General features: G+C 34.1%; 64 protein-coding genes and 1 pseudogene (1 of these 65 cut by a window edge). 22 read left to right on the forward strand and 43 right to left on the reverse strand.

What is annotated here, in order from left to right; translation table 11 throughout:
- Nucleotides 1-29, forward strand: the 3' portion of a protein-coding gene (locus QNH24_RS13920) for an MBL fold metallo-hydrolase (protein WP_283868183.1). 931 nt of this gene lie to the left of the window's left edge; the window shows 29 of its 960 coding nt (coding positions 932-960); the start codon falls outside the window, past its left edge; its stop codon occupies nt 27-29.
- Between the two features lie 61 nt (nt 30-90).
- On the opposite strand, the gene QNH24_RS13925 is transcribed toward QNH24_RS13920, so the two are convergent.
- Complete coding sequence (locus QNH24_RS13925; RefSeq protein WP_283868184.1) at nt 91-1,914, reverse strand: DNA ligase D; 1,824 nt, start codon at nt 1,912-1,914, stop codon at nt 91-93.
- Between the two features lie 104 nt (nt 1,915-2,018).
- Between QNH24_RS13925 and ku the strand changes: the two genes are divergently transcribed.
- Nucleotides 2,019-2,837 (forward strand): non-homologous end joining protein Ku, encoded by an 819-nt coding sequence (gene ku, locus QNH24_RS13930; RefSeq protein ID WP_283868185.1) that lies wholly within the window; start codon nt 2,019-2,021, stop codon nt 2,835-2,837.
- Nucleotides 2,838-3,054: 217 nt separating this feature from the next.
- On the opposite strand, the gene QNH24_RS13935 is transcribed toward ku, so the two are convergent.
- Nucleotides 3,055-5,364 (reverse strand): S9 family peptidase, encoded by a 2,310-nt coding sequence (locus tag QNH24_RS13935; protein ID WP_283868186.1) that lies wholly within the window; start codon nt 5,362-5,364, stop codon nt 3,055-3,057.
- Nucleotides 5,365-5,563: 199 nt separating this feature from the next.
- Here QNH24_RS13935 and QNH24_RS13940 point away from each other — a divergent pair, with 199 nt between their 5' ends.
- A complete protein-coding gene (locus tag QNH24_RS13940) occupies nt 5,564-6,064 on the forward strand; it encodes a GbsR/MarR family transcriptional regulator (RefSeq protein WP_054770736.1) in 501 nt (166 codons plus the stop codon).
- Nucleotides 6,065-6,518: 454 nt separating this feature from the next.
- Complete coding sequence (locus QNH24_RS13945; protein ID WP_283868187.1) at nt 6,519-7,544, forward strand: serine hydrolase domain-containing protein; 1,026 nt, start codon at nt 6,519-6,521, stop codon at nt 7,542-7,544.
- 205 nt (nt 7,545-7,749) lie between these two features.
- Here the strand turns inward: QNH24_RS13945 and QNH24_RS26305 are convergent, their stop codons facing one another.
- On the reverse strand, nt 7,750-7,911 hold the full coding sequence (locus QNH24_RS26305) for a hypothetical protein (protein ID WP_430673808.1): 162 nt from the start codon (nt 7,909-7,911) through the stop codon (nt 7,750-7,752).
- Between the two features lie 97 nt (nt 7,912-8,008).
- Here QNH24_RS26305 and QNH24_RS13955 point away from each other — a divergent pair, with 97 nt between their 5' ends.
- The 3 genes from QNH24_RS13955 (at nt 8,009) to QNH24_RS13965 (ending at nt 10,527) form a co-directional block, all read left to right on the forward strand.
- Nucleotides 8,009-8,950 carry a helix-turn-helix transcriptional regulator gene (locus QNH24_RS13955; protein ID WP_283868188.1) on the forward strand — a complete coding sequence of 314 codons (942 nt, stop codon included), beginning with the start codon at nt 8,009-8,011 and terminating at the stop codon, nt 8,948-8,950.
- A 94-nt stretch (nt 8,951-9,044) separates the two neighbouring features.
- Nucleotides 9,045-10,085, forward strand: a complete 1,041-nt coding sequence (locus QNH24_RS13960) for a DUF418 domain-containing protein (protein WP_283868189.1) — start codon at nt 9,045-9,047, stop codon at nt 10,083-10,085.
- Between the two features lie 193 nt (nt 10,086-10,278).
- On the forward strand, nt 10,279-10,527 hold the full coding sequence (locus QNH24_RS13965) for a hypothetical protein (protein WP_283868190.1): 249 nt from the start codon (nt 10,279-10,281) through the stop codon (nt 10,525-10,527).
- 339 nt (nt 10,528-10,866) lie between these two features.
- Here the strand turns inward: QNH24_RS13965 and QNH24_RS13970 are convergent, their stop codons facing one another.
- Entirely contained in the window at nt 10,867-11,289 is a 423-nt protein-coding gene (locus QNH24_RS13970; RefSeq protein ID WP_283868191.1) for an ester cyclase, read from the reverse strand.
- A 227-nt stretch (nt 11,290-11,516) separates the two neighbouring features.
- Between QNH24_RS13970 and QNH24_RS13975 the strand changes: the two genes are divergently transcribed.
- Nucleotides 11,517-11,858 carry a DUF7668 domain-containing protein gene (locus QNH24_RS13975; RefSeq protein ID WP_283868192.1) on the forward strand — a complete coding sequence of 114 codons (342 nt, stop codon included), beginning with the start codon at nt 11,517-11,519 and terminating at the stop codon, nt 11,856-11,858.
- 405 nt (nt 11,859-12,263) lie between these two features.
- Here QNH24_RS13975 and QNH24_RS13980 read toward each other — a convergent pair whose 3' ends face one another.
- The 8 genes from QNH24_RS13980 to QNH24_RS14015 all read right to left on the reverse strand — a co-directional run bounded on the left by QNH24_RS13980 (nt 12,264) and on the right by QNH24_RS14015 (nt 19,443).
- Complete coding sequence (locus tag QNH24_RS13980; RefSeq protein ID WP_283868193.1) at nt 12,264-13,469, reverse strand: EAL-associated domain-containing protein; 1,206 nt, start codon at nt 13,467-13,469, stop codon at nt 12,264-12,266.
- A 450-nt stretch (nt 13,470-13,919) separates the two neighbouring features.
- Entirely contained in the window at nt 13,920-15,023 is a 1,104-nt protein-coding gene (locus QNH24_RS13985; RefSeq protein WP_283868194.1) for a TFIIB-type zinc ribbon-containing protein, read from the reverse strand.
- A 14-nt stretch (nt 15,024-15,037) separates the two neighbouring features.
- Complete coding sequence (locus QNH24_RS13990) at nt 15,038-16,369, reverse strand: SPFH domain-containing protein (RefSeq protein WP_283868195.1); 1,332 nt, start codon at nt 16,367-16,369, stop codon at nt 15,038-15,040.
- 172 nt (nt 16,370-16,541) lie between these two features.
- Entirely contained in the window at nt 16,542-16,916 is a 375-nt protein-coding gene (locus QNH24_RS13995; RefSeq protein ID WP_283868196.1) for a DUF423 domain-containing protein, read from the reverse strand.
- A gap of 11 nt (nt 16,917-16,927) precedes the next feature.
- Nucleotides 16,928-17,353, reverse strand: coding sequence for an acyl-CoA thioesterase (locus QNH24_RS14000; RefSeq protein ID WP_054770740.1), 426 nt, complete (start codon nt 17,351-17,353; stop codon nt 16,928-16,930).
- 560 nt (nt 17,354-17,913) lie between these two features.
- Nucleotides 17,914-18,309 (reverse strand): hypothetical protein, encoded by a 396-nt coding sequence (locus QNH24_RS14005; protein WP_283868197.1) that lies wholly within the window; start codon nt 18,307-18,309, stop codon nt 17,914-17,916.
- 282 nt (nt 18,310-18,591) lie between these two features.
- A complete protein-coding gene (locus QNH24_RS14010) occupies nt 18,592-18,972 on the reverse strand; it encodes a hypothetical protein (protein ID WP_258270617.1) in 381 nt (126 codons plus the stop codon).
- Between the two features lie 195 nt (nt 18,973-19,167).
- On the reverse strand, nt 19,168-19,443 hold the full coding sequence (locus QNH24_RS14015; RefSeq protein ID WP_283868198.1) for a hypothetical protein: 276 nt from the start codon (nt 19,441-19,443) through the stop codon (nt 19,168-19,170).
- A 520-nt stretch (nt 19,444-19,963) separates the two neighbouring features.
- Between QNH24_RS14015 and QNH24_RS14020 the strand changes: the two genes are divergently transcribed.
- The 4 genes from QNH24_RS14020 to QNH24_RS14030 all read left to right on the forward strand — a co-directional run bounded on the left by QNH24_RS14020 (nt 19,964) and on the right by QNH24_RS14030 (nt 23,098).
- Entirely contained in the window at nt 19,964-20,224 is a 261-nt protein-coding gene (locus QNH24_RS14020; protein WP_283868199.1) for a transposase, read from the forward strand.
- A gap of 59 nt (nt 20,225-20,283) precedes the next feature.
- Nucleotides 20,284-20,727, forward strand: a complete 444-nt coding sequence (locus QNH24_RS26310) for an IS3 family transposase (RefSeq protein WP_353051145.1) — start codon at nt 20,284-20,286, stop codon at nt 20,725-20,727.
- Nucleotides 20,728-20,947: 220 nt separating this feature from the next.
- Nucleotides 20,948-22,225, forward strand: coding sequence for an IS110 family RNA-guided transposase (locus QNH24_RS14025; protein WP_283868200.1), 1,278 nt, complete (start codon nt 20,948-20,950; stop codon nt 22,223-22,225).
- 723 nt (nt 22,226-22,948) lie between these two features.
- Nucleotides 22,949-23,098 (forward strand): hypothetical protein, encoded by a 150-nt coding sequence (locus tag QNH24_RS14030; RefSeq protein ID WP_283868201.1) that lies wholly within the window; start codon nt 22,949-22,951, stop codon nt 23,096-23,098.
- 89 nt (nt 23,099-23,187) lie between these two features.
- Here the strand turns inward: QNH24_RS14030 and QNH24_RS14035 are convergent.
- The 6 genes and pseudogenes from QNH24_RS14035 to QNH24_RS14060 all read right to left on the reverse strand — a co-directional run.
- Nucleotides 23,188-23,360 (reverse strand): annotated as a pseudogene (locus tag QNH24_RS14035) (GMP synthase (glutamine-hydrolyzing)); the annotation flags it as partial.
- 324 nt (nt 23,361-23,684) lie between these two features.
- Nucleotides 23,685-25,034 carry an RNA-directed DNA polymerase gene (locus QNH24_RS14040; protein ID WP_283868202.1) on the reverse strand — a complete coding sequence of 450 codons (1,350 nt, stop codon included), beginning with the start codon at nt 25,032-25,034 and terminating at the stop codon, nt 23,685-23,687.
- A 29-nt stretch (nt 25,035-25,063) separates the two neighbouring features.
- Nucleotides 25,064-25,969 (reverse strand): restriction endonuclease, encoded by a 906-nt coding sequence (locus tag QNH24_RS14045; RefSeq protein ID WP_283868203.1) that lies wholly within the window; start codon nt 25,967-25,969, stop codon nt 25,064-25,066.
- A gap of 243 nt (nt 25,970-26,212) precedes the next feature.
- A complete protein-coding gene (locus QNH24_RS14050) occupies nt 26,213-26,773 on the reverse strand; it encodes a hypothetical protein (protein ID WP_283868204.1) in 561 nt (186 codons plus the stop codon).
- Nucleotides 26,774-26,801: 28 nt separating this feature from the next.
- A complete protein-coding gene (locus tag QNH24_RS14055; RefSeq protein WP_283868205.1) occupies nt 26,802-27,494 on the reverse strand; it encodes a hypothetical protein in 693 nt (230 codons plus the stop codon).
- Nucleotides 27,491-27,874, reverse strand: coding sequence for a DUF5906 domain-containing protein (locus QNH24_RS14060; RefSeq protein WP_283868206.1), 384 nt, complete (start codon nt 27,872-27,874; stop codon nt 27,491-27,493). The genes QNH24_RS14055 and QNH24_RS14060 overlap by 4 nt, the downstream gene beginning before the upstream one ends.
- A 258-nt stretch (nt 27,875-28,132) precedes the next feature.
- On the opposite strand from QNH24_RS14060, the gene QNH24_RS14065 reads away from it, so the two are divergent.
- The gene (locus QNH24_RS14065) at nt 28,133-28,336 is read left to right on the forward strand and encodes a helix-turn-helix transcriptional regulator (protein ID WP_054550329.1); all 204 of its coding nucleotides are present in this window, start codon (nt 28,133-28,135) and stop codon (nt 28,334-28,336) included.
- Complete coding sequence (locus tag QNH24_RS14070; RefSeq protein WP_283868207.1) at nt 28,336-28,635, forward strand: hypothetical protein; 300 nt, start codon at nt 28,336-28,338, stop codon at nt 28,633-28,635. Before QNH24_RS14065 ends, QNH24_RS14070 begins: the two co-directional genes overlap by 1 nt.
- Before the next feature lie 50 nt (nt 28,636-28,685).
- On the opposite strand, the gene QNH24_RS14075 is transcribed toward QNH24_RS14070, so the two are convergent.
- The 5 genes from QNH24_RS14075 to QNH24_RS14095 all read right to left on the reverse strand — a co-directional run bounded on the left by QNH24_RS14075 (nt 28,686) and on the right by QNH24_RS14095 (nt 31,340).
- Nucleotides 28,686-28,919, reverse strand: coding sequence for a hypothetical protein (locus QNH24_RS14075; RefSeq protein ID WP_283868208.1), 234 nt, complete (start codon nt 28,917-28,919; stop codon nt 28,686-28,688).
- Between the two features lie 472 nt (nt 28,920-29,391).
- Nucleotides 29,392-29,676 carry a hypothetical protein gene (locus QNH24_RS14080; protein ID WP_283868209.1) on the reverse strand — a complete coding sequence of 95 codons (285 nt, stop codon included), beginning with the start codon at nt 29,674-29,676 and terminating at the stop codon, nt 29,392-29,394.
- An 89-nt stretch (nt 29,677-29,765) separates the two neighbouring features.
- Complete coding sequence (locus QNH24_RS14085; protein WP_283868210.1) at nt 29,766-30,113, reverse strand: alpha/beta fold hydrolase; 348 nt, start codon at nt 30,111-30,113, stop codon at nt 29,766-29,768.
- 109 nt (nt 30,114-30,222) lie between these two features.
- Nucleotides 30,223-30,582 (reverse strand): hypothetical protein, encoded by a 360-nt coding sequence (locus tag QNH24_RS14090; protein ID WP_283868211.1) that lies wholly within the window; start codon nt 30,580-30,582, stop codon nt 30,223-30,225.
- A gap of 614 nt (nt 30,583-31,196) precedes the next feature.
- Nucleotides 31,197-31,340, reverse strand: a complete 144-nt coding sequence (locus QNH24_RS14095; protein ID WP_283872956.1) for a hypothetical protein — start codon at nt 31,338-31,340, stop codon at nt 31,197-31,199.
- Nucleotides 31,341-31,474: 134 nt separating this feature from the next.
- Here QNH24_RS14095 and QNH24_RS14100 point away from each other — a divergent pair, with 134 nt between their 5' ends.
- Entirely contained in the window at nt 31,475-32,008 is a 534-nt protein-coding gene (locus QNH24_RS14100; RefSeq protein WP_283868212.1) for a hypothetical protein, read from the forward strand.
- 67 nt (nt 32,009-32,075) lie between these two features.
- Here the strand turns inward: QNH24_RS14100 and QNH24_RS14105 are convergent, their stop codons facing one another.
- From QNH24_RS14105 to QNH24_RS14115, 3 genes are all read right to left on the reverse strand, one after another.
- On the reverse strand, nt 32,076-32,324 hold the full coding sequence (locus QNH24_RS14105) for a hypothetical protein (RefSeq protein WP_283868213.1): 249 nt from the start codon (nt 32,322-32,324) through the stop codon (nt 32,076-32,078).
- Between the two features lie 919 nt (nt 32,325-33,243).
- Complete coding sequence (locus QNH24_RS14110) at nt 33,244-33,567, reverse strand: hypothetical protein (RefSeq protein WP_054770744.1); 324 nt, start codon at nt 33,565-33,567, stop codon at nt 33,244-33,246.
- Between the two features lie 1,097 nt (nt 33,568-34,664).
- Complete coding sequence (locus tag QNH24_RS14115; protein WP_283868215.1) at nt 34,665-35,057, reverse strand: RidA family protein; 393 nt, start codon at nt 35,055-35,057, stop codon at nt 34,665-34,667.
- Between the two features lie 403 nt (nt 35,058-35,460).
- Here QNH24_RS14115 and QNH24_RS26380 point away from each other — a divergent pair, with 403 nt between their 5' ends.
- Entirely contained in the window at nt 35,461-35,571 is a 111-nt protein-coding gene (locus QNH24_RS26380) for a hypothetical protein (RefSeq protein ID WP_488259936.1), read from the forward strand.
- A gap of 346 nt (nt 35,572-35,917) precedes the next feature.
- On the opposite strand, the gene QNH24_RS14120 is transcribed toward QNH24_RS26380, so the two are convergent.
- From QNH24_RS14120 to QNH24_RS14130, 3 genes are all read right to left on the reverse strand, one after another.
- Entirely contained in the window at nt 35,918-36,544 is a 627-nt protein-coding gene (locus QNH24_RS14120; RefSeq protein WP_283868216.1) for a hypothetical protein, read from the reverse strand.
- A gap of 260 nt (nt 36,545-36,804) precedes the next feature.
- Nucleotides 36,805-37,479, reverse strand: a complete 675-nt coding sequence (locus QNH24_RS14125) for a M15 family metallopeptidase (protein WP_283868217.1) — start codon at nt 37,477-37,479, stop codon at nt 36,805-36,807.
- A 381-nt stretch (nt 37,480-37,860) separates the two neighbouring features.
- Nucleotides 37,861-39,138 carry an IS110 family RNA-guided transposase gene (locus tag QNH24_RS14130; RefSeq protein WP_283868218.1) on the reverse strand — a complete coding sequence of 426 codons (1,278 nt, stop codon included), beginning with the start codon at nt 39,136-39,138 and terminating at the stop codon, nt 37,861-37,863.
- A 485-nt stretch (nt 39,139-39,623) separates the two neighbouring features.
- Here QNH24_RS14130 and QNH24_RS14135 point away from each other — a divergent pair, with 485 nt between their 5' ends.
- A complete protein-coding gene (locus tag QNH24_RS14135) occupies nt 39,624-40,784 on the forward strand; it encodes a Ger(x)C family spore germination protein (RefSeq protein WP_283868219.1) in 1,161 nt (386 codons plus the stop codon).
- 527 nt (nt 40,785-41,311) lie between these two features.
- Here the strand turns inward: QNH24_RS14135 and QNH24_RS14140 are convergent.
- The 5 genes from QNH24_RS14140 to QNH24_RS14165 form a co-directional block, all read right to left on the reverse strand.
- Complete coding sequence (locus QNH24_RS14140) at nt 41,312-41,548, reverse strand: hypothetical protein (RefSeq protein WP_283872958.1); 237 nt, start codon at nt 41,546-41,548, stop codon at nt 41,312-41,314.
- 450 nt (nt 41,549-41,998) lie between these two features.
- A complete protein-coding gene (locus QNH24_RS14150; protein WP_283868220.1) occupies nt 41,999-43,045 on the reverse strand; it encodes a threonine aldolase family protein in 1,047 nt (348 codons plus the stop codon).
- On the reverse strand, nt 43,032-43,490 hold the full coding sequence (locus QNH24_RS14155) for a MarR family winged helix-turn-helix transcriptional regulator (protein ID WP_283868221.1): 459 nt from the start codon (nt 43,488-43,490) through the stop codon (nt 43,032-43,034). The genes QNH24_RS14150 and QNH24_RS14155 overlap by 14 nt, the downstream gene beginning before the upstream one ends.
- Before the next feature lie 208 nt (nt 43,491-43,698).
- Nucleotides 43,699-44,262: a DUF1697 domain-containing protein gene (locus QNH24_RS14160; protein ID WP_283868222.1), complete on the reverse strand. Its 564-nt coding sequence runs from the start codon at nt 44,260-44,262 to the stop codon at nt 43,699-43,701.
- Between the two features lie 505 nt (nt 44,263-44,767).
- Complete coding sequence (locus QNH24_RS14165) at nt 44,768-45,223, reverse strand: HTH domain-containing protein (RefSeq protein WP_283868223.1); 456 nt, start codon at nt 45,221-45,223, stop codon at nt 44,768-44,770.
- Between the two features lie 326 nt (nt 45,224-45,549).
- Between QNH24_RS14165 and QNH24_RS14170 the strand changes: the two genes are divergently transcribed.
- A complete protein-coding gene (locus QNH24_RS14170) occupies nt 45,550-45,684 on the forward strand; it encodes a hypothetical protein (protein ID WP_283868224.1) in 135 nt (44 codons plus the stop codon).
- A 122-nt stretch (nt 45,685-45,806) separates the two neighbouring features.
- Here QNH24_RS14170 and QNH24_RS14175 read toward each other — a convergent pair whose 3' ends face one another.
- Entirely contained in the window at nt 45,807-46,364 is a 558-nt protein-coding gene (locus QNH24_RS14175) for a cysteine hydrolase family protein (protein WP_283868225.1), read from the reverse strand.
- 510 nt (nt 46,365-46,874) lie between these two features.
- On the opposite strand from QNH24_RS14175, the gene QNH24_RS14180 reads away from it, so the two are divergent.
- Both QNH24_RS14180 and QNH24_RS14185 read left to right on the forward strand, forming a co-directional pair.
- Nucleotides 46,875-47,789 (forward strand): class I SAM-dependent methyltransferase, encoded by a 915-nt coding sequence (locus tag QNH24_RS14180; RefSeq protein WP_283868226.1) that lies wholly within the window; start codon nt 46,875-46,877, stop codon nt 47,787-47,789.
- A gap of 400 nt (nt 47,790-48,189) precedes the next feature.
- Entirely contained in the window at nt 48,190-49,389 is a 1,200-nt protein-coding gene (locus QNH24_RS14185; protein WP_283868227.1) for a Ger(x)C family spore germination protein, read from the forward strand.
- Nucleotides 49,390-49,493: 104 nt separating this feature from the next.
- Here the strand turns inward: QNH24_RS14185 and QNH24_RS14190 are convergent, their stop codons facing one another.
- From QNH24_RS14190 to QNH24_RS14205, 4 genes are all read right to left on the reverse strand, one after another.
- Nucleotides 49,494-50,204 (reverse strand): ABC transporter permease, encoded by a 711-nt coding sequence (locus QNH24_RS14190; RefSeq protein ID WP_283868228.1) that lies wholly within the window; start codon nt 50,202-50,204, stop codon nt 49,494-49,496.
- A 10-nt stretch (nt 50,205-50,214) separates the two neighbouring features.
- Nucleotides 50,215-50,910, reverse strand: a complete 696-nt coding sequence (locus QNH24_RS14195) for an ABC transporter ATP-binding protein (RefSeq protein ID WP_283868229.1) — start codon at nt 50,908-50,910, stop codon at nt 50,215-50,217.
- 62 nt (nt 50,911-50,972) lie between these two features.
- On the reverse strand, nt 50,973-51,521 hold the full coding sequence (locus QNH24_RS14200) for a PadR family transcriptional regulator (protein ID WP_283868230.1): 549 nt from the start codon (nt 51,519-51,521) through the stop codon (nt 50,973-50,975).
- A gap of 201 nt (nt 51,522-51,722) precedes the next feature.
- Nucleotides 51,723-52,568: an MBL fold metallo-hydrolase gene (locus QNH24_RS14205; RefSeq protein WP_283868231.1), complete on the reverse strand. Its 846-nt coding sequence runs from the start codon at nt 52,566-52,568 to the stop codon at nt 51,723-51,725.
- A 563-nt stretch (nt 52,569-53,131) separates the two neighbouring features.
- Here QNH24_RS14205 and QNH24_RS14210 point away from each other — a divergent pair.
- Nucleotides 53,132-53,593 carry a MarR family transcriptional regulator gene (locus tag QNH24_RS14210; protein ID WP_283868232.1) on the forward strand — a complete coding sequence of 154 codons (462 nt, stop codon included), beginning with the start codon at nt 53,132-53,134 and terminating at the stop codon, nt 53,591-53,593.
- A 21-nt stretch (nt 53,594-53,614) separates the two neighbouring features.
- Nucleotides 53,615-54,793: an MFS transporter gene (locus tag QNH24_RS14215; RefSeq protein ID WP_283868233.1), complete on the forward strand. Its 1,179-nt coding sequence runs from the start codon at nt 53,615-53,617 to the stop codon at nt 54,791-54,793.
- 425 nt (nt 54,794-55,218) lie between these two features.
- Here the strand turns inward: QNH24_RS14215 and QNH24_RS14220 are convergent, their stop codons facing one another.
- From QNH24_RS14220 to QNH24_RS14235, 4 genes are all read right to left on the reverse strand, one after another.
- Nucleotides 55,219-55,425, reverse strand: coding sequence for a hypothetical protein (locus QNH24_RS14220; RefSeq protein ID WP_283868234.1), 207 nt, complete (start codon nt 55,423-55,425; stop codon nt 55,219-55,221).
- A gap of 288 nt (nt 55,426-55,713) precedes the next feature.
- A complete protein-coding gene (locus QNH24_RS14225; protein ID WP_283868235.1) occupies nt 55,714-56,499 on the reverse strand; it encodes an alpha/beta fold hydrolase in 786 nt (261 codons plus the stop codon).
- Between the two features lie 126 nt (nt 56,500-56,625).
- The gene (locus QNH24_RS14230; protein ID WP_283868236.1) at nt 56,626-56,799 is read right to left on the reverse strand and encodes a hypothetical protein; all 174 of its coding nucleotides are present in this window, start codon (nt 56,797-56,799) and stop codon (nt 56,626-56,628) included.
- 272 nt (nt 56,800-57,071) lie between these two features.
- Complete coding sequence (locus QNH24_RS14235) at nt 57,072-57,365, reverse strand: hypothetical protein (protein WP_283868237.1); 294 nt, start codon at nt 57,363-57,365, stop codon at nt 57,072-57,074.
- Nucleotides 57,366-57,671: the final 306 nt, after the last annotated feature.

The raw sequence follows: 57,671 nt of genomic DNA on the forward strand, positions 1-57,671 counted from the left end.
TTGCAAAAGTAAATGTACAACAGTCCTGATTTAAATGGCTAAAGCATCGGATCTCTCACCGATGCTTTAACTTTTTTAGTATAAATCCTATTAGGAATTTTTTAAATGATCTAAAACTGATTGAAAATCCTGATTCTCCCCTATCTGACGAAAATGCTTAAAAGGGTTCCCTACTTTTTTCATACGCTCCAACACAGTAGGAATTGTAAAAAGATCCGGTGTTAGCTGTGGCTGAACCTCTTCCCAATATAACGGTGTTGCTACTAGCCCTTTCTCATTTCCACGTGTGGAATAGGGAGCGATAATCGTCTTTCCTTCCGCATGCTGTATATAATCTAAATACAATTTTTGATGTCTATTTTTCTTTAATCGCTCTATTGTATATAAATCCGGTTTTTGCTCACATAGAAACTTACAGACAAATTCCGTAAATATTCTCACCTCATCATAGGAGAATACGTTTTCAGGTATTGGAATATAGAGCTGTAAGCCTTTACCTCCTGATGTTTTTACAAAAGATTGTAGCTTAAAAAAGTCAATGATTTCCTTTAAATCAAGTGCTCCCTTAATGGCCAGTGAGAAATACTCCACTGAAGGAGGATCTAAATCAAAAACAATCTCCGTTGGATGTATTGTTTGCAATGTTTGAAATGGAATGTGAAACTCTAACGCAAGCTGATTGCCGAGCCACAATAAAGTTTCAAGATTATTACATACTAGATAATTAATTTCATCCATCCACCCTGTTGACACAAATTCAGGTATTTTCTCAGGACTACTCTTCTGATAGAAGCTTTCACCAGGAGCCCCATGCGGAAAACGAATTAATGTTAGAGGGCGATTATGCAGAAATGGTAAAATATATGGTGAAATCATTTGTAAATAGTGCAAATAATTATCCTTGTTAATCCCAATCGCTGGCCATACAGGCTTATCTGGATGTGTTATGCTTACTGTCTCTGGTATTGGAAACAACTGTCGTAGCATATGCTGCCATTGACAATCCTCTGGTGCAAGCTCTAAGCGAAATTTAGAGAATCTTGGTTCTCGTAGCTTAGTACCATCAAAATCAATACAGGCGATATCTACACAAATAGAAGGCTCTAACTGCCAAATTTCATTATTTCGTTGACCATTTGCTTGAAAAAAAGCAACAAGGGTCTTATGTTCCTCCTCTGTCATGCCATGCCTAAAGTTGACGATCTCTACTAATTGTTGCTGCAGGTACACAGCCCCATGAAAATAACCATTACTATGATTGTAATGTGTAACGATAACGGTTACGAGATGCCAATTTTTAATTTTTAGCCAATGTGAAGATCGTGTGTCCTCCATCCATTTACTCGTTTTTTTCTTAGCCACTAAGCCCTCACCATTGTTCACTTTTATGGCATGCCAAAGAGACTGATACTGCTCAGTACTAGCGATTGCTTGCAATGAATGCTGATCCTCATAGTTTATCGTTAAGGGAAGCTTTAAAGTCATAAAAAGGTTAATAAGCTGTTGTTTTCGTGTTTTTAAATAACGATTTGTTAGTGACTCGCCTTGATAAATTAGTACATCAAACACAATAAAATGGATCGGAAACGAGTTAGCATGTTCAGCAATCACCCCTTCGTTTTGCATCCTCCCTCTTTTTTGGACAATCGAAAATTCACTTTTATAATTATTGATTAAATAAACTAGCTCTCCATCAAGTAATAATGGTAAAAAGGGCCTCACTTGGTCTGAAATGTGCTGACAAAAAGCAATAATCTCAGGAAATAAATGATTTAAATTATTGCCATTTCTACTTATAAGCATTGGCTGTTCGACCCATTCTAATAGACATCTAAAACCATCATATTTTGTTTCATAAAGCCATTCATCTCCTTCAGGAATGTCAAGTGCCTCTGTTAAAAGCATTGGTTTCAATAAAAACACCTCATTTGCTTTTTCCAACAGTTTTTGTTGATTTTCATTTAAGATACATAAAAATAATGAAAATATAGCATAGTAAGAAAAACGAGGTGACATCAATGCATACAGTGTGGAAAGGTAGCATTTCATTTGGTCTTGTCAATATACCAGTGAAGCTACATGCTGCAACGGAAAATAAAGATATTAAATTACGCCAGCTTCATAAAGAATGTCATACGCCGATTAGCTATAAAAAAGTTTGTGAAGGCTGTAATCAAGAAGTAAAAGAAGAAGATATCGTCAAGGCCTATGAATATGCCAAAAATAAGTTTGTCGTTTTAGATCAAGAAGAATTGGAAAACTTACGCAAGGAAAATGAAGATAAGGCTGTAGAAATTATTGATTTTGTCAAATTAACGGAGATTGATCCCATTTATTTTGAACGTACTTATTTTTTATCGCCGGATACTACTGGCAGTAAGGCCTATGCCCTATTACGTCAAACATTGGAGCAATCCGGCAAGATTGGTGTAGCCAAAATTATTATTCGCTCTAAGGAGCAGTTGGCCGTTGTCCGCGTTTATCAAAATGCCTTAGTAATGGAAACCATCCATTATCCTGATGAGGTTAGAAGTGTAAGCGATGTACCAAATATTCCAAGTGAACAAACAGTTGTACCAAAAGAGCTGGAGACCGCCCTAATGCTGGTAGAGCAATTAACTACAGAGTTTAATCCTGATAAATACACAGATGACTACCGAAATGCCCTAATGGAGCTAATAGAGGAGAAAAAAGCAACAAGTACAATTTCAACGAGCGATAAACGCCCAGTTCCTGATAATGTTACAGACCTCATGACAGCACTCCAGGCTTCATTAGATAAAACAAAGAAACCAGCACCAAGGAAACGTACTACAAGAACGAAGAAAAATGCTTAAAGGATAAAGAGCGTATTCTGATTTTCGGATACGCTTTTTATGTGAACTTTACTATGAAGTGCATCACTGACGAGACCCCGAAACGTAAGCGAAGAGGATAATCGAACGTCACTAGGAAAGCCGCAGCGGAAATCAATCCCACATTATGATAATCTTAAATTTCGAAAAGAATAGAAGAAAAAGACTGATAGAACCAATCTTTTTCCTCGATACCTTATTAACCTGGATACATCGGATCCTTAATGGAATATTCTTTAGGTGGTTCCACCTTTAGTAAATGCTGAACAAAATAGTCCCATCGTCGTCGAATATAATAAACATCTGCACCAATACCATGATGTCGATTAGGAAGGATCATTAAATCAAAATCTTTATTTGCCTTTGTTAATGCATGTACCATTCGGATTGTCAACGAGGGGTGCACATTATCATCCATATCTCCTGTTACTAAAAGTAATTTTCCTTTTAGATGACTTACTAGGAGTGTATTATCTTGTTCTTTATATAGTTCTGGATCATACATTCCCTGAAATCGTTCTCCCCAAAATGCTAAATAATAGCGTTGATCGTGATTGCCACAGCCAGCAACTGCTACCTTATAGGTTTCTGGATATGAAAGGATGGCTCTAGCAGCTCCGTAGCCACCACCAGATTCTCCGTATATGCCAACACTATTTTTATCTAAAAAGGGGAACCGTTGTGTTAATTGTTTAAGCGCTGCTACATGATCTTCTAAACCAGCAGCTCGTTCTAAGTTTCCATTAGAATAATCATGAAACGATTTTGACCGATAAGGTGTGCCTCTTCCATCCATTATAAGTACCGCAAATCCAAGCTGAGCAAATGCTTGTGCTCCACCTGTAAAATCTACAGGACCTTCTATAAATTCACCACCCCAAGTAAACTTTTTAGGGGTGTGAGTGAGTTGGGGACCACCATAAAAACTATCTAGAACTGGATATTTTTTATTTTTAGTTAAGTTTGCTGGTTGTATCAAAATCCCATATAAATCAGTTACTCCATCAGCAGCCTTCACCTTGAAACGTTTAGGAATGCTATATCCCTTTTCCATAAGTCGTTCCACGTTTGCTTTTTCCAAATTACAGACAAAGCTTCCATCAGTTTTACGTAAAATAGTTTGAGGTGGTAAATCCACACGGGAGTATGTGTCAACAAAATAGTTATTATTAGGAGAGATAAATACATCATGTTCTGCGTCTTCAGGGGTTAAAAGCATGAGTTCAGTTCCATCAAAGCGGACTCTATATAAATGTTGAAGATACGGATCACGGTCAGATTCTCTTCCTCCCGCTGTAAAGTATAGCCATTCCTTTTCTTCATCCACACTTATAATTTGGCGAACTCCCCATTCTCCTGACGTTATACGATTTTTTAATTGTCCAGTATTTCCATCATATAAATATAGGTGTGACCAACCATCTCGTTCTGAATGCCAAATAAAGTCATTGCTTTTATTTATCCATCTTATGTTCACACCTCCAAATCCAAGATTGTATAGATCTGTAAATATAAAACTATCGCTTTGTTCCTCTAATAAAATTCTAGCCTTACCTGTCTCAGAATCTACTAATATAAATTGAACCACTCGATAATCTCTAGAGAAATTTAAAAAATAGAAACTATTACTATCTTCCGTCCAAAATGCAGTTTGAGAATACTCTGTTAAAGGTGACACCATTCCAGAAATTATAGGATCAAAGTCAACCTGTATTGCAGATCCCTTTTCTATATCAAAAATATAAAATTCAATTAATGGAACGTATTTATCACCAACTAAAGGATATCGGTATGCGTGAGCTTCAGGTTCACCTGCTTGATTTTGTGGAACATACTGCAACAGATGTAGTGTTCTAACTTTTCTTTGATCCAACCTATGCGACACAATTTTTTTAGAATTTGGTGACCATAATGCTACAGGCGGTGGCTGTTGTTGATATAAACGTTCGAAGATTGCACTTGTGCTTGCCTCTGGCTGACTTCCATAATCGTAATATGGTTCGCCATCGATCGTAAGTGTTTTAACTTCTTTAGTATTTAAATTGCGCAAATACAAGTTATGATCCTTAGTAAAAACAGTCCAATCTCCATCAGGTGAACAGATTTCATGAGGAAAAATTTTCTTATTTGTTTCTAACATTTTGCATTCATATTGTTGTAAATTACAGAGCCAGGAGGTTTCCTCTATACTAAATTGAATTGAATGTTCGTTCTTGAGATAGCTGAACGAATCAAATGGAAGGTCATAAGAAGTAAAAGGTTTCCCAATTGAATGAGAAAGAGCCTTTGCCAGCTTTTCATGATCGAATGCTTCCTTTTTTAGTCTCCTTATTGGATCAACCACAATAAATTGCTTGCTATCCGTATTTATATCTCTTTGATACCAAAAACATTCTGATTCACCGATCCAGTTCGGAATCACTTTTCCGTTAAGCACATCTTTTAGCGTATTCCAAACAAGTAATTTCTCCGCACGTTCGTAATGTTTTCTATCAATTGATAATTTCATTGGAAACACCCCTTATAAGTTAATATCATTAAAAATGTTTTTAACGATATTAACGATAAAGTAAATGTAATATTTAGTCAATAAAAAAATCAAATATTACAAAATATAGGTAATGTTAGGTGATAACTCTTATTGACAATGACCTAACGATTACTTATCATTAACAACATTAATAATAATGTTAATTAGGAGAGCTAAAATGTCTAATCATCAAAATTTACAAGAACAATTTAGTCAAGAATTAGAGAAATTAAGTGATGGCGGAGGTAATTTATTAGCTGAACGCTTATTCTCTCTTTTACTGTTTTCGTCTAAACCATTAAGTTTACAAGAAATGGCAGATCAATTAGAAGTAACTAAAGCTGCCGTAAGTATTCGAATTCGTGAATTAGAGGCAGGTGGATTATCTGTTAAAAAGTCAAAAATAAGTGATCGACGAGATTATTATTACATAGCAGAAAATTTTAGCCTTGTAATGGCCGAGTCATTTTTAGCAAAAATGAAACGTTTTCTATCAAGTACCGACAGCATATTGGAAAAATGGCCGGAAGAGTCAGAAATATCGGAAGACCAAATGGAAAACTATCATGTAGCTAAAAAGAGAATAATGGACTTCCAATTGATATATCAGCTTATTTTTCAACGTTTAGAGGGCGTTGAGGATGAATGGAAATCCAAAAGAAACAATATTGAGATTTAAAATGGACTGAATGTTTTCCATCCATAAAGCGTGGTATTATTTTACCCACGCTTTTTCCTTCAATTTAATCAGACATTTTATACAGTGATTGCCACAATTTATACTTACTAATAGGATTAGCCTTTTATAACTTACTTCAAGTACCTTACCTTATATTGCAGGTAATTAATTCCGGAATTTTCAAACAATGTAGGTAAAAATAAGTATTTACTCCTAGGTAGAGAATTTTGTATTAGAATACGAGAAATGCTCTTCAAAGTTCGCTGTCTCTCGAGACCTATTACGAAAAATATATCTAATGGCGATAAAAAGGATATTATTTACAAATAAAAGTGACTTTACTAGGTTAGTCCATCTATGATTGTAGATGTCGGATTAAACAAAATACCCCCCCCATTATACAAACATTCGTTCGAACATCTGATATAATAAAGAAAAAACTAGGAGCATATAGATGATAAACATTAGTGAACGCATGAAGCATAATCGTATAACTGGTCTCAGTCTTATAGCTATTGAAAAGAGCAAAATCAGTATGTCAGATCATTTTGGCGTTCTAGAAGCAGGTAGTCATAGAAAAATTAATGAGCACACGATTTTCAATGCTTGTTCGATAAGTAAGTTTCTAACAAGTATATTAGTATTAAAATTGGTGGAACAAGGTTTTTTAAATTTAGATGAAGATATTAATAAGAAGATAATTTCGTGGAAGGTTCCTGACAATCAATTTACAAAGCGTAAAAAAGTTACATTACGCAACTTACTCTGTCATCAATCAGGTATTATGGATCTGGAAGGTAGTTTTACAGCAGCAGAATCTATCAATAAAATGCCATCCATGGTCGAAATATTGGATGGTAAAACACCCTTCTGCAAAACGCCCATTGAGGTAACGTATGAACCTGAAAGTGAATTTCACTATTCGGATGCAGGCTTTTGCGTCATTCAATTACTTATTGAAGATACAATGTATAAACCGTTCCCCGTTCTGATGGAAGAACTTATTTTTCAGCCATTAGGTATGACAAACAGCATATTTCCTAATAATTTAACATTGTCAACTATGGATAATCTCGCTTGTGGTCATCATCACATTGGTACTCTTATTTCAGGAAAATACTCACTTTATCCGTATCCTGCAGCTTGTGGTCTATGGACTTCCGCTTCTGATCTAGCCATTTTATTACAGGAAGTTCTAAATGCTGTAAAAGGACGAAGCAAAATAGGACTTTCTGTGACATACATAAACGAACTGTTTCAGCCGCAGGGATGTTTACAGTGGTCAGGGCTAGGAGCATTTCTAGATGGTCAGGAGGAGATGCTTGAATTTTCCTCACTTGGCTGGGGAGTTGGTTTTCAATGTATGCTAGTAGCTTATCCATATTTAGAAAAAGGATTAATTATTATGACGAATACAGATACAGGAAAACATCAAATGAAGGGAATCATAGGAGAAATCTATCAATCCTTTATGAAATAGCAAAAAAAGGGGTATAATGCCTCTTTTTCACCTTTAATGAATTGCATTGCACCATTTGGCCATAACGTTGTGAATGAATTATCTGTAACTCTTAATATGGATTATGTAGTTTTAACAAGGGTAACCTGAGCCTAACAGATGTGGTGATAATCAACTCATCAATGAACTTTTCCTTCATAAACGTATCCAAGATATCTGCCCCCCCTCACCATCCAAATTTTGAACCCTCCTGCTCCCACTTCTTTTTCATAAAGGCGACAGTATCTCCTTCCCCTTCCGCTTCCTCTAACCATTTTAAATCACCATTTTCTGTTGCGATAAATCCATCTAGACTAGTTCCAATAAATAAAGTAATCTCTTTTGACATACCATTAGCCTCTATTTCTTTTGCTAAAATCATTAACTATGACTATACTAATCGTAAAACATGACAACTAATGACATGATTAAGAAAAGGTGAAAATATGTCTAAGGCCCAACGATTATTAGATATTCTTATGTTTGTTAGTGCCAAAAAGAAATTTACAGCACAGGAAATTGCTGATGAATTTAAGATTTCCATTCGAACAGTTCACCGCTATATGCTGGATTTAAGTGATATGGGCTTACCTATTTATGCGGAACAAGGACGGAATGGCGGCTATACGGTACTGTCGAGCAGGATGATTCCCCCAATTTTATTTACTGAAGAAGAAGCGGTTTCGATTTTCTTTGCGTTTCAAGCCTACAATTATTATCGTGATTTACCCTTCGAGACAGAAATCCACTCCGTTTCGCGCAAATTATATAGCTCTCTACAAAAGGAGGCACAGCAAAAGGTAGATAAGCTTCAGTCCTATGTTGCCTTTTGGAGCCCTAAAAGATCAATTGAGACTCCTTTATTAAAAGATGTTTTAGAAGCAGCCATTGACAATAAACATATACGGTTTCAATATGCATCGAAAAAAGGCACCACCGTAAAATATGTTCACCCTTTTGGTGTCTATGCACAAGATGGACTATGGTATATGCCTGCCTTTGATTTAACAAAGGAAAAAATTCTGCTGTTTCGAGTAGACCGGATACACGCAATCATCGAATTTGAAAACAATAGCAAGAAATTTTTAAATTTGCAGCAATGGTTCAGCAACACTTATGAGATTAATCACCCCATTCGGCTACATGTACAGTTAACCAGTGAGGGGGTCCGACAATGTAAAAGTGTACCCAGCTTTGAAGGGTCGATTATTACTAAAGAAGATGGGTCAGGCTATATAGATTCCTTAATTGACGAAGGAGAGCTTCATTTTATTAGCTCCCTTTTCTATCGGCTTGGTGTACATGCGAAAATTTTAGAACCACAAGCATTAATCGAAAAGTTACGACAGCATGCAAATGATATTTTAACCATGTATCCACAAATGTAAAGCTGGAGATGACGAATTTGTAAGATTCACGTAACATTCATCATTACTACAGTTCATACAACTCCCCTATACTTGTATAAAGGAGGAGATCATATTGCAACCAATTGATTTGAACAAACGAATTGACACATTAGATTATTTAAGAGGCTTTGCATTATTGGGCATTATTCTAGTTAATATTCCAGGGCTTCTATGGATTGAAGCACCTAAAAGGCCGATAGATATTGCGTATCATCATATACTAATGCTTTTTGTGGAAGGGAAATTTTTTACTATCTTTTCATTTTTATTCGGTGTAGGCTTCTATATTTTTATAGCCAGAGCCTATGCGAAAAATGAAAAGGCATTTTTATTATTTATTAGAAGAATTATACTTTTATTTCTGATCGGGCTTGTACATGCTTTCTTCCATCCTGGAGAAGCCTTAACGGTATACGCGATATTTGGTTTACTAGCTTTACCATTCTATAAAGTGAGAAAAGAAATCAACCTTACAATAGGTCTTATACTGCTAGCTATAACAGCTTATTACGGTATAAAAATTGCGATGCCACTTCCACTAATATTACTTGGATTAGCTGCTGGACAATATCGTATTTTTGAAAATCTGAATGTCAAGCGAAAAAAGATCATTGTCTTTACGATAATGATGTTCTTCATCAGCATTGGTGGCTGGCTTTACCAATGGAATTATGTACCAAGTTCACTTATTGACTTCAATTCGTTAACAGAGGAAGAATTTGCTGAGCATATCACAAATATTGAACAGTTTTCATTAATAGGACTACAATTTAGCCCATTTGTTTCCGCATTTTACGTAGGCTTAATTATTCTGCTACTGCAGCTTCCCTTCTTTAAATTTGTGCTCTCTCCTTTAAAAGGGTACGGACGAATGGCTCTTACCAACTATTTAGGGCAAACAGCACTTATCTTATTTGTAGGTCATGCTTTTCAGCTAATTGGAAACATTAGCTACATCCAATCTCTATGGATTTGTCTAGGCATTTATATCATTCAATTATTATTTAGTAGGCTTTGGCTAAAATTCTTTCAATTTGGTCCATTTGAATGGCTTTGGCGAATGGGGACTTATTGGACTGTACCTTCCAAGTTTAAAAGCTCTAGGGAATTTTAAGAAAAATTGGCTACTACCTAACCATCTACTTTGCTCACTCATATACTGATACTATACCCAACTAACTTCCATCTTTGCTCATACCTTCAGTTAGAAACACATCCTCAATAATCTACTTTGGTCACTCCTCAAGAGTGACCCCTTTTTTATTTAGATCGCTACATTTTAAGGCACTGCACAAGTCTTTCATCATATGCATAAGTTGTATAGAAAACCATTTCTGTATGGAGGAAAAAATAAGGGAACAATAAAAAATCAACTTCCAAAATCAGAAAACCAAGCGACTAAACTTGACCTGATTGGTAGTGTCATTACAACCCTTGGCGATGCAATCACAACAATTGCAGCGGGACTTGCTTTAGATGAGGAATTAAACGATAGTAATAACACGAATAACGATATTGAAAGATTGCAAAAACAGATAAAGCAAATAAAAAAATGATACGCTAATACGTTTTCCTCATCTGGTTACCAAGAAAGGTATGCTATAAATTATCAAAAGAACATACACATTAATGAGAAAAACGCAAAAAGTCCATAGACAAAAAATTAAGTACATGGACTTTTTATCTTTTTGTCTATCCTTTTTCATAGAAACATAAAATACCCTAAACAAAAAAGACCAGATACTCATCAATATCGAGTAGCTGATCTCCTTTAGGTTGGTTACCTACTTACATATTACAAAATCGTGCTCAACAAAGTCTGAACAAATAAGATTTTTTATTAAATCACTAATTAGTGATAAATCTAAAAATTAAAAGGTGATATATGCCCCAAGTTAATTACTTTTATTACGTTTGAGTTGGTTCTCAATACCAGCCCGATCAATTTGAATCCAATATTCTGCTATTTTTTCTTTTTCAATTCTATATACTGCGCTTGCTATTTCAATAACTGGAAGACTTGTCGGCTGATATCCATCGACTTCTCCGACATGCGTACCAACTTGTTTCCAGCGCACATATACTTTATTACCTTGCACCATAAACTCTTGGATTTCTAATGAAAAATCGCCATATGCTTCTACCATTTCTTTTACATGGTCCGCATAATCTTTGGGTGTTCTAGTAACCGTTAATTCTTCTTCAGAAGTAACTTGATGTGCCAGTACTTGGTCTGCCATTAATTCAGTTGCGTAATCAGGATTATTTCCTGAACGTACTTCTTCAAAAAATTTTTTAACTATTTGCTCTGGTGTCATTTGAGACCTCCACTCAATTTATACATTTGGCGAGGATAGTAATATCTCCCTCATACTTAATAATAAATCGAGAGGCTATAAATTGAAACCTCTTCCATGCGACCTGCCTTCAATTTTACATTATTTTTATCTCAACTAATGTAGAAAGTCTGGCAAGTGTAGTATATATAACAATGGTGACAAAATTGAATTAGTTAAATATTTCATAGTTTAGGAGACGATTATCAATGATCTTAGAAGAAAAAATAGTGCAATTAACTAGAGAGACTCTCGTTGATTTAGTAAACCTTCGTTACGCCAAACTTAAAGAAGAGAATAAAATTAACGAAGAAACGGAGGAGTTTCTAAAAGAAGTTTTTCAAGTGGAAGGTACTCTAACTTTACCACCTAGTGATGAAGAAATGGACATAGATTTATACGAATATAATGATAATAGTGGATTTGGTACAGAAGTAAGGTATTTATGGTTTGACGATGAAGAAAGCCAAATAGTACTTTTTTGTGAAACAAAAACAAATGCTGAAAAAACTGAGATAACTGAGTTTTATATCGAAACCATCGATGTATAAAAGGGGCAATTAAGCAACTTATTAATTACCCGATCATTTGCTCCACAATACTGTCTTTAAAATTTTGGTGAATTACTAGAATGACCATCTAATCCAGTTAAGGATTTATACCTCTCTGTATCCAAGACTCTGTCTAGAAGCCTTTAAACTTCTAACATAATTGGAAACCTACAATTACTGCTTTTGGTAGTGTGGGCTTGATACCGTATTGTGCCGTTTTTGCCCCAGCGACCATTTCTGTTCGCATTTTTTTGATGGTGTCACATTCACTTGATGATGAAGAATTGATAGCTATAAAATTCTTTCAACTTTAATTGAATTTAAGTAGTTCTCTTTTTTTTACCCAAAATTGGGGTACAAACGTAATTTGTACCCCGCAACCCTTGCTATATAAGCTTTTTTAGACTACCTAAATATACTATGTTCATAAAGGTAATCATACGATAGATCGACAAACAAGTATTCATGCTCGTTAATGGCGATAGAAAACGTCCTCGTAATTTCCCCTGTTTCAATATCCCGATATAACTCAGAAATTTCTCCGCTTTGATCATTGCGCATCTTGATAATGGTTTGTAGGAAATATGGGCGCCAGCTCCAGTTTTTATTGATTGCTCTTGGCTGTAATTCCCATTTCCTATCTATACGCATGATGTTTGGGGATAGTTGGAAACCGTCCTCATTACAAATATAAAGACGGAACGAATAATGATCTAATAGCTGTGCTAAATGCTCCAAATGAGAGATGCTATCACTAGAAGGTTTTACTCGATGGATAATTGCCTCTAGCTCCTCCCTCAGCTTTTTTAGCTCAAAATATTGTGTCTCTAGCATTTTCTTCTCAGAGGTAATAAATTGCTGACATTCCTCTTTGAAGCGCTCCTTTAATATATCCTTCTCAACAAATGTTATTGCAGGGTTTGCTAAGTAAGGCCCTTGATAGTACCGTCCTCCATTTTTCCAGGCAAATTGTAACTGATAGACAGTTTCAATTCCTTCAAATAAGAGGTTTGCTCCAATTTTATAGGCTAGCCCTCCTATTGCTGAAATCATATCGGATTGAGCAGACCAAGAATCATAATTTAAATCTCGTGTATTAACCTTTAGAATTTGTGGGGATAACAGAGCAATATGCTCTAGGTGACTCTCCGCGCCGACTTCCTGAACAGCAATTTTCACACCATACGTCGTAAAGTAACGCAATGCATGGTGTAATTTATGGATATCCCCTAAAAAACGATGCTCCGAAACGACCAGTACAATCCGGTGGAAATCTTCTTCTCGAATATATTGCTGAATAATATTAAAATGACTCTCTCCAAAATCTTGCATTAAAACATTGGGATTACTTGGAATATAGATATCAAGCTCTGGTGCAATTTCGTCTATTTTAACTAAAGCAGCATGCAAAATTTTATGTTCCATGTCAATGCGATACTCCTCGGGAATATCTTCATTATTTACAAAATCCTTTAGATTAATTTGTTGACCCTCAATTTGTAACTGTCCGGAAATTTCGTAGGCAATCACCGTATGCGCATCTGCGCTAAATATCGGTTGAAAATACCCATGTATTTGATCTAAATTTGTTAACACTTCAATTGCGTCCATTGTCGAAACCTCCATACATGAATAACCAACTAACCGTTATTCAAGAATAGCATTACATTCACAGCTTATTTATAAAAAAGCTCTCTGAGTGTATCATAATTTGTTTATAGTAAATTCGCAACTTCACTTGCCATAAATTGTTCAAAATTAATTGTGGAAAATTTTTTGTAGCTCCTAACAATTACTTCTAACACAAATATTTTTTACAGAAATGAAATCCTGCTCTGAGTGATTTCACTTTATCACTATAACTTATGCAGTAGGTCTTGGTGTAAGTCGTGATAGCTAAGGATATTTCACCTATTTCCTTGTCATTATTCATTCGTTCACCCATTATTTTGGACGATTTTACGAAAATTTGGTTCGGTGATAATCCTTTCTCCCACCATTCCAAATAAAAAGCAGTATTCCTATGCATGGATTTAAACCCTACAGGAATACTGCTTATAACTATTCTGACATAAAAAAATACCAAATAATAGCAATCGTCACTAATGATAAAATGACAGCAATTGTGACCCGAAGCGGTGAAATCGGAGCATCTCCACCTACTTGACCGGTTTGTCCGTTCACCATAAAACGGAATATTTTCTCTTTGTAACGGAACGAGGACAGCCAAATCGGTAACATTAGATATTTATATGTAATATCATCATGTGTAGTAGAAAAACGTAAACTGGATACAACGTCTGCATTTTTCTCCCAACGAATTTTAGAAGTGATTTGTGCATGTAAATGATCATGAATTTCCTTCTTCGCTTGGCCCCAGCCATCCTGTAAACCAATACTGTATCGTTCTGATAGAAAGCCAGCTACATATTCTGGTTTATAAGCTTTATTATTAAGTAGATTGAAGGGTTCTATTTTCCGCATCATATTGCGATCATATCGAGTGGTTGCACTAATTAAATGATCATCGATAAATTCCTGATAAAAACCGCTCGTTGAATACCAGTCTGTTACAGTTTGAGTTTTTCCATCCTTATCAGTAACTGTACGATGTTTACCATAACTTGCCGAATACCTTGAGCTTGTTTTCGTATCAAAAGTCCAATAAGGTAAATATACACCTTTAAAGGAGTCAGGCTTCGCACTTATTTTTGCCGCTCTTGGAGTAAACCATCTTCCTCTAATCCATTTTTGAAAGTTCTCACCCGCTTGCTTATCGGTAATTTCAAAAGCGCAAACGCCATTTGGTGCTAATGTATTTTTTGCACTTGCCTCCATTACCTGATTAGAGCCACAATAAGGACAACGATCAGCTACCTGTAAAGCATCATAAATTGTTTCCGCTGCGCAAGCCTCACAGATAACTGTTTTTTTCTCAACACCCCAGTTAAAATTTCCACGTTCTTCAGCCATTGCAAAGTCCATTTCCTGGGCAACTTTTTCTTCTTCCTTTTCTGGAATTGCAATTTCAGACTCATAGCCACAATAAGGGCATGAAAGTTTTCCGCTTGCTGGATTAAATTCAATAGAGGCACTACATGATGGACACTCAGCGTCGAAATCAAGCTTTACTTGTTTAACATTTTCAGCTTCTTGTGTTGACATCACTAGTCATCCCCTTACTTAATGTCATTTTCATCGAAAACATCTCCACATTCAGGACAGAATTTTGGAGGATTCCCAGGATTCTCAGGCTCCCAGCCACATTTATCACAAGCATACTGCAAAGCCCCTGAAGGTTTTTTGGTTCCACATTCACCACAGAATTTACCTTTGTTGACAGCACCACATACACATGTCCAACCCTCTTCTTGTGGCTTTGCTCCCCCACAGTTTGAACAGAATTTCCCAGTATTCTCATGGCCACATGCACATGTCCATACCCCAGAAACTGAAGTTGTTTGACCCTGTGCAGCAGCTTGTGCCATTTGAGCTTGTTTATTTTGCTCATTCATTTGATAAAGCTGACCAGCGTTAACCCCACCAGCCTGTGCTGCCATATTCATACCCATAAAACCAGCCATTGCGCCACCCTCGTTATTTGCAGCTGCAATCATTGCTTCCGCCTGTGCACCTGTTAAATGTGCCGCTGCCATACCTGGATCACGCATCACTGCATTTCGTTGCAATTGCTTAATCATTGCTTCATCTTCTTCAGATGCTTTTAAAGAACTAATACCAAATGAGACAACAGCTAATCCACGAGTTGCCAGCCACTTTTCTGATAACACTTTATTAAGAGCATCTGCTAACGCTACTGTATGTGCAGGAATTTCACTATAGCGTACTCCACTTGCGGAAATATGTGCAAAAGCTGGTTGTAACGCAGTCATTAGCTCCGTTTTCAGTTGACTATCAATAGCATCCCTTGTGTACTCACGTTCAACATTTCCACAAACATTTGTATAGAATAATAATGGATCAACAATTTTATAAGAATATTCACCATGACAACGAATGGCAATATCAATATCCAAACCGATATTACGATCAATCACACGGAATGGAATCGGTGCTGGTGTCCCGTATTTATTACCTACGATTTCTTTTTTATTAAAGTAATACACACGTTGATCCTTTGCTGGTTCACCCCCAAATGTAAATCGCTTGCCAATCTGCTTAAATGTTTCCATAATTCCTTGAGATAAATCACTGCCGTACATAATGGAAGGTTCAGTGGATGTATCGTACACATACTCACCAGACTCTGCAGAAAATTCTACTACCTTCCCCTGTTCAACGATCATCATACATTGTCCTTCATTAATGGCAATAATAGAACCATTGCTAATAATATTGTCGTTGCCCTTATTAGAACCGCGTTTGGAGGTACGCTTTACACCCTTTTCAACCAGCACATCCGATGAAAGAGAATCACAGTAAAAATACTCACGCCATTGATCTTCCAAGACGCCTACTAATGCGCCTACTCCTGCTTTTAATAATCCCATAAAATTCCCACCTTCAACATCTATATTTAAGCTTATTTTATCATTAAAAATAATCTAATCTCTATGTAGTACGCAAGATTAGACAAATTGTTTCATATTTTTTAAAACTACTGTAAAAACAAAACGAGGTTACCCAATGAATAATCATTTAGCGTAACCTCGTTATTAATGATTATGAAAGCGCAGCGATAGCTACAAGAACCCAAGCAATGATAAATAGCAGTCCACCAATTGGCGTAATTGCACCTAGCTTTTTAATACCTGATAAAGCTAATACATATAAACTGCCAGAGAAAAACACAATACCAGCGAACATTAAGTAGCCTGCCCAAGAAAGTATAGTAGAAGCACCTAAAAGGGCATCACTCGACAAAATACCTAGACCTAGAATGCCTAATGAGTGATACATATGATATTGCACAGCAGTTTCCCAAATTGCTGCATAGTATGGAGACGAAAACTTATCCTTTAGAGCATGTGCTCCAAAGGCACCAAGAACAACACCAAATCCAGCCAAGATAGCTCCTAAAGCAAGTAGAATTTCCATATTTTGTTCTCCTATTTCGCCTCACGCGCAATTTCTTTATATTTCGCATCCCATGCTGGATCAATTTTACTTAAAGACACAGGACGTAATGTATCTTTATGTGCAAGTATATGTACGGACTGTGCTGTTGCTGCAATCGTGCCGTCTTCATGTAAAATTTCATAGCCATATGTCGTACGCAGACGGTCATGCTTTTCAACCCATGTACGCACAGTAGCTACTTGACCATAGTGCATCGCAGCCTTATAAGAAATGGATAAATCCATAACAGGAGACACATACCCGTCCTTTTCTAATGCTGCATACTCAAAGCCAGCATCACTAACAAGCTGTGTACGTCCAATTTCCATCCAAATGATGTAGTTTGCATGGTACACCACGCCCATTTGGTCTGTCTCAGCATAACGGATTTCAATTTGTTTTTCACTTACAAACATTTTCTTCACCTCGTCCTACATTATAGCGTAAAAATATTGATTTGGTGGGTTTTTGCTCTGGGGATGTTAGAAGGGTGAAAAATTGAGAAATGTTCTTTTGATATTTAATTTTAAAAATGAATTTTTGAAAATAAATAACTTAAATCCATATAAACTCGTATTAACTCTTTTAATTGGGGTACTTTCTGGGGTACCGTGGGTACCAATTAAGATCATTTATTAAACAAGTAATGAGCAGGTGCAATATATAAATATTATTAAAAAAAAGAAAAGTTACTCATATAAACTTAATGAGTAACTTTTCCTTTTTTATAAATTACTGTTAATAGTAAAATTTAAACTTTCTTTGGTAACATCCATTACCTTGAAGTGTTTATATTTTAACCAGTCATTCTAATTATCAAGACCTAATTTTAAAAAAGATAGAAAAATTAAAGGGTTCTACATATTAGTCATATCTAATATGTAGAACCTTTTCTTCTTTTACTAAAGCACCCCGTTAGTTGAATAAGAAAAGATGCCGTTGAGTGCCTTTATTTGTTGTAAGATTTCTTCCACTATTATTTACTGTCCAATTTAATAATTTCCGATTTCTCGTTCCACCCTAATTTCGCTTCGATCTTATCATTTTCAGTTGTGTAAACTTCACAGCCAGTACATTCGACATTAAATGAATGTATATTATTTTCATTGTTAAAAGTTTCTTCACCAATACCAACATCTAACGATGTTGATGCATTCTTTATTTTATATACGAATACTTCAGGTGCAGGTTCTTTTCCAATATATTTAATTGTAAATTCTCCAAATTCTCTTTCTTTAGTAACTTCAGTTTCGTACATTACAATCCAAGTGTTACTTTTTCCTTCAAAACTATATTCTTTTCCATCTTGTGAACAAGCACTTAAAGTCAAGGTTAAAAAAATAAATACAACGCCTATCTTATATAACTTCATAGTTGCACCCCTAAATAAAATTATTTACACTCAATGTTAACATTATTTACCATCACGATAAAGAAAAAAAGAGCTGCATTATGCAACTCAATGATCTTCAAGTAAAGCACCCGTTAGCGTAACAAAATACTGCCGATTGCGGAGCAATAACGATACCTATGGTTCCCAACGTTCTCGACTCAAGTAAAAAAATATTAGGTATCTCTCTTAATTCGGTTTCCTTCTCGATGGAAACATGGGTTGGAGCGATAGTTGAACATGAACGTTATCAGAAGCGTTCTACTAGTCATATTGTGAGTACAGCGCAAGCATATCATCAGCACAGCCAGCTGTGATCGTATTTGCTTGTTCAGCATGTTTTACGGCCTCAGCGTAAAGTTGTAGATTAAAACTAACAGAAGCCATTATTAAATGCCATTCAGCGTCCGTAATTCCCTTATCAGAAACAGTTTGCAGCAGCCTGTATGCTTGCTCAAATGGATTGGTCTGGTCAGAATAATCTTGCAGATAATTCAATGCCCTTGCAAATGCTAAAATCATTTCATATGACCACTGTTCCTGAGGGTACTGCTGCAGGATTGATTTTATTTCATTATAATTACCTACAAGCTTCATTACATCCATCTCTGCCTCAAGATCGTTTATATACTGCATGTCAATCATTCAGCTTGCTCCCTTCTATATTCATGTACCAATTTTACTAATTATTGATACATGATGTAAAAGAGGATTTCGTCTTATTTTTTGCAATCCTGCCCGTTAGCTTAATGCCGTTCCCAGTCTACCAATGATGCTTTTTGTATCTGATCAAAGTTTATACGTTTTATCGATAAATCAGCATCTAATAGTAGTTCTTTCTTATATAAATTTTTGTGTTCTACTAACAGCATGTGCAATTTGTTGAGATGTCCAACCTTTATACACTTCACTATAAATATCTTTAAAAAAATCTGTTGTAATACCAACAAGGCTTCCTTTGTTATATTTAGTAATCATTTCAAGGGTTATTTCGTTATCTGAAACAGCAATAAAGTTACTTAGAAAAAAATCGTCATAGTATTTTCCCCCATCAGCACGTACTAACCAATAGCCCGTATCATTAGGTATCTCTAAAATATTACTATAAACATCCATTAAATTTCCTCCATATGTCAAATTATCTATTCTATAAATATATCAGAAATAATGGAATTGTTTAAATAATAGACCACGAAAAATATCATAATTTCTCCGTGGCCCTTTGATTTAGATAGTTCGTTTCACAACAAAAATAAGCAATCCTAATGCTTCACCATCTGACATACAATCTACTCGATCACTGTGGTCAACTTTCAATATAATAAGACGTTTATTTGTATATATTACGGTCATCATAGTTTATATTGAGGAAATTAAAGCAGCATTAGTAAGTTATTGAATAAGCTAAACCGTCCAATGTAGAACTTGAAACAGATAACTAACAAAGTTGTCTGTTTTTTATTATGGTAAATAAGTATAGGTATGGTTAAAGTTGTTATTGTAGGTTATTAAAAGAAATAACCTTAGACAATTTTAAGGAGGATACATAAGTGATTAAGTTGAATGTAGAATGGAGTCATGGACACATCCTGGTTAAGTAAGTATTATTATAACCAAGAGAGGACGTGTCTTTTTTATGAGTCAAAAAAGATTTAATAAAGAATTTAAACAAACTGTTGTGGAGCTTTATCACTCTGGTACACCAGTCAGTCAACTGTCTAGCGAATATGGCGTTTCTGAAGTAACTATTTATAAATGGATTAAGTTACATTCTCCAATCGAAGGTGCAGAAGAATTAACTGCAGCGGAAGTTTCTTCGATCCAAAAAGAAAATCTTCGGTTAAAGCAGGAGATTGAAATCTTAAAAAAGGCTATGACCATATTCGCGAAAAAGTAACAGAACAAGAACTCATTGACCATATTGAAAACGAAAGCGAACATTATCCTATTCAATTAATGTGTCGCGTTTTAAAGGTACCCAAAAGTACGTATTATCAGTCTTTCCACAAGAAACCAAGCGTGTACGAAGTTGAAAACAAAAAAATTACAGGACGTATTTGTGCCATTCACAAAGAAAGTGATGGACGATACGGTGCGTCGAAAATACATGCACAGTTACTCAAAGAAGGCGTGAAAGTTAGTATTAAACGCGTCCAGAAACTCCAATACCTCAGCTTCTACGCGTGTAGTTTACCTATTTACGATTCACGTAACATTATGCTGACCTTAGAGCCACAAGCATTTGTGAGCTATCTACATTTCTATATTCAACAATTTTCTCCACTAGGAAGTATTACATATTTACGAACTTGGTTCACAGACCTTACTTATTTCATTGTATATCAATTAGTTATCAAATGGAATTATTTCATGAGCTATTTTCATTCGTGTGGCTGTTAGAAGTCACCTTATTAAAATATTTAATATCAACCTTTTCAAAAATAAATCCAGGAGATTATTTGACAATAAATTGCAAAAAGTTTAGTTTTATATTAATAAAAAATAAAGGAGCATTCCTGTTAGAAGGATTTTCAGGGGCTTGAAAAAGAAAAAGCCCTCTTGTATGATGCATGAGTGTCAACGGGAAATTGACTCATCATCACATAGGAGGACTCCAATTATGAATTCTAATACGAACCAAAAGATTAATCAAGTCTCTGAAAAAACACTCGTCATCGGTATCGATATTGCCAAGCGTACACATTATGCATGCGCGGTTGATGAAAGAGGACGCGTGCTCCAAAAATCGTTCCCTTTCTCGCAAACAAGAGAAGGTTTCGATACTTTTTATGAAAGAATAATGGCTTTACGTGCTACGCATGAAAAAAGCGATGTGTTAGTTGGTTTTGAACCTACCGGTCATTACTGGATGAATCTAGCTGCCTATCTTTGTGCCCATGGAATTCCGTTTATCATGGTGAATCCTCATCATGTCAATCGTTCCAAAGAGCTGGATGACAATCTTCAAACAAAGAATGACCAAAAGGATGCGCTCGTCATTGCACGTTTAATGCGAGATGGACGGTTTAGTTATCCACGTATTCTAGAAGGCGTGGAAGCTGAATTGCGTAATGGTACAACCTTGCGTGCCAAAATCCAAGAAGATGTAAATGCCCTTCAAAATCGAATGATTCGTTGGTTAGATCGCTTTTTTCCTGAGTTTACACAGGTATTTAAAAACTTCGGGAAAATGGCATATGCGGCGCTTGAAAAGACACCACTGCCGATGGACATTCAAGGGAAAACGCCAGAAGAATTATTATTTTTATACCGCCAAGTAGATGGAATGAAAAGTCCACAGCTACCAAAGGCAAAACAATTAGTCGAGGTGGCACAAAGCTCGATTGGACTGACAGAAGGCTTAGTGATGGCACGCATTGAAATCGCTACACTACTTTCCCAGTATCAATTGATGCAAGCTCAGCTTGATGAATTAACAGCCCAGCTGATAGAACTGGCAAAACAAATGACGGACTATGCGTATTTAGCATCAGTACCTGGTATCGGAGACGTAACGATTGTTGAGTTGCTTTCAGAAGTCGGTTCTCTCACACAATATGAGCATCCACGCCAATTAATGAAGCTAGCGGGACTCACATTACGTGAAAACTCTTCTGGACAGCATAAAGGACAAAAACGGATTTCTAAGCGTGGTAGAAGAAAACTTCGAGCTCTTTTATTCCGTGTCATGATACCGTTAATTCGTCATAATGAGGCCTTTAAGCAATTACATGATTATTACACTACACGCACCATCAATCCACTTCGAAAGAAACAATCGATTGTCGTGCTCTGTGGAAAGTTACTGAAGATTTTACACACCTTGTGCAAGAAGAAAGTACATTTTGATGTGAGCCAAATGATGAAGGACCTTTATTGTCTCGGAGAGGCAGCCTAAGCAATCGGAACTCGACCTCTAACAGAAGGATGACACAGAGAAGCCGGCATTATTTTCACCATAAGACTACGAGTCCCTTGAGGAGCATCGCCAGCCTCTGCCTTATGAATAGACCGAACGAAGGAATGTATGCGCTAGACGCCAAGAGACATGGGAGGGTAAGTCGTCATAAGCATCGCAGAGATCCATTAGTGCATCACATAGTGGAATTGAAAGTTAATTTTATCCAATTAGCTTTAGCGAAGCATACTCACCAAATTACAATGAATTGAAAAACTAGAAAAAACTATATGTACTATGCGGTGAAAAAATATTTTCACCACATTAAAAATGGGTCAAACCGTTGATATATCAACATTTATAGAGGGAGGAAATTTATGTCTAAAAATATTTTCTAACTGATTTGGATAGGATTAATGAAAAAGGAGTATTAGTCACTGGACATGGAAAAGGGTTGGTTGCTGGGAATTCTATTATTAACGGTGAATATATCGCAAATGACATGGTTAGGCTCTCTATTAAGGACAATGAACTTTTCGGTTATCAAGGTTACATAGAAAATGAAGATAATGAATTAACTAAAATTGAGTATCTTCTATACTTTTACGAACAATCTGAGCCCAACCAACCAACAACTACAGAAATAATTAATGTTGAAAAATACCTATCTTTAAGTAAACATAATATTGACACTGTGCACAAATTGCAATGATGTCAAGTATAATGTTCGGTCAATCACCTAAAGACACGGTTAACGCTTATAGTGAATACGAAACAATTTTAAAACAAGCGAATCATGTTATTTTTGCTGCTATTCCTTTTACTAAAAATGAAGATGATAGAGCAAAATTGGTAAATAGTTTAATTAAATAACCAATATATAACTTCCTTTTTATGATTGAGTATTGTTTAATGAAGAAAGCTTAGAATCCTTACTATAGGACTATAAGCTTTAATTATTCTTACTCAATCGTAGCTGATGGCTTAGATATAATATCATACAGTTGACTTGTTTTATTTCGTCTACAAGGCTTACAGATACTTTTCCAAGTACATTCCAAAGGATACATACCCAGTAAAAAGTCATACCATCGATTGATGTTACTGTGCGGATACCGATTGCGTAGTCATACGTTTATTTCAAAATATATGGTGACTCTAAATTAGCACACCATTTTGTTCATTCAAATATAGCAGGTGAAGGGGTGTGTTGCAATATTATATGAATAAGTAGACTTTTTTAACTTGTTAGTTGCTTTACACTTATTAGCTTTATTTTTTTGCAACTCATCGCCCCGTGATTTGGAAGAAATGGTATCTTGATGATTTCTCCCTCTTCAAATAAATCTAATTTGGATTTCAAACGAGAAACATTTTTAATTGCCAACATATCAAACGTCTCTTCAGAATTTAACTCCACCTTCTTAAATCAATTATCAATTATTATTCAAAATAATAATCAAACTATATCTTCTTTTAAAAAACTTATGCCATTTTTCTTCAAAATTTTCCAATCCGAATTATCCCCCTTGAAAAAACCTACTGTTAAAACTTCATAGACAAATAGCCAATTTTCTTCAAAATCGTCTTTATCTTTAATTAATTCTTTGGCTAATTCTTTAAATATCTTTACACTGTCCTTTTCTTTGGCTACTTTCTTATAATAAACAAACCCTAAAAGTAAACTAATGCAGTGTTTAGATTCTAATATAAAATCTAAACTTATTTTTGAAATTTTAAATTTATACTTTACTGCAAAAAATAAAGCATAACAAATCATTTCAAAATTATTAGTTTTTTCTCCTTCAACATATATTATATTGCTAAAATCCTCTATTTCCTCATCCGCTATATTTTGATTTTCATAAACATATGTATCAATTAATGGTATAAGATATGGAAATACAATTGCTAAATGTAATATATTTTTTTGATAATATACTCGTGCATTTTTAGACAATTGCTTACCATCAATCATCTTCATTACATAGTTTAAAATAGCTGCATTATTATTATTCGCATACAATAACTCAATAGCTGTATCAAGTAATAATTTCACATCTTTATAGTCTAAATATTTTTTGTTAGTAGTTAATATGACACTCAATTTTCTAATCCACTTTTCAGATGATGTTTGAGGTAATTGAGAAATTTTTGTTTTTTTATGATTAAGCATCAAATTTAACTTTCTAAGCTCAGCATTAATATCTACTAAAAATCTTTGTACGTCATCATTAGAAGTTACAAAACATGTATAATCATCTATATTTCTAATATATTTCCATCCTTTTTTAGTTAACTCATTATCTACACATGTTAAAATAATTTCAGATAAGATATTTGAAGAATGAGGTCCAATTAATAAACCATGCGTTTCACCATTCGTGGTACCTCTTACATAAAAATCAAGTTGATTAAACCAATGTGAAGGCTGTCTATTTTTCTTTGCATATTCCTTACCAGCTAAAGCCCAAGCCAATGAGTGTGTATACATACTAGGAAAGCAAGTAGAAATATCTACATTAACAACAAATTTTGCACCTATGAAACGACATAATTTATAATAATTTATTGGATTGGGTACTCCCAAAGCCCTTGGAATATTAGTATTACGTATACTTTCATATTTAATATAATTAGTTTCTTTACATGTAGTGTCAAATGTGGGTAAATTGTTTTTACAGTATTCATAAAAATTACTACTATCAAAAATAGGTGGAAGTTTCTCACAAAATAACCCATAGCCTAATAATCCTTCAAAAATATCATCACCATTAAATTCATTCATGAAATCTATATATTTTTTCAATTATCTCACCTAAAAAATCATCTTTCTAATCAATATTCTTTAAATCTATAAAATATATTTCCAGTTTGTGATGCGTGTCTTCTTTTTCTAATTATCAAGTTTTTTAAATCTACTTGATTCTCTAACACTGAAACTAAATCATATCCATCCATTAATATTAATGAGCTTCTTCCTCTTGAATGAATAGCAATTGCATCACTAGAAAATCCATTAATTGATAAAAATAATCCCAATGTATTATCTAGTTTCCTGTTTATTTTCCCCACAAATGCGTCTAAATCAGAAGCATCAATTGATTTTTTCTTCCATTTAGCCTCAAATAGATAGTCTGTACCTTCTAAAGTAAAAGCTCCATCTAATTGCTCACCAACATTTCTGAATGATGCTTTTGGGTCTAAATCAAATAAATCAAAAAGGTCATACATTATTTTTTCTAATTCAAATCCTCGTTGTTGAGCATCTGTTCTACTAGTTAATTGATAGTAGTTTGTTTTAATTTCATCTAATTTGACTAAAAAAGCATTACTTTTAACTAACTTTTCATATTCCATTCTTTTCTTTTCTGACTCTTGTCTTATCTTTTTTATACTTGCGTCATTTTTAGAAATTTCTTCTTTTAAAGCTAATACAGCATTTCTAGCCTTCAATACTTTTGATGCTCCATCTTCTAGGTGTTCCAAATGATTAAAAGTATTCATTTTTGATACTTCATTAAATAGTCTACGAATATCTCCTAAATTCTTTTCTCTATCTTCTAATAAACTATCGACAACATCAGAAGCAATCTTTCTCTTTGCATCAGTCCAATTCACCTTTAGAAATATCGATTTATTTGAAATACAATTCATTAAAAAACTTTTCAAGTCATTTTTATACCAATAAATATTGCATAAAGCCTCTTTTAAACATTGAATAGCTATAGCCGATATATTCATTAATTTTCATCCTTTCATTGTCCAAATACACAATCAACAAAAAATATATAAATTACAATATATTCATAATGTTAATAAAAAATTACATACTAAATAGATAGACAATTTTACAGTCTACAACACTATCTTTATTAAAGAATTAACCTATTATGTCATAACTTAACTTTAATTATACACGAATTATAAAGAATCTATAAAAATAAAAAAGCGAATGGAACTTTTTCTCATTCCATCCACTCGTCCTTATTCCCCTGTATCTTCAAAGATACTTCTTAAATATTTTTGACGCTCTTCACTTAAACTATTAAAAATTTCTTCATTAAAATATTCCTTCATTTCTTCCACTGTACAAATACCTTCTACCTCATCAGTAAAAATCCCCTCATCAATTTCACACTCTTTAAATACCAAGACAATAAACCCTTCTATCTCTACGGCTCTATCAAGTGCTATTTGTGCAAATAAAAACGTATCATTGATTTTCTCTTTAATGTTGTAAAAATCACTTACTTTTAGCAAGCCATTGGCATTATTAATATAATGCCAAACTACACCTGCTTCTCTTTCAATAATTTTTTCTAATGCACCTTTTTCTTCTGCTACATTTTGATAATATGCTGCTAAAGATACTTGAAAATCACGCTCTATAAATGCCTCATAGTCACATGAAAAACCTTCTAAATCAATCTCATTGCTGCTCATCCCAAGCCATCCATTCAATTCTTCAATAAAAATACTCTCATCCTGTTCTTGACCTTTATTCGCAAAATCCACTTGAATCACTTTATTTTTATCGCTTTTCATAAAATAGCTCCTTCATATTTAATTATGCTTATCCCATTAAATACTTTAAATTGACCACATTGCCATTCGTATGACCTTGCTCAACTTTATTTTCTATAAAATCTTCCAACTCACCTTTAATTACACCAAAGCATTGTTGCACACGCTTTGATTTACCATTCTTCTTAATGGGCTTCTTCACAACTCGCCCTTCAAATCCTTCTATATCCGCAAACAAATCTATTTCAAAATTCCCTCTATTTTTGGCTCGATAATTATTATTTTTACACCATTCAAAATATAATTCATACAGCTCGTCCAGCGTCATATAATCGCTTTCTAATAGCTTCAATACTTCCATTTCATTCTGCTGATTTTTATACGTCAATTCCGTCATCAATTCATGCTTCCCATGACGCATTTCATAATCTAGCAGCGTGACATTTTCCATCATAAATTTCTTTACAACTTTTAAAGAATTAAGATACTCCTCAATGAGCCTTTCCATTGTTGGTGTAACAGTTAATTGCTTTGTATGATTAATAACATTGCTATAAGCCTTAACACTCAAATGTATTAAACATTGAATAACCTTTTCATCTGCTACATACATGGCTATTTCCTCGCTATTATAAACAGCTTTTTCAGCCACTTTATATGGGCAATTGACAATTCTTAATCGCCTTTTAATTGCCTCACCACTCTCATTAAATGGTGGGATGAAGTTACATGAGAAAATCAACTTTGCGTAGCTGCTTTTAAATTCACTATCCTTAAATTTTTTTCCATCCTTACTTTATCTTCGCCTGTCAATAGCTTTAGATTTTTCATATCCACCATACCATTCTTGCCTAGCTCACCACCAATATTCGCTAACTTTCCTTCTAGCAAGCCAAGTGTAAAACTTTTATCATTGGATAAATCCTCTAAGCTCACATTGCTGACATTCGTTGCACCTAGTAAATTGGTGATAAGACTTAATAATGTACTCTTACCATTACCACCCTCACCATACAAAATAACAAATTGTTGATGCAATATCCCCACTGTCATACACATGCCAATATACTCTAATAAAACAGGAATGGATTCCTCTTCTACAATCGTATGGAGAATATTCATCAAAATCTCCATAGATTGCTCATCATAGCCTCGAACAAGTTTATGAGGCGCTGGTCGGTCTGTCTGTCCCTAATATTTAGTAATTTATAAATACCAAAGGAAGAAACATTTACCTGTCCGATCTCCCCTTAATTTTATACTGTATATTATTTAAAATGATACATTTGTAACGCTTGGAACATATGTAACTAGATTGCATGTAAGAAATAGTTTACAATTTGTAAAAAATAAATTACAATCAGTATAGAGGTGGTGCTATTGTTAAATAACAAATTAGTAATTTGTAGGGCGGAAAAAGGATGGACACAACAACAATTAGCTGATGTGGTTGGTGTCAGTCGACAAACTATAGCAGCTTTAGAGAAAAATAAATATAATCCGTCTTTGATTCTAGCTTTTAAAATTGCTAATTCATTTGAGAAAGAAATAACGGATGTATTTAATTATGTGGAGGATGAATAATGGTCAACGTAGCTACGATTAGTATTTGTGTTTTAGCAGTGTTAGTAATTATCGCAGAACTTTACAAATCTACATTTGAACGTAGGATGGAGTCGCAAGATGAGAGAGGTCAAATGCTCATCTTTAAAATCAAGTCATTTTCTTATTCTGTTCTAACTGTTGGTATATTAATTGGAGTAGCACTAGTAGCAATGTTTAAATTAATAGATAAAGAATATTTTATTTATTATGTAATGCTTGTGTTTTTCATTCAAAGTATATCATCATCTATTTATTTAGCCGTTGTTCGGAGAGTGTAAAATATTTTGTAAATAACCCTGTCTTAAAATGAGGACAGGGTTATTTTTGTTTACTTCATCATCATATGAATAACACGTTCACGCACTCGTTGTACGCTTGTATGACTCATATTTAGCTTTGCACCATTCCAACTGAAAGGCATGCCCTCTAGTAACCAATAAAGTACTTCTTGCTCTATGTCGCCAGTTACCTTATCGATTAGATTTTGTACCATCAACAATTCGTTTTTAGTTTTGTTAATACGTACCTCGCGTGCTGCTCTAATTTGAACATGTGCATGCACTGGATCACTTGTACTTCCAACAGCTTTAGGATCGTTGCCTCAATACCATAAGTTGCCCTCCTACGGTGTGGTATAATAATGTTATAAGCACCGTCAAAGGGCATAAACCAATTCGAGTTGTAGCGTGTGAAAGACGCTTCGGCTTTTTTAATGTATAGGTAACCTTTATTTGCACAAATTAATTATTGAGTGTATCGCACGCACTTACTGTGGCGCTGGTTGACCGTCACAGTTTTTTTATTTTTAAATCTATTTCTTAGGCTATAAACTATACAAACATTGCTATCATGTCATATTGAAAATAATGTAAGTTGATTTATCCTTACACCTCCGAATTTCGTTTCTAAGGGGCACTCCATATCAAGTGACCCTTTTATAGTTTCTTTATACTCAGAATGTGCAGCAATATAAAATTGATTAACATTAATTCTCAATGGCTTTATATACACTCTTTGTTTTCTTGTTTCCGTTATTACTTTTTACTAAAAATAGCTACATCATTATATTGTTTCAAAGGTTTATCCTCCAAAAAGTCAATAATCATCTCATTAAAGATGTCTCGACGCATCGTACTTAATGGATCGAATACATTTTTGAAAAGTGCTAGTTTTGCATTTTGAATATGGTTAAAAATAGTTCTTGACCCTTTCCCTTCATCAACGCCTGTTATTACTTTACCTTCTCCTCCCATTACAAGCGTAGGTGACTGTATTTGATGCAATTGATTGGTATGGGTTGGAAACGGCGCCTTCTTCATCGCAAGAATCATCTTTTTATCAATTGAAAAAGACTCTCTTAAAATCCGCTGAGTATAAGGGTCATCCTTATAAAATTTCATCATCAGATTTATAATTGTATCGTAAGGAAGTAAACTGAATATAAAATTTGAAATTGACAATACCAACTAGCGGCAATAGTAGGCATTTCACTATAACTATTAGAAATAACGAGCTTATTTACATATGTTGGGTATTTTATTGCAAGCAATGTAGCCAATTGCCCGCCTTGTGATACACCTAGAACATGAACTTTATTAATTCCCATCACATCGAGAAAGCATTTGATATCCTCCACAATGATATGATGATTATATTCATTATTAGGAAACTCCTTTGTCGTTTCACCATGTCCTCGATAATCGGGCATAAGCATCTGATAACGTGATGAGAATGCTTCAAATTGAGGTTCCCACATTTTCCAAGATGATCCACTACCATGCAAAAAAGTATTGGCGTTCCCTGACCTTTCATTTCGTAATGAATAGTGATACCGTTTGCATTAACTTTTGGCATATTACATCCTCCTACTTTGTACTACTCTTTCGTTCTTCCCATTGATCTAAAATTTTCTTCATTTGCTCGATCACAAATTCGAAAAACTCAATACTTTCATCGATTGATGATTCAGCTCGTTCTGTGAGAACTAACTTCTTCGCTCTACGTAAATATTGCGACATCATCTCTCCCTGTATAATGTTAGTATTCAAAGACAAAGCCCAGGCTTTTGTATGCAGTTGATAGAAGTCTCGCTTGCTACCGGATATCCCTATTTTACGAAACAAAGAAATTTGAACACCCTGTCTAACAGACAACGATGCCATCCCTTTACTAATTTGCAAATCGTTCACCATATCATCGAGTGATTTTGGAGTACCTGATATCAATAAATATCCCCATATCTTTCCTAGTGACCTTGCACCACCTGTCAATTCTATATAAGTACCAAAAATCCTCTATTAATGCTTTCTGATCTTCACTTAATATTATTTTTTCCACCTTTACACTCCTTACAAATTAAATGTAAATTCGTAAGAAGGCAATCACTACTGTTAACGACCTGAAATTTCTTCCGATTAATCATTGAATAATTTCATATTCATCTGAACTCAATCCATCACTCACATCATAGTAAGGGCTGTATCCAGAAACATCGCCACTTGAATGCTTAACTCCGCCATACATTAGACCTTTTACAAAATCTCATCTTCTAATTTCTTTTGAAGATTTTTAGTTTCATAGATTTTAATAGCATCCGTTACTCGAGTATTAGCAAGGTAAACACTTCTTACCTTCGTCATTGTAGTTTACAAATGATTAAACCAATTCAAGTGTTAATGAGCCCCTTGACCGTTTCCTCCTGGTACTGGCTCCGGTGTAGATTCATGCGTTGGCTTTGGATTAGGAGTTGCTTCTCCCGCAAGCGTCCAAATATCTAAAGGTTTTAAAGTTTTAAGATTGAATGGATTGTATTTCAGGTTTTCTGCCTTGCCAAATTTAGTTATTTCTGTGAATCCCTAAACTGTTCTAAATGGTAGGATTTCGAGGAACCATATCCACCGACAAGGAGTTGAGATTTACAACACCATTCGAAAAGGATAACTTCAAAATGTGGATTTACTACTTTCTCTACTTCTGTCGTCATTTACTTAACTCCCTTCATAGATACAGTAGCATTCATTACTGTCAAGTTATTAATTATTGGTAATATAAGCAAACATATAAGCAAAAAAATATATTTTAAATAAAATATAGAAAATCATAAAAGGGGAGATTTTTTTGAATCCGTGTGAAAAAAATTGTTCATGCGAACGTTGTAATAAATGTGGTGTTCCATCAAGAGTAATAAAAGGGATAGAGTCATGTGAAATAGGTCAATTACCTACCCCAGCATACGGTAATTTTTTTCAAACTGGTTTTATAGATCTTACCAACAATCAACCTATGCCGTGGAATGGTTTAGGTGAAACCGCTGGGATATCTTTAGACCCCGATACAGTGACTATCAAAGTTACTCAGGCTGGTGTATATTACGTCGATTACCATGTAAATGTTCAGTTTTTTCCTGGTTTAGGTACTACAGCACAAACGGCAATATTCATTAATGAAGTTCAAGTCAACCCCATTCAGACCAGATATGGTGCTACCAACCAAGAGACTGACAGGGCTGAATGTTCACCGTATTCAGGAGGAACAATTATATCCATCCCTGCCAGCGGAAGAGTTCAACTTAGAAATGTAGGTCCAACCTTTAGAACTTGCGATGGAGGGGTTTTTCTAGCTGCCTCTATCAATCTGATTAAAATAAATTAATCATATAAAAATTTTAAAAAATAGACCTTATACAATTTATGAATATGGTCTATTTGGATAGAAACTTTTAAAAGAAGCCATATGTAACAGCAGCAGAGTCCCGTTTTTTAAATAGGTTTGATAGATTAGGGTTTCCTTTGTTTCCAACAGCGGAGGTATTGCCTTTTTGGGCTCCTAGCTGCTTTTCATCGGTTGCATCCCTCGACCATTTCTCGCGGCTCTTATGGATTGAGCTATATTTTATGCTTTTCAGCAAGATCAACCAGTGCAATCTTCGTGGTTTCCCACTCCTGTTTAATTTCATTTCAATTGCCATATTTAATAAACACCACATCCAACATTTTTTAATAAAAAACACCCACATTAAGTGAATGCTTTAAAACTTTTAATTTTAATACGAAATCTTACTACTTGTGCCATGTTAAAGTAGCACTTCCAACGCCCTTCGTTTTGACAAAAAATCTCTTTATTTTTTATCATGTTTCCTACTTTTTAAATAACATCATTATCGTGAGCACCAGAAACAACTATCCTCTGATATTGGCCCTATAGTTAAAATTAGCCTTACTTTAAACTTCATAATCCTCACCTCCAACTATGACCCAATCATAAACCCAGGAGGATGAAATATATGTAATTACCTCTTGCTCTCAAAACCGCACCCAACTTGGCCATCTCATCGTTTCGTGTATACTCCAATTGATTGTTTGATGCAGTTTTAAAGCAAAAGTAAAACACCTTAGAGGTGCTTGAAATTTAGATAAGTTTAGCTACTACTATGTATTATTCAGTTTTCTTTAGATCCTCTTCCACTTTTTCCCTATCATTCTTTGTTAATAGCTCAATAATTTTTTTATTTTGTTCAACTTGAATATTACTATTTAAAGCAATAATTCTTAACCATCTAAATAATAATGTTATTAAAATTATTAGTAAAAGTAAAAACAACATTTATCTATCCCACTCCCTGCATTAATCATCATCTAAATTTTCAAATAAAGGGAAATTATACCGATTTATAAAAAAGCCTTATCCCAAACCCATAATGTAAAATTTATTGACCTCAATAAATAAAATATACAAAAAAAGATCAGGCACTCATTTTAGTGAGTCCTGATCTTTTATAGGTAAGTACCAAATCCCTCATCTCTTCTAATAAACTGACTATTGTGAGACAAACGTAATTAGAAGTCTTTTTCATACTTAATCAGAATTTATATACTCTATCACCATTTTTATGGTGTATACTCATACATCCATCCTGTATAATAGTACCCCCATTTATCTTTAGACTGATAATATAAAGTTCCTCGATAGTGTTTACCCATAGTAATCATAGTATATTCATACGTTTCACCCGCATAGTACGGTATAACTGTAAAATGCATTCTTGGGTTCGTACTAGTAGAAGTTAATAGTTTTGTTTCTTGTCCTGTTGAATAGTTAATAGTTTCTGTAGAAACAGTGGAATTAACTTCTTGTGCTGATGAGCTTAATGCTCCTGGAAAAATTAACGTACCACAAACAACTAAACCAGCAACTATTTTAGATATTTTCATAACTTGTACTCCTTTTATTTTTATAATTTCTATCTAACTGTATAAATGCCATAGCATTATCACTTATCTCGCGAGTTAACTAAAGTCTATCAATACCAATGCCGATGTTACAATGGTGAGTTTCCGAAATCTCATTTTCGGTCACCACCTTTTTCCACGCAATTTTACTTATTTTTTAACCTTATACCGCCAAATTACGCCACGTACAACGCCATTTTTTTGGCGTCCAAATATTTTTTAAATGCCATAAGATACATTTTTAGTGAACCTTTTTGTTAAAATACTTGATTATTTTACTTCATTCCGTCGTAATTCACAAAAACATCCAATTCGTTAAAAATATTAGTTTGATGAACTTTATATATGATTATTTACCACGTATTTGCTGAATCAAGTTACAAACCCTATTAAACAGCAGCCGTCATTGTACTATTCTGTAAATCCATCATATGCGATTACTGAATAATGCTTTTAAACGCCTGTGCAATAAAGTTTTCTGTTTCAGTTTTCATAACTGGTGAACCAATATTTTTCATATTTGAGTCAATTTAATTTCCTACTTTTTATTTCTATGATTAGTTATACTTTCATTTTGCTTTTACTTGGAATAATTAGTTGCCCTTCTAATTTATAACCTACAGGAGTCTCCTAGTTTGCTTTAACCTCAAAGTGTGACCAAACAATATTACCTTTCCTAGATCATCTCCATGTAATAATAGCTTTTTAGCTATAGCACCGACTCTATTTAAAGTATTAACATTATTAAAGATTAAGGTGAACCAACAGCAATATCCCAAGCTTATTGTAATTTGTGATTGCTGTTTAATGTCCAAGTAACAATTTGCCCTGATCTAGTACGACCCTGAGCGATATAAAAAATTTTGTCATATTCATGTAATTGGATTAGCTAAAAAGGCTGCATTAACTAACCTTTGGAGCTGCAGCCCATGCCATTGTAGCTACTCTACACTAATTAAACTTGGATGTAATCCAGTCTCCTGAAATTGACTGCATAAAAGAAAAACCAGAATGGAGAAATCCATTCTGGTTTTAAAACTTTTCATAATCTTATTGGAGGTTTTTATCGATTTTTCACTTTATTTAGCAGCCCATATATCGATTTCTATTTTAATATCAGGTAAACCAAGTGCCGACACGTAGGCAATGGTCATTGAGGGATAAGAATCACCAAACATAGTATCCCATTTGTGATCGAAATAATCCCAATCTATTTCCTCTGTTGCCCAAATGTTTGCCTTCACAACCTGTGTGGCATCCATTCCCTCTGACGCTAAAATAATTTCGATATTTTTTAGTGTATTTGTGATTTGTTCATGTAAAGTTTTTGGTAATTGTTCATCATGTCCTACACCGATTTGTCCAGAAAATGCATACATTGTTGCATCTTTAGGAATGATTGTTATATGGCTATATTTTCCTACAGGATTTGGCACCTGTATTGGATTTTTTCGAACTAATTTTGATTTCATTGATATAATCTCCTTTAGGTTGTTATTTTTCTAAAAAAGGGCAGACTTCCCCCTTGAATATCAATTTTAGAAAAAAACAGCAGTGGAGAACCCCATACCCATACTTAAAAAACGAATAGATCTTTTTTTCATGAGAATTCTCCTCCTTTACCTAAAGTTACTTTTATTTTACCATTGCTAGCCTAGGTAATCAAATTAACAATATATTTCATAATTATATTATTTCACTTACTATTATGTTAGATTGGTGATTTACTTTCATTTCTTTATAGAGGTTACTCATTAACTAAAACCACCCATAAAGTGGTCTTTAACATATTTTTATACTACTGATTCACTTTTTCCTAGAATACGCTATCTAAATACTTTAATCAAAGCTCCCAGTTCTTGATTTCCACCATGGTTGGTACATTTTTTCCTGGGCTTAGGCATGGAGGCTAATGTAAAACATCCTCAGGTTATACGTGAACAAATAAAGAGCAAGCTACAGAAACTAATCAAACAATACAAATGAAGATTAGAATAATTTGAAATCTAGTTAAGAGCTATAAAAACCAGGTATTTTGTTAAGTGCGTGGTGTCTTTTCATCCCTTCCTTCTGCCCCATTGCTTACATGAGTTTTTTATTATCAATTATAATAGGATTTTCCCAAATAATGTTGAACTTATGATCTTCATAAAGAATAGTCATGTCATTCTGTTTTTTCAACATTACTTTGTACTGTTTGATTTTCAGTGGCAACTTTTATCATATATTTCTTCATTCAAGTATGTTTTTACATCCCTTAAAAGATTTGAATTGTCCGTATATTATGCCTACACTAGCAACAGAAAAAGCACCCATTAGAGTGCTTTTTAATTTAATTACCCTTATTTAGATCATCTGGATAAACAATTGTGTTAATTACTTCTCCGTTTGATTCGTCTTTAAAAATAACTGTAACCTTAAATTTCTCAGAATCAACACCACTAAAAAGTTGATAATACATGCCTGTTAATGCTAGTCCCATTGAAGCCATTGCGTCAAAACTATTTTCAAACTGTTCTTTATTGACAGTTAGCGTAAACTCAGTAAAGGATTTATTATATGAAACATCCTTGATTGAGGCAAAATCCTTACTAGTTTTAATTTCTTCAATCGTTTCTAAAATATCCTTTTCCATCTCTTTCATCATTTCTTTATGAACGGATTTAGACATTTTATAAGTGACCGAACCGTCATCGTTTTTAATGACTTCCTTAATCCTTTCTTTTTTCACTTCAGTAATAACAGAATCGATTTCCTGACCCTCGAAAAGGGAAGCTGGAATTGTAACCTCCACATTTAAAAGTCCTTTATCAACTTTAAATGATTCATCTTTAGTTTCTTCTGCTGCTCTATCAGCATTATCGCTTTTCTTGCCACTTTCACTCTCTTTATCTTGGCCACATGCTACTAGTAAAATACTGAATAACAATGTCAGTGGTAATATAAGTATTTTTTTCATTGTTTGAGCCCCCTTCTCCATAAATATACATAGGTTATGGAGGAAGTTCTATTGTTATTTTTAAATTCATGCACATATACCAATTTTTTGATAAAAAATAACCTCTAATCATGTAATAGGTTACATTGGTGAAGAGAATTATTAAACATGTTCACAAACAAACATCCAAAAAGTTATACCTCTGCATGTAATTTTTTCATTCAGCTTCAAATCTTTGAATTCAAGCTAGTTAGTAACCAAATAATCTTTCTTAGAACTGTTTAAAAATTACTTCGTCTTTGCTGAATCGTAATGTACAAACCGATTAGACGATCAGTGGTCATTGCACCATTCTGTAAATCCTTCAAATGTAATTCCTGAACAATGCCATCTTTAACTGCCTGTGCAATAAAATTTTCTGTTTCAGTTTTCATAGTCGGAGAGCCTGGATTCCATGTTTGTGTCAATTTTATTTCCTCCTTTGGTTTGTTTTCAACAATTACTTCAACTTTCGTTTTACAGCTATTTGGCACAATTACTTGATTTTCCAATTTATAGCCCGCTGGCATCTTCCAATTTGCTCTAGTCTCAAAATGTGGTCGATCTACTCTACCAACCCAGTCACCCCCCCAGATGATGCCTAGCTTTCTAGCAATAGCCCCTACTTGAGTGAGTGTTGTTACATCATATAAAGAATGAGGAGGACCCACAGCAATATCCCAAGCTAGCCGTGACTTATGATTGCTAGCTAAAGTCCATGTAACAATTTGTCCTGGCCTTGTACGTCCTTGTGCATAAAGATAATTTTGTCGTTCCTGTGAGCGATAAGTCTCTGTAATAAAGATATTTTTAATTCCAGCTTTAAAACACTCCTGAAATAATAATCGGCAAGCAGTTTGCGCAGCAGGTAATAACTCAGTTAATTCTCTGCAAGTGGTCGTTACGCTTGAACTCATTTACTATGTCCTCCCTCTATAAATGTTGATATATCAACGGTCTGACCCGTTTTTAAAAATGATGAAAATATTTTTTCACCGCATAGTACATATAGTCTTTTCTAGTTCTTCAATTCATTGTCATTTGGTGAGTACGCTTCGCTAAAGTTAATTGAAAAAAATTAACTTTTAATTCCACTATATGATGCACTAATGGATCTCTGCGATGCTTATGACGACTCACCCTCCCATGTCTCTTGGCGTCTAGCGCATACATTCCTTCGTTCGGTCTATTCATAAGGCAGAGGCTGGCGATGCTCCTTAAGGGACTCGTAGTCTTATGGTGAAAATAATGCCGGCTTCTCCGTGTCATCCTTCTGTTAGAGGTCGAGTTCTGATTGCTTAGGCTGCCTCTCCGAGACAATAAAGGTCTTTCATCATTTGGCTCACATCAAAATGTACTTTCTTCTTGCACAAGGTGTGTAAAATCTTCAGTAACTTTCCACAGAGCACGACAATCGATTGTTTCTTTCGAAGTGGATTGATGGTGCGTGTAGTGTAATAATCATGTAATTGCTTAAAGGCCTCATTATGACGAATTAACGGGATCATGACACGGAATAAAAGAGCTCGAAGTTTTCTTCTACCACGCTTAGAAATCCGTTTTTTTCCTTTATGCTGTCCAGAAGAGTTTTCACGTAATGTGAGTCCCGCTAGTTTGATTAATTGGCGTGGATGCTCATATTGTGTAAGAGAACCAACTTCGGAAAGCAGCTCGACAATTGTTACGTCTCCGATTCCAGGTACTGATGCTAAATACGCATAATCCGTCATTTGTTTTGCCAGTTCTATAAGCTGGGCTGTTAATTCATCAAGCTGAGCTTGCATCAATTGATACTGGGAAAGTAGTGTAGCGATTTCAATGCGTGCCATCACTAAGCCTTCTGTCAGTCCAATCGAGCTTTGTGCCACCTCGACTAATTGTTTTGCCTTTGGTAGCTGTGGACTTTTCATCCCATCTACTTGGCGGTATAAAAGTAATAATTCTTCTGGCGTTTTCCCTTGAATGTCCATCGGCAGTGGTGTCTTTTCAAGCGCCGCATACGCCATTTTCCCGAAGTTTTTAAATACCTGTGTAAACTCAGGAAAAAAGCGATCTAACCAACGGATCATTCGATTTTGTAAGGCATTTACATCTTCTTGGATTTTGGCACGCAAGGTTGTACCATTACGCAATTCAGCTTCCACGCCTTCTAGAATACGTGGGTAACTAAACCGTCCATCTCGCATTAAACGTGCAATGACGAGCGCATCCTTTTGGTCATTCTTTGTTTGAAGATTGTCATCTAGCTCTTTGGAACGATTGACATGATGAGGATTCACCATGATAAATGGAATTCCGTGTGCTTGCAGATAGGCAGCGAGATTCATCCAGTAGTGACCTGTGGGCTCGAAACCGACAAGAATTTCACTTTTTTCATGGGTAGCACGTAAAGCCAGTAATCTTTCATAAAAAGCATCGAAACCTTCTCTTGTTTGCGAGAAAGGGAACGATTTATGGAGCACGCGTCCTCTTTCATCAACCGCGCATGCATAATGTGTATGCTTGGCAATATCGATACCGATGACGAGTGTTTTTTCAGAGACTTGATTAATCTTTTGGTTCCTATTAGAATTCATAAAAGGAGTCCTCCTGTGTGATAGTGGGTCAATGGCTGTTGACACTCATGCATCATACAAGAGGGCTTTTCTGATTTCAAGCCCCTGAAAATCCTTCTAACAGGAATGCTCCTTTTTGGTTTTAAATATTCTTTCAATTTCTTAATAGAAACAAATCCCTATCAATTATATCTTTTTCCCCATCACACTTAAACACTTTAAAGGAATTTTATGTTAAAATTACATCATAATGCCAAATAAAAAAGCACCCTCTTTAGAGAATACAACTTCAGAACAAAAACCTTTTCTCTATCATCCGAGCTATATTATTTAACAATTTGTCACTTCTAGATTTAGAAGTGATTTTTTGTTTATCTTATTATTAATAAGCCAATACTAAACAATATTAGGTTTATTACTATGAACAATGATTAGCCCCATCTATCCCCTGTGTTCATAGTAATGAACCATAATCCGATTCGACACATACCATTGGGAGGATACATATGAATAAACATCCTTTATCCCTTTTCATAATCATAGTTAGTACATTCTTATTATCAGGTTGCTGGGATATTAATGAACCTCAAAGGATGTATTATATTAATGCTGTTGGTGTTGATTTTAAGGATAATCTGTATGAAGTGTATGTTCAATTTATTAATTTTGATGACGTGGCGAAATCAGAACAGCCAAATCCTAATATTGTACCAGCAGAGATAGGCTATGCAAAAGGAAGAACAGTGGATGAGGCTATATACAAATTATATAATTCAAGTGATCAAAAGATTTTTTGGGGACATATGAGATATATGGTCTTCTCAGAAAGTGCTTTAGAGGATGAGCGAGGTATTCCAGCGATTGATACATTTATTCGTTATAGAGATACTCGGTATCAAATTTGGGTCTATTGTACAAAAGATCCTATGAATGAAATATTGCTCACAACGCCACTATTAGAAGGTTCGCATGCTGTTTCAAAATTAAGTAATCCTATAAATCCGACTAGAAATGAAACATTTATATTACCAAGAAACCTGAGAGACATAGTCATTGGATTAAATGAACCAAGCCATGAAATTAATCTCCCCTATGTAACAATGAAAAAAGATTGGGCAACATCAAAGGAAGCCACAGAAGAAACATTCTTTTCAGGTATTGGTATATTATCAAAAGATGGCTTTAAAGGAAGTATAGAGAATGTTTCTGCAAGAGGATTTCAGTGGACTCACAATGAGACAAAACAAGGAGAACTTACTATTAAATTAGATAATCATGAAGATTATTTATCTGTAAGTATTGAAAAGCTTAAAATTATAGTGGAACCCATCATAAAAAATGAAAAGCAGGTTTCATTTGAATTTCATATAAATATTAATGCTACAATCAATGGATATAAAACAAAAGTTACGACAGATGAATTAAGAAAAAAAATAAAAAAAGAAATGAGAAAAGAAATACGAGAAACGTATAGAGAGGGGCTAAAATTAGACGCAGATATATATCGTCTATCAGAAGTACTCTATAGAGATAACGTAAAAATGTGGAAAAGGTTAGAGAAAAATGGAAAGATCCCATTAACAGAGAATTCAATTCGTAAGATCAATATCCATATCAATAAAATAAACCCAGGAAGAAAAACATTTGCTGAAACAATAAAAGAATAAATGAAATATAATCAGAGAAAAATTACCAAAGTACTTATCAAGCCTTTACAACCACAAAAAGGACCAGGTTCAAAATTTAATTGAACGCTGGTCCTTAATAATTGTTTTTACATCATGAATCGATTCAATTGAGGCACTTAAGATATTTCATAGTATGTACTCCTTTTTATTTATTTATAGTCTATTTTTTAAACAAGTGCTCATTCTATAAATACTATTCATATTTTCTTACCTTTGGGTTATTTCTAGCCTATCAATAGTTATACCGAAATTTCAATTGTGGATTTCCGAAAGTAAACCTTTCGGACACCGATTATTTTCTTTCGGTTTATGTTGAACACTTCATGTTTTCACTATGCTTTATATCTAGGTTTCCTCAAAAAAATGACTAGGCTCAAAATTGAATGCCTAGTCACTTTTTCATTGATTCATGACATCATTAGATTATCATATAGCTCTATACAAAATCTGAACAATAAAAGGCAATTTAAGCCAAAAATTGTTTACAATAACTAAAGAGATGACAATTAATCACACGAAGAACCTCCGTCTGATGAGTCACTGTAATTTGAAGTGTTGTCTGAACAATGATTATTGTTGTTGTCTTGTAAAGAAAATACTGAACCCGTTGAAATAAAATCTGTTGTACCAGTGCCTGAATGTCCAGATCGGCTTTTTGCATTAACAATATGTTTTGACTTCTTTATGTTGAGTAAAAATCCCACTAAAAGAATCATGACCACACTTACAACAATAAATTCCATTCTTTCCCCTCCCTGCGAATTCATTAATTTTTTTGAAACATTATATTCAATTCATCTCTTCATCGTTATCGTTATCGTTAATTGGTTTGATATTGATATTAAGCTTAATGCCTCACTAAATGGTTTTAAAGGCAAAGTAGTCTCCAAGGAAATTAGGGAGAAGATCACAAAACAAATAAAAAAAGAAGTAATGGAAACTTATGAGGAAGGATTACAAATAGACACTGATATTTAACGTTTATCTGAATATCTTTATCGTTAAAACGTGAAAGTGTGGAAAAATTTAGAGAAGGATGGGAAAATTCCATTGACGAAAGATTCAATCAGTAAACTAGCTGTCCATGTCATCAAAATTAATCCTGGAAGAAAAACGTTTGCTGAAACAATAAAAGAGTAAGTAAAATTGCATTACCAAAGCCCCTCTAAGGAACTTTGGTGATGCATCGTTTTTTAGCCGTTGATTTTCAGTTGTTTTATATCCTCTATCAGCATGTCAACATTTTCTTTTTTTGTCGCCCAGCTCGTACAAAATCTTACAACACTAAAATTAGCATCGATCTGTTCCCACATTGAAAAGGCATATTTTCCACTTAATTTAGCAAGCATATCGTTTGATAAAATTGGAAATTGTTGATTTGTTTTAGAATCATATCGTAGAGAAAACCCATTTTCAACAAATGCTTCTCGAATCTTCATTGCCAATGCTACAGCATGACTAGAAATCTCATAGTATAAGCCATTCTCAAATAATGTCTCAAACTGAATTCCTAATAATCTTCCTTTAGCCAATAATCCACCTTTTTGTTTGATTAAGTATCGAAAATCCCTTTTTAAGTCCTCATTTATGATAACGACTGCTTCCCCAAATAATGCACCTATTTTGGTACCCCCAATATAAAACACGTCGCAAAGCCTCGCAATATCCACTAGCGATAAATCGTTATCCTTAGAAGCCAATCCATACCCTAATCTTGCACCATCCATAAATAAAGGTATACCACACTCACGGCAAATTTTACTTAATTCTCCCAATTCCTTTTTACTATATGTCGTTCCATTTTCTGTAGGATGAGAAATATAAACTAAGGCTGGCTGCACCATATGTTCATGAGTAGCATCGTTCCAATGGGTATCAAATAATTCTTTTACCTGTATTGCTTGAATTTTTCCATCTTCACTCGGAACGGTCAGCACTTTATGGCCCGTTGCTTCAATTGCCCCTGATTCATGAACAGCTATATGACCTGTTTTTGCTGCAACAACGCCTTGATGAGGACGCAAAATTGAAGCAATAACGGTAGTATTTGTCTGTGTTCCCCCTACTAAAAAGTGTATATCTGCATTGTCTATACCACACTCTTTTTTAATATAAGCTCTTGCTTTTTCACAATGCTCATCCATTCCATATCCAGGAGACTGTTCTTCATTCGTTTCCACGATTCTTTTTAGTATATGTAGATGGGCACCTTCTGCGTAATCATTTTCAAAACGTATCATTCAAATCCCCCAATTTATCTAATTTTTGCTGAATCAACATCATAGAAGAATGAACTTCTTTTATTTCCTTCTGTGAAAGACCATGAAACAATTTAACAATTTGCTCATCCGATTTTTTATTTAGCTGCTTAAATAAATCAATCCCCTTTGGTGTTAAACTAATAAGGCTTGTTCTGCTATCAGCTGTTGAAGCCTTTTTACGAATGACACCATCTCTACCTAGCTTGGCAATAATTCTACTCATATAACTTCGATCAATATCAAGCTTCTCAACTAAATTATTTGCTATACACTGTTCCATAAATCCAATTTCTAGAATAATCCTTGCCTCAGTAAATGAATAATCGGTATTTAGCACATGACTATCCAATAAATTTAACAGCTTTGTATAAAAGCGATTAAATTTCCGAATATCAGAGACAATATTGTTATCTTCTAAGCGCATTAAGAGGCTCCTTTTTAGTGGATTTTGTCAACTATATTTCATTTAGTGGACTTTGTCAACTTTTAAAAAGATTAGAAAAAATCAAAAGAGCATGCTTTGAAATAAAAATTAGTCAAAGCATACTCTTATTTTAATGTGGTAAATTTTATTATTTTTAAAATCTATAGATATATCAAATGAAATCTTCACTAAGCGTTAGCTCTTCCTACTATTTAGAGTAGAACTCTTCAACCATCTTTAGTAGCTTAGAAAGCGTTTTCCAATTACGGACAGTTGCTGGAATACCCAAGATATCTAATTTGCTGCCAATTTTTGAATTTCGAATACTGTCATAAAATAAAAGATAGACATCTCTTCCCTGGATCACAGCAAGTTCCTTTGTATTTGTAAAAGATAAATACTTCTCACTATCGGCCATTGCAGGTGAGGCTGGCAGGAAAGCAACATGTAAACACTCCCCCTTACATGAAGTGATTGCTTCGATAATTTTTTGCTTTGAAAAAGGGCATTGCCGCACGATTTGTCGTAATTCTTCAGCCGTTCGAATGACAACTGTAGCGAATATTCCAAAATCCTCATTAATTTTATTTTGAATTTTCTTTTGTAAATCTTCCTCATATTCATTTGATTCAAAAATGATATTTCCACTTTGAATATATGTCCTTATATTCTGTAATGCAAGTTGATTAAGAGAGTTTTTTAATTGTGCCATTATGATTTTATTATGGCCCCCTACATTAATTCCTTTAAGTAATGCAATATATATCGTCATATCATTCTCCCTTTCTCTTAGGAACATATCAATTGATAATCAAGTATAGCTTTAACCAAAAAGATACCTGCATTTTCACAAAATCTACGTCAGAATGCTCTTCATCTACAATTGCATTAACTACTTCATACTTACATCTAATCGATATAAAATTTTTAAAACTAGATAAGAATTGTTCATTAATATTACAGACAATGGCTGAAGCGACGCTAGTTACGTTTATTTTTCTATTTTTCAGCCCTTGATATCTCCTTCATACTCTAAATGCACATAAGAAAAAACAGGTGAATTCATTGTTAATTACCTACCTTTTGATTATTTTATCATTAAAAAAAATACGGTGATATCCCCAAGATTTTTGTGGTGAATGGTAAAAGACCAGGTGCACAATTTTCTGTGATCACCTGGCCTTTTTATGCGTGTTCGTTTGTTAAACCTTGACAATAATAGAGTAACACATCATCCTAAACAAATTCTGAACAAATAAAGTTAAATGATACTAAGATTAATTATTTTGATGATGTAAAACAAAGTGAAGCATGATGACATTCACACATATCTTCATTTCTACATTTGTATCAATTATTTGTTTCTTATTGAAATCTATAAGTTCTTTTTCTTTAACATTGATAATTTTTGATAAAGTTTCGGTAGTTAACCTATAATTTGATAACAAATCATTTAAAATTAAGGTTACCCTTTCTTTAGCATCAAAACCTTCAAATCCAAAATTTAACATAGTCAATTTGTTCTCAATATTTTCTTGTTGTTTATTCGTAATATTACCTTTACGATTTAATAAATTTTCCAACTCATTTATAGATAAATCTAATATTTTAGAAAGTTGTTGATGATTGAAGTTAAACTTTTCAGCTAGTTTTTGAATGTCTTCTATAAGATAATCGAATGGTGATGAGTTTGAAACGAAAGTTACTTCTATACTATCTCTGAATTCCCCCAAAAATTAACACCTCCGTATCCTAATTAAATATTTGTTCACTTACTATACTAATATACACTAAAATTTCAATAATTATATAATTCATAAGTTAAACACCATTTAAAATGCACATAGCATAAAACTTAGTTTAAATGGATTTTAATAAAACTTACCTTTTAATAGACTTCATACTAGAATTTCTGTAGCCTGCCAATGCCCCTTCAGCATTAGAACAAAAAATCCATGGATTACTGAAAGCTTATTAGACAATCAGGGAAATTAAATGAGCTTTCAGGAAGTTATAAATCCAGGAAATAATTTTTTTGAATTAGTTGGAGGGATAATAAATGCTGAAATTTATGGACGATTTAACTCGCACTATTCTTGCTATATTTAAATTAATTGGTTATTTATTAGCGGGTGTATTAATTGTAGGAGTTCCCCTTATTTTAATTGCTAAATTTTTCGAGTTGTTTCATTAAATAGATTGTTATTTCATAATAAAACCCTCCACAACTATCGTGGAAGGCAAAAATCTCAAGCACTTATGGACATTTAACCCTCATCTAACTGAACACATAAAATGCAGTTGCTGTTGATTCACTTACCTATAAGAATCATGGGTAGGATGAAATAAATCTTCATCCGCTTTTCTAACAACTGAAAAATGATCCACATTGTAATGGCCATGGAGCGTATTATTATGATGTTTAATAATTTGTTCTGCGCTTAAAACATCATTATCTGTTGTTGAATGTCCATCCCCAACTAAGGTAACGTCCATTCCATTAACAGTTGCGGTTCTTACTGCACTATCAATACAATGTTGCGTGGAGCAGCCCATCACAACAATATGTTCTGTTTCTAGAGATTGGAGGTATTCTAGAAGTTTCGTACCATAGAAGCAATTGGTAGCCATTTTATCAAAGAGTTTTGCATAGCTAGGAACATTTATGCCATTATGGATTTCGAATCCTTCGCCAGTGCCTCCTGCTACGTCAAGATCCCTGATAAATACTATAGGAATATTTGCTTTTGATGCTTTGTCAATGACAAGATTAATATTATGGATTAGCTGATCCTTCTGAAAAACAGCCTTTTCTTCATGATTCCCATCTAATAGGGCTTGTTGGACATCAATAATTACTAATACCTGATTCATCGATTTTCCCCTTTCAAATTGAGGAAAACGCTTTAGTTATCAGTTAAACGTCTTCCCCTTTTATATTCACTAGCATTATTTTTAATTACCATAATATCTCCCCCTAATTTAGATTCTCAAGCAAGTAGAGTTTAACATAATATTCTACTAAAGGGAACTTGCGCTATATCAATTATACCTCGGCATAATTGCGTCCGGAATCGACTTTGTGCTTAGGCCTGCGTGATGCAGGTCAGTTAGCCGTTATCGCATGAATGCGATGATTTTAGGCTAACATCCTTTATTAACTCCTTTTCGATTCGCATTCATCTCAGACCTATAGAAGTGGGAGCTTCTGTATCTGGCGCTACGCTTTCGATACAAAAAACATGTGCTGAAAGAAGTTAAAAGGTATGAAATTCTTGACAAAAAAATTTTTTTATGCAATAATTTACTTTTATAGATTAAATTTATATAATAAGATTCTCCTGGCCAGGGGAATCTTATTTTTTTTTGAAGGAGTGTATTTACTTGAAGAAAAGTGAATCCAGTTTAACATCATTAATCGCTGCATTTAGCAGAGCCTATCATAGTCAAAATGATGCCCCTAAAATTTTTGATGACTATCTTGCAAAAGATTTAATCACAAAGCATGAGTTTAATAATATCCAAGAAAATATGGTACAAGGCATACAATTCTTTAACAAAAATATAGCAGAAAAATTAAAGGGAGATTCAGAAGAGCTCCTAAAATGGATAGTCCAAGTACAACTCTCCCCTACTCCATTAGCCCGTGCCGCTTATTGTGAAAAAGTTCTTTTAAATGAAGTTAGATTGGGTGTACAGCAATATGTAATTCTCGGTGCAGGTTTAGATACTTTTAGCCTAAGACATCCAGAATTAGATAGCACTTTGGAAATCTTTGAAATAGATCATCCTGCAACCCAGGAATTTAAAAAGAATCGATTAGATTTCGCTAATTTCAAGCTACCTAATAACCTTCATTTTGTACCAATGGATTTTACAAAGGAATTTTCCTATCTGTATCTAATGGAGAGTGGCTTTAACAACAAAAAAACTTTCTTTAGCCTCTTAGGAGTTTCATATTATTTAACAAAAGAGGAAATTTCAAACTTGCTCAATCATTTGTTTGCAAATTTGCCATCAGGAAGCTCAATCGTAATGGATTATGCAGATGAAAACTTATTTAAAGAAAAAGGTATCTCTGATCGAGTGAGCAATATGGTAAAAATGGCGGCTGCGAGTGGTGAACCTATGAAGTCATGCTTTACTTATAGTGAAATGGAATTGCTCTTAGAAAAATCAAATCTACTTATTTATGAGCATATATCACCTAAAGCTATTCAAAATCTTTATTTCAAGAAACGCAAGGATTATCTAACTGCCTTTGAAACGATACATTATATCCATGCAGTGAAAAAATAACGTTAATTCAATTTGCAGAAAAATTGGTTTTGAAAAATCTTTTGTTAGAAGGTTTAAAGTAAGTAATTTCTAGTTAATTTTTATTTTATTTCTCAGGCAATTAACTATACAAAAATAGCGTTCTTCTCATATTACTAGTAATGTAAGCTGGTTTAGTCTTACACCTCCGAGCTTTGTTACTATGGGTCACTTATTATTATAAGTGACCCACTTTATTGAAATCTCCTCGAAAGTTAAATTCTTTATTCCCCACAATCTTATGACTACCCTCAATTGTATTACTATCATAATCGTGCCTCCAAAATACAAGCCATTTTCTACATCCGGATATTGATTATTTCTACATAATTTTGCTTATCCTTATAATGATATGAATTCATTATTATGGTTTAAACTGGAGGTGCCTAACATAAAGTACTCACTATCCCTACTTCTATTCGTTTTTCTCATTCTTTTGTTAGGTGGTTGTTGGAGTAAACGAGAGTTAAATGAATTAGCCATTGTAGCTGCCGTAGGTGTTGATCGCGTGAATGAGCAATATGAAATCTCCGTACAGATTGTAAATCCTGGACAAGTAGCATCAAAAAAGGCTACAAGTCAGTCTCCCGTCATTACTTATCATGCTACTGGAAAATCTTTATTTGAGGCTATAAGAAAGCTGACCACTTTAACACCAAGAAAGCCCTACTATTCACATGCGCAAATTATCATTATTGGAGAAGAATTGGCTGAGGAGGGCATGAATAATATATTGGATTTATTTCAAAGAGATCCTGAGGGTAGAAGTGAGTTCAATATTTTAATTGCCCGCGATACAACGGCCAAAGAGGTACTAAGTATTTTAACGCCCTTAGAAGATATTCCTGCTAAGAATATACTAAATGCCCTGAAAAGTTCAGAAAAGGCAATAGGGGCAACAGACTCTGTTATTTTAGACGATTTAATCAATTCTTTAAGTGGTAAAGGAAACAGTGCCGTTTTATCCACGATTGAATTACATGGAGACAGCGCAATCGGAAATAATCAAACAAATGTTGAGCGCATACAAAATCCTGCAATCCTAAAATTTGGTGATTTTGCTTTATTTAAGGACTATAAACTAGTAGGCTTTTTAACAATGGCGGAAAGCAAAAGTTATAACTATATGAATAATCATATTAAGAGTACATTTGAAATTTTATCCTGCCCTGAAAAAGGTAAGCTCACTACTGAAGTAACAAATTCAGAAGCTAAAATAACAGGAAGAGTACAGCATGGTCATCCTAAAATTAATATAAAGCTTAAGGTAGAGCAAAATGTAGCAGATGTTAATTGTACGATTGATTTAACAAAACCACAAAACATTACTGCCTTAAATAAAGCAACAAGTGAGGCAATTAAGAAAGGATTAGAGCAAACACTCGACACGATGCAAAAAACGTACAAAGTAGATGCCCTGCAATTTGCTGAAATCCTCTACCGTCAGGACTATAAGGGATGGAATAAAATCAAAGATAATTGGGCAACGTTATTTCCTGAAATAGATGTCAAAGTACAGGTCACTGTAAATACACAAGGAATTGGCACTAGTTTAAATAAGGACTTACAAAAGTCTCGCTAAAGGCACTTTTAAATATTACTTCTGTAAAAAATCCGCTTCGCTATTGATAAAAATTGGCGAAGCGGAATCAGGAACGAAAGTGTAAAAGCACCCAAGATTGAAAATTATTGATCACTATATTTAAATGTTTTTATAGAAATTAATAATGAGAAAGCAAGACATAGTAATAAAAGCAAAATTGACTCTCCCCAAAGATGATAATTATGATAAAATGCACCTTGAATTCCTCTCAAAAACCATTCGAATGGATTTATTCTACTAATAAACTGGACAATATTTGGCGCCTTTTCCATTGTAAGAAACGCATTACTGCATAGTAACATTGGCAACATTATGATATTTGCTGTCATACTTAAATGTCCTTCATTTTTTACAAGACTAGATACAAAAAAGCTTAAAAACACAAAAGCTAATGAAGCAGTTAAAATAACGGGTATCAAATAAAAAAGTGAACTAAGGGTAATTGTAAGTTGATGAACCACTATAGAAAATAAAAGAATGATATAGGATAGGATAATGGCAATTAATGCCCATGAGCTTGAGACGCTGACAATATATTTCCATAGGGGAAGCGGTGTTGCATGCAATAAATGAAACACGCCTCTTCTTCTTTGTGATAAAGCGATAAATGAAGTCGTCATAAATGTGTAAAAAAACACACTTACTGCAATCATCCCCTGTGTATAATTGCCTGCTAGGTTGGGTAAAAAAATTTTTAAAGCAATGATAGCAGTACATGGCATAAATATAGACCAAAACAGTAAATACATATCTTTTAGGCTGGACTTTAGATTCAAAAAGAAAATTGTTTTCATATTCTCGCTCCTACTTCGTTAATTCAAAAAAAAGATCTTCTAAATGATGTGTTTGGTATTTTTCCATTAAATAACTAGGAGAACCATTTGCAATGATGTTCCCCTGATGCATCATTAAAATCCTGTCAGCTATATTCATGACCTCCAACATATCATGAGACGAAAATAACACTGTAACACCTTGTTTTTTTAGCCTCCTTATGATTTGTTGAATCTCCTTTTGCCCTCTTGGGTCTAAACCTGCAGAGGGTTCATCTAAAATGATTAGCTTTGGATTGTGCAGGGTTGACACGATTATTGCTAGCCTTTTCTGCTGCCCTAATGATAGTTTAATAGCCGACACTTTTTTTACTTGCAATAAATCAAAGGCGGCCAGTTTTTCATCCATCTCATTACTGGAAAGTGAAATTCCGTAGAATGCGGCAAATAGTTTGATATTATCCTCCACTGTGTAACCTTCAAAGAAAGGTGTTGATTGAAGCTGGGTCCCTATTTCCTTTTTAAAATCAGATTTCCAATATTCTATTGTCCCACTATCTTGCGGCACAATACCAAGAAGCATGCTAATTGTAGTTGTTTTTCCGGCACCATTTGAGCCTATGAGTGCAACTATTTCATCTTCTTCAATATCAAAATTTATATGATTGACAACACATCTTGCTTTATAGCATTTTGTTAAATGATTTGCAGAAATTAACTTTGTCATAAATTCTCTCCTAATTAACATTGTATATTCAACTTTGAATATATGTGTAATTTTTAACTCCCTCATGCGAGAGAGTTTTCTTTTTTCATAATATCAATAGCCTGTGTGACAAATTTTAATTGAACATTTACAACTTCTAACATATGATCAAACGCCAGTTGAGTTAAAGCTGGTAGATTCCCTTGCATTGCAAGCCGTTTTGCCTCATATCCAGCTTGAATTGCCATATCTTCCTTTTCCAAGATTTTTTTCTGCTTTTCTAATGCCTCTACCGCTCTTGTTTTAGGAAGCTTAAATGCGAATGATATACCTGAATATAAAGTTGTTGGATACACTACAGAAGAATTTTCAAGTGCCTCAATAATCAATTCTTGTTCATATTCTTTTCCCTTGTCAGTAATTTGGTAGATTGCCTTTTGCCTATGACCTGTAGATTCAATGCTAGCTACCTCTATATAACCATCTTTTTCAAGCTTTTTTAAAGCATTATAGATAGAGCCAATTAGCACTCCACCCCAACGCTCCGCATCATTCAATTCCAGCATTGTTTTAATATCATAACCAGTCATAGGTTTTAGCCCTAGCATTGCAAGTACTAATAATTTTGTCATAATAATCACCTTTTTATATTCAACGTTGAATAAATTGAATATAACGATTTTTTATTTTTATGTCAATAGGCTTTTATTAAAAGATGCTGCTGAAAAAGCAAGAGTAAAGACACCGCCCCCAATTTAGGACATATCCAATGAAGACTGTGGCAATAATTTTCTTGCTACAGTCTTTATTTCGTAAAGATCTAAACTACATCATTAATTTAGAAACCTGCTATGGTCTGGTAAAGCGATTTGTTCGAATTCGGTAGCCAGTCTATGCAAATTTTTTGTAAGCTCTTCGCCCTTCATGGGTAACCCATGTCCTGTCACTGCAACTGTTGGCTTTAATGCCTCTAATTTTTTGATGGATTCCCAAGCAGCTAGCCAATCCGTCGTAAAATAGCGTGGAGGACCACTTATTTCTTTTTTCTGTAATAAAACCTTATAGAGTGATTCCTGCTTTACAGTAACAAAGGCATCTCCAGCAATCAATGTTCGATCGTCCTCACGAAACAAGGAGATATGTCCTGGCGTATGTCCTGGCGTATGAATCCAGCGGAAACCATGCATAAATGGTACGCTGCCATCCAATGGAAGCTGCCCAACATGATCTCCTAAATTAATGGCTTCATTTGGAAAAATGGATGATATTTTCGCAATTAAGCCACCATTCACATTAGGATCTGGTTCAGGGTAATTTTCTTTCCCTGTTAGAAAAGGTAATTCTAAAGCATGCGCATAGACTGGCATACCCCAATGATCGATTAAATCAATGATTGCACCAACATGATCAAAGTGACCATGAGTTAAAATTAATGCCTTCGGTTGACAATTTGCACCGAATCTCTTTTCTGCAACAGAAATAATCTCTTGAGCACTTTTTGGCATACCCGCATCAATAAGAACAAATTCCTGCTTATAGGGATCTCCATAAAGTATAATATTGACAATTTGAATTGTTTGTTGATAAAGATCAGATAGAACTTCAATACCATCTCCACTCCAAATTGAAGTTGCTGGTATATATTTAAAATCCCCACCATAATTCATATCATTCTGCATATTAAACCTACTTTCTTCATAAATTGCATACCCTTATTTTCCCTTCAGACAACAAAAATATTGCAAGTAAAAATTGGATAAAATAAAAAATCTGCAAGACCTTAGCGGCTATTCCCACTAAAAATCGAGCAGATTTCTGAAAAGTTTTTAACTATTAATTATTTCTTACGAATAGCTTTAAAAGTAACCTATCCACTTTCGAATATAATGAGCTGAATAAGAGTTAAGAAAAAGAGTGGATTGCCAATTTAAAACTTAATAACTGAGTGTTACTCTAAAGGTCAAAATGAATATTTTCGCTATTGAAACTACTATCAAAAAACAACTATAGTTAGATTTCATTAATTCCCAAAAATGAATTCATGTAGATTATTTTCCTTTTACACTACCAACCAATTATCTAACAATGATTCAATTGATTAATTGGTTAACTATTAAGTTAACTACACTACCAAATATCATTAAAAAATCGTTATAGGTTGACATAAAAAAATTTGAAATATACAATCAAAATTATTAACCGGTTAACAATAATCAAATTACAATAAGGATAGGTGTAACAAATGGATAAAAAAATTGATGCTATTGAAGCTTTGCAACGATTAATTACAGAAAGAGAATCAGCTGACAGAAGAAGAAAACGAATGAATGTAAGTCAGGAAGAAGCAATTGTTTCCGATTGGACACTGACACAATTACACATCGTTGCAGTAATCAAAGAGAAAGGAAAGGCGAATAATATTATGCTCTCTGAAATTTTAAATGTATCTAAACCAGCGATTACAAAAGCAGTAAAGAAGTTATCGGAACATAATATTCTTGAAAAAACACAACAAGAAGATAATAAAAAAGAAGTATATTATTTACTAACAAAATCAGGAGAGATACTTGCACTTATCCACAATCGATTACATGAGCAGGCAAAAAATCGTTATTTAAGTATCTTTAACAATTTTAATACAACGGAGTTAGAGACAATTATTCGGTTTTTAAACGCTATTACTGAAAACATTAAGTCACATTAAAGCTGTAAAAGGAGAAAGTGTATGTCTCGACTAACTCAAGCGAAAATACTAGCATTGTATTTGTTAAGTATAAGCAGTTTCTTCGCTTCTTTAAATCAAAATATTTATACACCAGTCATTCCACTAATTCGAGATTCTTTTAGCGTATCTATTAATTTGGTGAATTTCACTGTGAGTAGCTTTATTTTTATCATTGCGGTGGTTCAAATCTTTTTAGGAACGGTGATAGATACTAAGAATCAAAAACAGTTGTTAATCTTTAGTTTCATTTTAATTAGTATCTCGACCATTGTTTGCGCATTTACAACCAACTTTTTGCTCTTTATGATTTTTAGGATTGTTCAAGCGATTGGTGCTGGTATTATTCCCTTAGTTACGATAAATATGATTTCACACTTATTTGAAGGGGAAGCAAGAGGGAGCGCAATCGGTACATATCAAATACTGCTTACCCTTGCACCAGCAGTTTCACCAATATTAGGAGGAATATTAGGCGAACATTATGGCTACCAAGGAATTTTTCTATTTCTTTTTCTTATTGCTACCGTATTACTTATGTTTATTATGTATGTTTTTCCTAACAACGAAAAAAATGATCTTCAAGAAAATTCCAGTAACTTTACCCAAACCTATCGAGCTATTTTTTTGAATCGTGTTGGTTCTATTACGATGATTGTAGGCTTTTTTGTCTTTTTTATACACTTTGCCATTCTGGTCTTTTTACCGATATTACTCAACGATCATTATCATATATCATTACAAAACATTGGATTATTATACTTACCTTTAACTGTTAGTATGATTTTTGGGAGTGTTATCTTTAAAAAAATACAGAAGAAAGTTGCATTGAAGAAGCTGTTTATCACTGTTTTATTTTTCATTCCCTTGTTAATTATTGCCTTTGGTTGTCTGCATACCAAATCAATTATTGGATTAAGTATCATATTGTTTATGTATGGCTTAACAATTGGGTTTGCACCTCCACTATTTTCAACTATTATAAGTAATGAATATAGCGAGCATAGGGGAGCTGCCTTAGGATTGTTTAATTTTATCCGTTATTCAGGTATGGCAATTGGCGGGATGTTTACTGGATTAAGTGTTGTTCTGCCAAGTACTCTCGTCTTTATTATTTTTGGAGTTTTGCTTTTTCTTATTTCTCTCTACCAGTATCCTAGTATAAAGAATAGATCTATGTAACAAAAAATTTATATCACTGTTAATAGTTAAAAATAATTAGTGGAACGTTTCAGACTTGCTCCATCTTTCCAAATGAGCTCGTACCTCGATCACATAACAAAAAAGCCAAGGATTAAGGTTAATTGAGTACCTTGTCTTAGGTGTGTTGTTGAGGAATGATACATCTCACCCCTTTTTGCAGAAGTACTGGGGGTACCGTCAGGAAAATGTGGATTTACAACGCTAAGCCCTTTTTCCTGACAGTACTCCTTTATGTTACGTTAGCCATCAATTTAGCACAAAACCAGCGCTACACCACAGTGAATGAAAGATATTTCGTTCATTCATTGGAGTAGAAGAAAGAAATATTCACACACATTTTTAGAAATTATTAGAATTAAAGTTTCTGTCGTTTTTTGTTTTTATATAAGAGTAGATTATTTATATTAGTACCCGTATGGACGGTTGTATGGTTGGCGATAGTATGGTGGATAGAACGGTGGGTAGAATGGGTAGAATGGGTAGAACGGGTAGAACGGGTATTGATAACGTGGACGTCTTCTTCTACGACGTCTTCCATAACTGTCATAGTCATAGTCATAGTCATCCTCATATCTGTCACCTCTATCATATTGTTCATAATAATCTCGCATTATTTTTTCTCCTTTCCATCTCGGTATAGGTTATGCAATGTAAGGATTGACAGTCTAGGCATTTACCTATATTAACATTCATTACCTTCGATCGATCAAATTAGGACCTCCTCAATTTTAAGGAAGTCTGCCGAAAGGATCCTATTTTGGATTCTCCACAGGTATTTACTAAGCACAAAAGACCACCCATAATGGAGTGATCTTTTGAATAGCACTTCTTTTTAATGATCCCCAATTTTACATCATATAGGGAATCTCTATACTTTTGAGATCTTTTGTAAGATTTATTCATTGTAACGAATTTATAACAGAATGTTTCTGGATAAACTCATCAATCTTTTCATTTAATTTAATGGCTGCTTTCGTAGGAATTTGATGTTTTTCTTTTAAAAATACTAATTCATTATGAGGAAGCTTTCCATGTAGAATATAGGCATATTGATGAAATACTTTGTCTTTTGTACCAAAAACAAGTAAAACAGGCGAATTAATATCTTGTAGTCGACTTGTACAATTATAGTGTAGGCTAAAACGATAATACTGCTGAATATTTCGTGCATCTCCAAATGATGCATCTTCATACAATTTCCTAAATACTTGTCGTGTCTTGGAATTACCCAACGAAATCGCAAGTGTAAGAACAGAAATGGTTTTTTTATTTGAAAGTTTAACTCCTAAAGAAATTCTCTGCTTCAAAAAAAGATCTTTCACTTCTGACATTCCGCTAATTACGATGCCTCCTAATGCTCTGTTGGGATACATCAATAAAAATTCTAATAAAATCGAGCCACCAGTTGAATAACCGCAAATAAATGCTTTCTCTACACCTAAATAATCCAGTAAATTAACAATATCATTAACAATGAGTGGGTAGGTAATTGCTTGTTTGGAATACACACTTCTTCCATGACCTCTAATATCAAAGGTGATCACTTTATATGTTTTAGATAAATGTTCTAATTGATAAAGAAAATTTGTGCTTGTCAGTAATGGAGGGTGAATGAAGATGATTGGCGTCCCCTCACCCTTTACTTGATAATATAAGCTACCACCTTCTACATCTAGCATCGGCACTTCTAATCACCTCGAATTTAACAAGAGACCAAGATATCTAATTCTATCTTGATTCATAAAATATCTATTCAAACATGATGAAACTACACTCTCTTGTACTACTCTAATAAAAAATACGAAATAAAACTAAAGGTTACTATCTTGATGATCATTTTGGCTATCATTTTGATTTTGATCTTTCTGCTGTTCAGAAGGTTCTTCAGTTGGATCGGGCTCCTGTTCATCGTTCGCTGTTCCACATCCAAATAATAATCCTGTAGAAAGTACTGCTGTAAAAGTACCTAAAATTATTTTTTTCATGTATTCACCTCATTTAAGAATTTTATTTTTTCCTTATTATTATCCAAATTATTTTTCGAATACGATTTTTTAATTGGCAAAGTAATTAGAACTATCAAAAGTTTGTTTGACTAAACAAGTATAAACGAAACTACCAGTGTAAATACTTTATTACGTATTACCAATCGCTATGAGGTCCGAACTTTCCAGACTCCCTCATAGTCATAGCGATTGGTTAATAACTTTTTTGACCAAAAATAGGTCTATCGAAGAAGATTGTACATATAGCATTACTATTTTGATGAATTACCAGTTAAATTATTAGTTACAGCTTGTAAAGGTTGCTTCATCTGTTGTGATGATTGATTTGTTTGCTGTTGAGAAGCTTGGTTCATCTGTTGTAAAGGCTGAGTCATTTGCTGCATTGGTTGTGCCATTTGTTGTAGTGGTTGCATCATTTGTTGTGCATTCTGTAAATTTAACTTGTTCGAAAAATTTTTTGTGAACTGTTGAAGAGTACCATTTTGCAATCCTCTAGCTACACCCAAAATAGCAGCGCCAATTACACCCCATGTAAGAAATCTCACTAATAAAAGCCTCCTTCCATAAATAAAGTATTTTTGAAACAGGTTTAGTATTGGAAATCAGGCTGTTACTATACTAAACATTTTTTGGTTATTATTTTTGTATCTCAAGTCATTTACATATCACCCTTTTTTAAATATTGAATTGTTTAGAATAAACTTTTGAAGTAAATACTAAAATTTAGGGGGAATCGCTATGAACACAAATGTGACTAAATCCGTTTTTTCACTCATCCCCTATTGTTCATAGCGATTTACCATTCAAGCCAGTTTTCTATGTTTGGTCTACTACATATTTCTGAATGACTA

The organism is Lysinibacillus pakistanensis (assembly GCF_030123245.1).
In the GTDB taxonomy this organism is placed as follows: domain Bacteria; phylum Bacillota; class Bacilli; order Bacillales_A; family Planococcaceae; genus Lysinibacillus; species Lysinibacillus pakistanensis.

Coding starts and splice junctions, on each gene's coding strand:
- ku (WP_283868185.1), top strand. CDS start 2,019: ATGCATACAGTGTGGAAAGGTAGCATTTCATTTGGTCTTGTCAATATA.
- QNH24_RS13935 (WP_283868186.1), bottom strand. CDS start 5,364: ATGAAATTATCAATTGATAGAAAACATTACGAACGTGCGGAGAAATTA.
- QNH24_RS13940 (WP_054770736.1), top strand. CDS start 5,564: ATGTCTAATCATCAAAATTTACAAGAACAATTTAGTCAAGAATTAGAG.
- QNH24_RS13945 (WP_283868187.1), top strand. CDS start 6,519: ATGATAAACATTAGTGAACGCATGAAGCATAATCGTATAACTGGTCTC.
- QNH24_RS26305 (WP_430673808.1), bottom strand. CDS start 7,911: ATGTCAAAAGAGATTACTTTATTTATTGGAACTAGTCTAGATGGATTT.
- QNH24_RS13955 (WP_283868188.1), top strand. CDS start 8,009: ATGTCTAAGGCCCAACGATTATTAGATATTCTTATGTTTGTTAGTGCC.
- QNH24_RS13965 (WP_283868190.1), top strand. CDS start 10,279: ATGCATAAGTTGTATAGAAAACCATTTCTGTATGGAGGAAAAAATAAG.
- QNH24_RS13970 (WP_283868191.1), bottom strand. CDS start 11,289: ATGACACCAGAGCAAATAGTTAAAAAATTTTTTGAAGAAGTACGTTCA.
- QNH24_RS13975 (WP_283868192.1), top strand. CDS start 11,517: ATGATCTTAGAAGAAAAAATAGTGCAATTAACTAGAGAGACTCTCGTT.
- QNH24_RS13980 (WP_283868193.1), bottom strand. CDS start 13,469: ATGGACGCAATTGAAGTGTTAACAAATTTAGATCAAATACATGGGTAT.
- QNH24_RS13985 (WP_283868194.1), bottom strand. CDS start 15,023: ATGTCAACACAAGAAGCTGAAAATGTTAAACAAGTAAAGCTTGATTTC.
- QNH24_RS13990 (WP_283868195.1), bottom strand. CDS start 16,369: ATGGGATTATTAAAAGCAGGAGTAGGCGCATTAGTAGGCGTCTTGGAA.
- QNH24_RS13995 (WP_283868196.1), bottom strand. CDS start 16,916: ATGGAAATTCTACTTGCTTTAGGAGCTATCTTGGCTGGATTTGGTGTT.
- QNH24_RS14000 (WP_054770740.1), bottom strand. CDS start 17,353: ATGTTTGTAAGTGAAAAACAAATTGAAATCCGTTATGCTGAGACAGAC.
- QNH24_RS14005 (WP_283868197.1), bottom strand. CDS start 18,309: ATGAAGTTATATAAGATAGGCGTTGTATTTATTTTTTTAACCTTGACT.
- QNH24_RS14010 (WP_258270617.1), bottom strand. CDS start 18,972: ATGATTGACATGCAGTATATAAACGATCTTGAGGCAGAGATGGATGTA.
- QNH24_RS14015 (WP_283868198.1), bottom strand. CDS start 19,443: ATGGATGTTTATAGTAATATTTTAGAGATACCTAATGATACGGGCTAT.
- QNH24_RS14020 (WP_283868199.1), top strand. CDS start 19,964: ATGAGTCAAAAAAGATTTAATAAAGAATTTAAACAAACTGTTGTGGAG.
- QNH24_RS26310 (WP_353051145.1), top strand. CDS start 20,284: ATGTGTCGCGTTTTAAAGGTACCCAAAAGTACGTATTATCAGTCTTTC.
- QNH24_RS14025 (WP_283868200.1), top strand. CDS start 20,948: ATGAATTCTAATACGAACCAAAAGATTAATCAAGTCTCTGAAAAAACA.
- QNH24_RS14030 (WP_283868201.1), top strand. CDS start 22,949: ATGTTCGGTCAATCACCTAAAGACACGGTTAACGCTTATAGTGAATAC.
- QNH24_RS14045 (WP_283868203.1), bottom strand. CDS start 25,969: ATGAATATATCGGCTATAGCTATTCAATGTTTAAAAGAGGCTTTATGC.
- QNH24_RS14050 (WP_283868204.1), bottom strand. CDS start 26,773: ATGAAAAGCGATAAAAATAAAGTGATTCAAGTGGATTTTGCGAATAAA.
- QNH24_RS14060 (WP_283868206.1), bottom strand. CDS start 27,874: ATGAATATTCTCCATACGATTGTAGAAGAGGAATCCATTCCTGTTTTA.
- QNH24_RS14070 (WP_283868207.1), top strand. CDS start 28,336: ATGGTCAACGTAGCTACGATTAGTATTTGTGTTTTAGCAGTGTTAGTA.
- QNH24_RS14080 (WP_283868209.1), bottom strand. CDS start 29,676: ATGAAGAAGGCGCCGTTTCCAACCCATACCAATCAATTGCATCAAATA.
- QNH24_RS14085 (WP_283868210.1), bottom strand. CDS start 30,113: ATGTGGGAACCTCAATTTGAAGCATTCTCATCACGTTATCAGATGCTT.
- QNH24_RS14095 (WP_283872956.1), bottom strand. CDS start 31,340: ATGACGACAGAAGTAGAGAAAGTAGTAAATCCACATTTTGAAGTTATC.
- QNH24_RS14105 (WP_283868213.1), bottom strand. CDS start 32,324: ATGGCAATTGAAATGAAATTAAACAGGAGTGGGAAACCACGAAGATTG.
- QNH24_RS14110 (WP_054770744.1), bottom strand. CDS start 33,567: ATGAAAATATCTAAAATAGTTGCTGGTTTAGTTGTTTGTGGTACGTTA.
- QNH24_RS14115 (WP_283868215.1), bottom strand. CDS start 35,057: ATGAAATCAAAATTAGTTCGAAAAAATCCAATACAGGTGCCAAATCCT.
- QNH24_RS14120 (WP_283868216.1), bottom strand. CDS start 36,544: ATGAAAAAAATACTTATATTACCACTGACATTGTTATTCAGTATTTTA.
- QNH24_RS14125 (WP_283868217.1), bottom strand. CDS start 37,479: ATGAGTTCAAGCGTAACGACCACTTGCAGAGAATTAACTGAGTTATTA.
- QNH24_RS14130 (WP_283868218.1), bottom strand. CDS start 39,138: ATGAATTCTAATAGGAACCAAAAGATTAATCAAGTCTCTGAAAAAACA.
- QNH24_RS14135 (WP_283868219.1), top strand. CDS start 39,624: ATGAATAAACATCCTTTATCCCTTTTCATAATCATAGTTAGTACATTC.
- QNH24_RS14140 (WP_283872958.1), bottom strand. CDS start 41,548: ATGGAATTTATTGTTGTAAGTGTGGTCATGATTCTTTTAGTGGGATTT.
- QNH24_RS14150 (WP_283868220.1), bottom strand. CDS start 43,045: ATGATACGTTTTGAAAATGATTACGCAGAAGGTGCCCATCTACATATA.
- QNH24_RS14155 (WP_283868221.1), bottom strand. CDS start 43,490: ATGCGCTTAGAAGATAACAATATTGTCTCTGATATTCGGAAATTTAAT.
- QNH24_RS14160 (WP_283868222.1), bottom strand. CDS start 44,262: ATGACGATATATATTGCATTACTTAAAGGAATTAATGTAGGGGGCCAT.
- QNH24_RS14170 (WP_283868224.1), top strand. CDS start 45,550: ATGCTGAAATTTATGGACGATTTAACTCGCACTATTCTTGCTATATTT.
- QNH24_RS14175 (WP_283868225.1), bottom strand. CDS start 46,364: ATGAATCAGGTATTAGTAATTATTGATGTCCAACAAGCCCTATTAGAT.
- QNH24_RS14190 (WP_283868228.1), bottom strand. CDS start 50,204: ATGAAAACAATTTTCTTTTTGAATCTAAAGTCCAGCCTAAAAGATATG.
- QNH24_RS14195 (WP_283868229.1), bottom strand. CDS start 50,910: ATGACAAAGTTAATTTCTGCAAATCATTTAACAAAATGCTATAAAGCA.
- QNH24_RS14200 (WP_283868230.1), bottom strand. CDS start 51,521: ATGACAAAATTATTAGTACTTGCAATGCTAGGGCTAAAACCTATGACT.
- QNH24_RS14205 (WP_283868231.1), bottom strand. CDS start 52,568: ATGCAGAATGATATGAATTATGGTGGGGATTTTAAATATATACCAGCA.
- QNH24_RS14210 (WP_283868232.1), top strand. CDS start 53,132: ATGGATAAAAAAATTGATGCTATTGAAGCTTTGCAACGATTAATTACA.
- QNH24_RS14215 (WP_283868233.1), top strand. CDS start 53,615: ATGTCTCGACTAACTCAAGCGAAAATACTAGCATTGTATTTGTTAAGT.
- QNH24_RS14220 (WP_283868234.1), bottom strand. CDS start 55,425: ATGCGAGATTATTATGAACAATATGATAGAGGTGACAGATATGAGGAT.
- QNH24_RS14230 (WP_283868236.1), bottom strand. CDS start 56,799: ATGAAAAAAATAATTTTAGGTACTTTTACAGCAGTACTTTCTACAGGA.